Source organism: Acinetobacter sp. WCHA39, assembly GCF_002165385.1.
Taxonomy (GTDB): domain Bacteria; phylum Pseudomonadota; class Gammaproteobacteria; order Pseudomonadales; family Moraxellaceae; genus Acinetobacter.
Genome location: NZ_NHRP01000026.1, coordinates 1 through 42347, shown reverse-complemented (window position 1 = coordinate 42347; position 42347 = coordinate 1). Strand labels below are relative to the sequence as shown.

33 protein-coding genes and 2 pseudogenes are annotated in these 42347 nt (G+C 35.7%); 31 read left to right on the top strand and 4 right to left on the bottom strand.

Features of this window, described 5'->3' with window-relative positions; translation table 11 throughout:
• From CDG56_RS12670 to CDG56_RS12640, 7 genes and pseudogenes are all read left to right on the top strand, one after another.
• Nucleotides 1-140 (top strand): annotated as a pseudogene (locus tag CDG56_RS12670) (IS4 family transposase); the annotation flags it as partial.
• On the top strand, nt 137-1255 hold the full coding sequence (locus CDG56_RS12665) for a tyrosine-type recombinase/integrase (protein ID WP_087548070.1): 1119 nt from the start codon (nt 137-139) through the stop codon (nt 1253-1255). The pseudogene CDG56_RS12670 and the gene CDG56_RS12665, both read left to right, overlap by 4 nt.
• A gap of 95 nt (nt 1256-1350) precedes the next feature.
• Entirely contained in the window at nt 1351-2517 is a 1167-nt protein-coding gene (locus CDG56_RS12660) for a tyrosine-type recombinase/integrase (RefSeq protein ID WP_087548069.1), read from the top strand.
• Between the two features lie 125 nt (nt 2518-2642).
• Nucleotides 2643-2936 carry a helix-turn-helix transcriptional regulator gene (locus CDG56_RS12655; RefSeq protein ID WP_086043923.1) on the top strand — a complete coding sequence of 98 codons (294 nt, stop codon included), beginning with the start codon at nt 2643-2645 and terminating at the stop codon, nt 2934-2936.
• Between the two features lie 22 nt (nt 2937-2958).
• Nucleotides 2959-3282 carry a hypothetical protein gene (locus CDG56_RS12650; protein ID WP_005104557.1) on the top strand — a complete coding sequence of 108 codons (324 nt, stop codon included), beginning with the start codon at nt 2959-2961 and terminating at the stop codon, nt 3280-3282.
• A gap of 124 nt (nt 3283-3406) precedes the next feature.
• Nucleotides 3407-3742 (top strand): helix-turn-helix domain-containing protein, encoded by a 336-nt coding sequence (locus CDG56_RS12645; RefSeq protein ID WP_005104554.1) that lies wholly within the window; start codon nt 3407-3409, stop codon nt 3740-3742.
• 154 nt (nt 3743-3896) lie between these two features.
• A complete protein-coding gene (locus CDG56_RS12640) occupies nt 3897-4511 on the top strand; it encodes a DUF6088 family protein (protein ID WP_087548068.1) in 615 nt (204 codons plus the stop codon).
• Nucleotides 4512-4888: 377 nt separating this feature from the next.
• Here CDG56_RS12640 and CDG56_RS12635 read toward each other — a convergent pair whose 3' ends face one another.
• Nucleotides 4889-5197, bottom strand: coding sequence for a hypothetical protein (locus CDG56_RS12635; protein ID WP_004782586.1), 309 nt, complete (start codon nt 5195-5197; stop codon nt 4889-4891).
• 284 nt (nt 5198-5481) lie between these two features.
• Here CDG56_RS12635 and CDG56_RS12630 point away from each other — a divergent pair, with 284 nt between their 5' ends.
• From CDG56_RS12630 to CDG56_RS12620, 3 genes are all read left to right on the top strand, one after another.
• The gene (locus CDG56_RS12630; protein ID WP_005104551.1) at nt 5482-5805 is read left to right on the top strand and encodes a helix-turn-helix domain-containing protein; all 324 of its coding nucleotides are present in this window, start codon (nt 5482-5484) and stop codon (nt 5803-5805) included.
• 249 nt (nt 5806-6054) lie between these two features.
• Nucleotides 6055-7758 carry a DUF262 domain-containing protein gene (locus CDG56_RS12625; RefSeq protein WP_171295162.1) on the top strand — a complete coding sequence of 568 codons (1704 nt, stop codon included), beginning with the start codon at nt 6055-6057 and terminating at the stop codon, nt 7756-7758.
• An 11-nt stretch (nt 7759-7769) separates the two neighbouring features.
• The gene (locus tag CDG56_RS12620; RefSeq protein WP_005251361.1) at nt 7770-9692 is read left to right on the top strand and encodes a DUF262 domain-containing protein; all 1923 of its coding nucleotides are present in this window, start codon (nt 7770-7772) and stop codon (nt 9690-9692) included.
• 53 nt (nt 9693-9745) lie between these two features.
• Here the strand turns inward: CDG56_RS12620 and CDG56_RS12615 are convergent, their stop codons facing one another.
• Nucleotides 9746-12013, bottom strand: coding sequence for an ankyrin repeat domain-containing protein (locus CDG56_RS12615; protein ID WP_087548066.1), 2268 nt, complete (start codon nt 12011-12013; stop codon nt 9746-9748).
• A complete protein-coding gene (locus tag CDG56_RS12610) occupies nt 11983-12210 on the bottom strand; it encodes a hypothetical protein (protein WP_087548065.1) in 228 nt (75 codons plus the stop codon). Before CDG56_RS12610 ends, CDG56_RS12615 begins: the two co-directional genes overlap by 31 nt.
• Nucleotides 12211-13313: 1103 nt before the next feature.
• On the opposite strand from CDG56_RS12610, the gene CDG56_RS12605 reads away from it, so the two are divergent.
• From CDG56_RS12605 to CDG56_RS12515, 19 genes and pseudogenes are all read left to right on the top strand, one after another.
• The gene (locus tag CDG56_RS12605) at nt 13314-13898 is read left to right on the top strand and encodes a class I SAM-dependent methyltransferase (protein WP_087548064.1); all 585 of its coding nucleotides are present in this window, start codon (nt 13314-13316) and stop codon (nt 13896-13898) included.
• A gap of 27 nt (nt 13899-13925) precedes the next feature.
• Entirely contained in the window at nt 13926-14951 is a 1026-nt protein-coding gene (locus tag CDG56_RS12600; protein WP_087548063.1) for an HNH endonuclease domain-containing protein, read from the top strand.
• 32 nt (nt 14952-14983) lie between these two features.
• The gene (locus CDG56_RS17175; RefSeq protein ID WP_205666498.1) at nt 14984-16078 is read left to right on the top strand and encodes a lecithin retinol acyltransferase family protein; all 1095 of its coding nucleotides are present in this window, start codon (nt 14984-14986) and stop codon (nt 16076-16078) included.
• A gap of 150 nt (nt 16079-16228) precedes the next feature.
• Nucleotides 16229-19687, top strand: coding sequence for a type I restriction-modification system endonuclease (hsdR, locus tag CDG56_RS12590; protein ID WP_087548062.1), 3459 nt, complete (start codon nt 16229-16231; stop codon nt 19685-19687).
• A gap of 63 nt (nt 19688-19750) precedes the next feature.
• Complete coding sequence (locus CDG56_RS12585) at nt 19751-21313, top strand: type I restriction-modification system subunit M (protein ID WP_087548061.1); 1563 nt, start codon at nt 19751-19753, stop codon at nt 21311-21313.
• Nucleotides 21310-22767, top strand: coding sequence for a restriction endonuclease subunit S (locus CDG56_RS12580; protein WP_087548060.1), 1458 nt, complete (start codon nt 21310-21312; stop codon nt 22765-22767). Before CDG56_RS12585 ends, CDG56_RS12580 begins: the two co-directional genes overlap by 4 nt.
• Before the next feature lie 88 nt (nt 22768-22855).
• Nucleotides 22856-24277 carry a DarT ssDNA thymidine ADP-ribosyltransferase family protein gene (locus tag CDG56_RS12575; protein WP_087548059.1) on the top strand — a complete coding sequence of 474 codons (1422 nt, stop codon included), beginning with the start codon at nt 22856-22858 and terminating at the stop codon, nt 24275-24277.
• 10 nt (nt 24278-24287) lie between these two features.
• Nucleotides 24288-24974, top strand: a complete 687-nt coding sequence (locus tag CDG56_RS12570; protein WP_087548058.1) for a DUF6977 family protein — start codon at nt 24288-24290, stop codon at nt 24972-24974.
• 91 nt (nt 24975-25065) lie between these two features.
• A complete protein-coding gene (locus CDG56_RS12565) occupies nt 25066-25569 on the top strand; it encodes a hypothetical protein (RefSeq protein ID WP_087548057.1) in 504 nt (167 codons plus the stop codon).
• A 14-nt stretch (nt 25570-25583) separates the two neighbouring features.
• Nucleotides 25584-26177, top strand: coding sequence for a hypothetical protein (locus CDG56_RS12560; protein WP_227519066.1), 594 nt, complete (start codon nt 25584-25586; stop codon nt 26175-26177).
• A gap of 128 nt (nt 26178-26305) precedes the next feature.
• A pseudogene (locus tag CDG56_RS17340) lies at nt 26306-26716 on the top strand (guanosine-3',5'-bis(diphosphate) 3'-pyrophosphohydrolase); the annotation flags it as partial.
• A gap of 371 nt (nt 26717-27087) precedes the next feature.
• Nucleotides 27088-27489: a hypothetical protein gene (locus CDG56_RS12550; protein ID WP_087548056.1), complete on the top strand. Its 402-nt coding sequence runs from the start codon at nt 27088-27090 to the stop codon at nt 27487-27489.
• Between the two features lie 135 nt (nt 27490-27624).
• Nucleotides 27625-28104, top strand: coding sequence for a hypothetical protein (locus CDG56_RS12545; protein WP_086043908.1), 480 nt, complete (start codon nt 27625-27627; stop codon nt 28102-28104).
• Nucleotides 28105-28828: 724 nt separating this feature from the next.
• Nucleotides 28829-31270, top strand: coding sequence for an AAA family ATPase (locus tag CDG56_RS12540; protein ID WP_087548072.1), 2442 nt, complete (start codon nt 28829-28831; stop codon nt 31268-31270).
• 6 nt (nt 31271-31276) lie between these two features.
• On the top strand, nt 31277-32554 hold the full coding sequence (locus CDG56_RS12535) for an McrC family protein (protein ID WP_087548055.1): 1278 nt from the start codon (nt 31277-31279) through the stop codon (nt 32552-32554).
• Between the two features lie 274 nt (nt 32555-32828).
• Nucleotides 32829-34895, top strand: a complete 2067-nt coding sequence (gene zorA, locus CDG56_RS12530) for an anti-phage ZorAB system protein ZorA (protein WP_227519065.1) — start codon at nt 32829-32831, stop codon at nt 34893-34895.
• Between the two features lie 18 nt (nt 34896-34913).
• A complete protein-coding gene (gene zorB1 / locus CDG56_RS12525; protein WP_087548054.1) occupies nt 34914-35645 on the top strand; it encodes a type I Zorya anti-phage system protein ZorB1 in 732 nt (243 codons plus the stop codon).
• A gap of 5 nt (nt 35646-35650) precedes the next feature.
• Nucleotides 35651-37024 (top strand): EH signature domain-containing protein, encoded by a 1374-nt coding sequence (locus CDG56_RS12520; RefSeq protein WP_087548053.1) that lies wholly within the window; start codon nt 35651-35653, stop codon nt 37022-37024.
• A 20-nt stretch (nt 37025-37044) separates the two neighbouring features.
• On the top strand, nt 37045-40254 hold the full coding sequence (locus CDG56_RS12515) for a DEAD/DEAH box helicase (RefSeq protein ID WP_087548052.1): 3210 nt from the start codon (nt 37045-37047) through the stop codon (nt 40252-40254).
• Between the two features lie 182 nt (nt 40255-40436).
• On the opposite strand, the gene CDG56_RS17170 is transcribed toward CDG56_RS12515, so the two are convergent.
• Nucleotides 40437-40745, bottom strand: coding sequence for a hypothetical protein (locus CDG56_RS17170; RefSeq protein ID WP_087548051.1), 309 nt, complete (start codon nt 40743-40745; stop codon nt 40437-40439).
• A gap of 9 nt (nt 40746-40754) precedes the next feature.
• Here CDG56_RS17170 and CDG56_RS12505 point away from each other — a divergent pair, with 9 nt between their 5' ends.
• Entirely contained in the window at nt 40755-40967 is a 213-nt protein-coding gene (locus tag CDG56_RS12505; protein WP_225552746.1) for a hypothetical protein, read from the top strand.
• A gap of 298 nt (nt 40968-41265) precedes the next feature.
• Nucleotides 41266-41607 carry a helix-turn-helix domain-containing protein gene (locus tag CDG56_RS12500; protein WP_004282243.1) on the top strand — a complete coding sequence of 114 codons (342 nt, stop codon included), beginning with the start codon at nt 41266-41268 and terminating at the stop codon, nt 41605-41607.
• Nucleotides 41608-42347: the final 740 nt, after the last annotated feature.

The following is a 42347-nucleotide window of genomic DNA, read 5'->3' as shown; positions in this document are numbered from 1 at the left end:
CAGTAAGTTTATTTCGCTACGGTTTGGACTATGTTCAAATGGCTATTCTACGTTTGATTGGTTTTGGAAAAAAAGAAGAATTTAAGAAAGTGCTCGCAATTTTAAGGAAGAAAAAGCCTGATAGGACAAGGGCCCTATGAAATTTGTCGTGTACAAAGATTTTTTAGTCAAAAAATCAGGTGTTAAAAATTGGCAGTATCGTTACAAGAATTCTGAAGGTAAATGGGCTTGGATGGGTCTTGGTTCTTACCCTCAAGTGAGTGCTCAACTTGCTCGTCAAAAAGCACGAGAATTTACTTCAGCTCTTTCTAAAGGTGAAAGCCTGAAGTCGAAGAAAGTACTGCTCGAGGAACGAAAAGAGCTTGAAAGCTTTAACTTTGAAAACCTAATGAGAGAGTGGTTGGACACTAAATCAAATAAGTGGGGTGAGGCAACATACACGAAAGCTCAAAAATCTATTGAGAAGCACATTATTCCAGTATTTGGTCAAGGTAATTACAAAGAGATTACGCCAAAAGAGTGGTTTGATTTTTTCCAAGGACTACAACGTACTTTAGGCATTCATACTCAGATTGAGAAATTGGTTTCATACGTACGTGGTTGCTATGACTGGGCAAAGTTTAAAGGCAAGATAAATTCAAATCCAATAGAAGGCATGAGCAAACATCTAGATGCCTACGAGTCAGGGAACATGGATTTCGTGACTGTTGATGAATTACCAGCTTTACTTAAGAAAATTCGTAATAATAAAAAGCGCGCCATCGGCATTGGTCTTGAGCTGCTTATGATGCTATTCCCACGTCCAGGTGAGTTAAGGATAGCAAAGTGGGAGCAATTCGATTTTAAAAAAGCCTTATGGACCAAACCTGCAGAAATGACCAAAACACGTCAGGAACATCAAGTCCCACTATCTAAGCAAGTCATTACATTACTCACAGAGTTAAGATCCATTCAGCCAGAGTCTGAGTTCTTGTTTCCGAGCCGTCTTTCTGTCAATAAAACGATTAGTGATATGACATTCAATCTAGCTCTGAATCGCTTGGGGTATAAAGGAAAACAGAATCCTCACGGTTTTAGACATCTTGCAAGTACCATTTTGAATGACGCATTCAGTAATCAAGAACAAGTGATAGAAGTATGTTTGGCGCATAAGAAAAAAGGTGTCAAGGGTGTTTATGATAAATCACAGCATTTAGATGAACGCCGTGTGTTGATGCAGTGGTGGGCTGATTATTTAGATGAATTGGTCAATTAAAAAGTAAACCTTTTTCTTGAACTTAGAATAAAAAATCTCTGGAGATTTTAAGAGCTGTGATCAACTGCTATTAACGTAATTTTTCAGACATAGTAATGAGACGTACCGAGTTAAAGAAAAAAGGTTATTTGGCAGATACAGTTCTTACTGCATTAGAAGTGGAAATGCAAGACTATCGATTATGGGACAGTCCAAATTTATATTTTTTTGTAAAAGCAAATGGCAGCAAAAGTTGGCAGTTTAGGTATAAAAAAAGAAATGGAAAATGGGGGTGGAAAGGGGTAGGAGCTTACCCGACTATTAAAGCTAAAGAGGCAAGGGTAATTGCGAGCGGCTATCTGAAAGAAATAGAAGCAGGTACATTTTTAGAAGTTGATAAGTACAAGTTATCTTCACTTATAGAAAGCTTACTTGATAAAAAACAAAAAAAATGGAGTCCTAAATATTTTTCTAAGATGCAATTATCGATTAAAAAACATATTTATCCTGAATTTGGAAATCGTGATTTAAGAACGATTAAAACCATGGAATGGTACGAATTTTTTGCGAGATTAGAATATGATTTAAAAATCCCAGCACAAATGCGCAAACTACTTAGCTTTGCAAGAGAGGCGTACGATTGGGCTTGTATATATTGTGAATATAAAGAAAATCCTGTGCGAGAGGTACAGGGATTTTTTGAACGTCATAAAAGTGGAAATTTCAAATTTGTCGATTTAATTGAATTGCCAGACCTTTTGTCTGCAATTCGTTCATATTCTAGTCGTAGTACAGCAATAGGTTTAGAATTATTGCTTTTACTCTTCCCACGCCCTGGTGAGTTACAACAGGCGAAGTGGGAACAATTCGACTTTCATCGGAAGATTTGGATTAAACCTGCAGAGATGATGAAAAATAAAAAAGAACATCGTGTGCCTTTGCCAGACCAAGCAATTATATTGTTAAAAAGATTAAAAGAGATACAGACACCATCCCCATATTTATTTCCCTTACGAAATGACCCAATGATGGCAATGAGTGTGGATACCTTCAATGAAGCGTTAATATCTTTAGGCTATGAGAATAAACAGCATCCACATGGTTTTAGGCATTTAGCATCAACAACGCTTAATAATAAATTTAGTGAAAAATATCAAATTATTGAATCTGCACTATCTCACGTTAAACAGGGTACAAAAGGTATATACGACAAAGCAGAGCATTTCCAAGAACGAGTTGATCTAATGCAGTGGTGGGCAGACTATGTCTATTCACTGAGTTAATCAATCCCTGAGAAAATTTAAGAGTCACCCCATGGGGTGACTTTTTTTTCCAGTTTTATATCAAAATAATTTTAAAATTTTGGTCTCTGATACGCTCTATTTAATATCTTTATTTGAGATTAGAAATGGATTGTGTGATTGATAGAAACGAATCAAATTTAATTGAGAACACTGAACAGACTGAAGTATTAAACATTGTTCAGATAAAGCCTTTCTTATTGAGTTACAACACGGTATGTAAGCTTCTAGGTATAGAAAGAAACGCATTGCGAAGATTAATGAAGAAAGATGATCGCTTTCCGAAACCATTAAAAATGGGATTATCACGTCAAGCAGCTGTCTATTTTGATCGGGAAGAAATTGAAGCCTGGTATCAAGGGTTTAAAGAAAGATGCCGAGGTCAAAATGAGAAAATTTAAAAAACTAAAAAGGATTTTAAACATGGCACAAAAATCTGGAAAAGGTTTCATTAATAAGAAATATGCATTAGTAACCAAGCTATATCAGCCGTATATCAATATGGAAGTAAACCAAGTCGATATAGAAGATATTATTTTCAATATTGATAAGAAAGCATTGATATTGGGGGATGGTTTTTGGCTGAAAGTAGAGAGAAAGACTTATATCTTTATTGGTAATACGGCGCTTTGCGTGTACGTGCATCTCAAATACGTCGGAATGGATGAGATACTTCAGCAACTCTATGGAAAACGAGAGTTAACTGAAGAAGAGAAAGAAGAGTTACTCAAAATAAGGTATTCTTGAGTTGGGAATGACTAAGGCATAGGAATTCTATGCCTTTTGACTAACTTCTGCAAAGTTCCTAATATGGAACTTAAAGCTTAAAAATAAATTATTAAGTACCTTTTTAGGGACTTAGGAAGGGTGCATGTTAAGTAAGTCAGATTCTCCTAAGTATATTGCAGAAGAGTTTGGAAGAAGACTCAAAAGATTAAGATTGAATAAAAATTTGCGTCAAATTGATGTGGCTGAACATTCAGGTTTGTCCCGTAAAATAATTATAAATGCGGAATCCGGTAATGTGACGCTCGAAAACTTAATCCAAATTCTTTATTCACTTAATGCATTAGACCATTTAAATAGTTTTTTGCCAGAGCCACCTTTATCACCTATACAGCTTTTAAAACTAAAAGGAAAGGTGAGGCAGAAAGCTTCAAATACCACAGCGATGAAAAAATTAGAAGAAAATGATTTGGGTTGGTAGGAGATATTAAATATATTAATTTAACCTGAATCCTTCTTAATCCAATCATGTAGAAGAAATGTGTAAAATCGAATCTGGTCGTTGAAGAGATAGGTTGTGCGGTAATTCCCTTATGGTTTCAACCACCTTTTATAATCTGTTTGGGGCTTAAGCTATGTTTAGTATTGCAAAAGCGGTTCAAGAGCGAGTGAAAGGATTTCACCTTGGACATGTCTTTTCTGTGGACGAATTTACACAGTTTGGTAAGACTGAGGTAGTTTATCAGGAGCTCCATCGTTTAACTAATCAAGGCGTGATTAATCGCATTCAGCACGGTGTTTATTATAGACCTAAACCAAACAGTATGTTGAAGGGGCGATACTTGAGTCCTGATGTTTATGAAGTGGTCAAAGTAATTGCTGAAAAAAATGGTGAACTCATCCAAGTTCATGGGGGTATGGCCGCAAATCGTCTTGAATTAAGCACTCAGGTTCCAGTGATGGATGTGTTTTATACCTCAGGTAATTCTCGTGAATTTAAGATTGGCGGCACTCAGGTAAGATTGCTGCATACTAAAAACAGCAAATTTTTCCAACATCCATTTGACAGCCGTGTAGGAGTGGCTATATCAGCATTACTCTTTTTGGGAAAAGAGATTGTTGATTTGAATATGGTTAAAAAGCTTGAGAAGATGCTTACATCTGAAGAGCGGATATTGCTTTATCAGTCCTCTTTGCCGATGTGGTTGCATGAGTTACTGCATGAGCAAAAGACAAAGTTCTACTTTTAAGCCAATCAATTTAAATTAAAGCCCTTAGCCTGTTAAGGCTAAGGCCAGTTTTGTCACTCAGGATACTTAGACCATGTTAATTCAAAATATGGTCCATCTTTAAACTTATTCTAATCTCCATCCAAATCAATTGAGACACTAAGTCCTGAAACTGCTTTTTCATAGCATCTGCAATCTGATGAGAGTATTTCCAATCTTAGTAAACCGTATCTGCAACTCAGGTTGCAAGATCAAATGCATGAGCTGCAGAATGTCACATCCTAGTAATGACTCATAGGCTTAACCATGATTCAGGTTAATTTATATAATATGAAATTTAAAGAGCATTCTTATTAGTGAAAGGAATTAAGGATGCTCTCTATTCTAAAAACTATGATTTATTCAGACTGTATAACCATATAAAAAATTGATAATAACTCATTAGAGAGTTCTTGGTAATTGATAATCCCTTGCTTGTTAAAGCCATATTTTTCAAAGTACTGGTTGTCTGTAAAGTAAGCAACTGCTTCAAAAGTATTGAGGTGTTGTGCTACATCTAACTTGTTGCAAAATATCGGATTGAACTGAAGTTGTAGCGCCGTAGCTTCAATGATTTTTGTCGCAATAATTTTAGAAATTTGACGGACATTTAAATTTCGAATTACTGGATGGATCGAAAAAGGGATATGACTCGGTGAACTGCTCATAATAGATTCCACGATAATTTTACTTAAATGGTCTGTTATGAAAGAATGCAAAGGTAAAACGTCGAAATTTTACATCTTTCATTTCAGTGATTTGAGATGAAAAGCATGAGTGCTTTATTGTCGAGATAAGGCACTCATGCACATACACTATTCTTCATATTAAATTTCCTCTTTTAATTTCTTTTGATGATGTCTTTTTGTCGAAATAGACAATAAAATACTGACAATATATATATTGAAAATTGTCGATATAGTCAAGTTTTATTGTCGATTTATGGTGTTTTATGCTGGCTGAAATGGATTCTGAGTTGTTTTGTGCTCGGCTCAAAGAAATAAGAAAACAAAGAAAATTGACTCAGCAAGAACTTGCTGAAAAGTCTGGTATTCCATCTACGTCGATTTCACATATTGAAGCTGGCTCTCGTAAGCCCTCTTTAGAAAATTTTTATAAGCTTGTGGTTGTCTTAAATGTGTCTGCTGACTATCTACTAGGGCGTACAGCACGTAGTTCAGATGTAGGTAACGATCCAATTGCTAAATCAATTCAAGAGTTACCTGAGTTGGAGAGAGAGATGATTGAGAAATTCATATTGTCTTTGCAAAAATAATTGATCCGTATTTGTAATAAAACAAATGTTAAATCCATGACCTTTTGATGGTAGGAAAACTCAGTTAAATAGTTCAAGTGAGGTTGAAAAATACTCAATCATTGCGTCGAAGAAGTTTGATTTAAGAGAGGATAAAGAGCTTTTTGATAAGACATATGGGTAAATCAAGTTACTTTATTAATCAGGTAGATAAAAATAGTACGTTGTAAAAAGAGGGCAAGAGTGAACACAACTTTAATGATAGAACCAATGAATATCCAACAATTATTGGATAAGAACTTTTTTATTCCGGCCTATCAACGAGGATATAGATGGACTCCTCAACAAATTAAAGATTTTTTAAATGATATCAATCAATTTGAACCTAAAATAAATGATAAAGGTGAGAAATCTTGGTACTGTTTACAGCCTTTGGTACTTAAGCCTATGGATCGGGATTCTATAAGTATAAATGGGCTGGATATTGAAAAAACATGGTATGAGGTCATTGATGGGCAGCAACGGCTTACGACTATTTTCTTATTGATCCATTACATTAATGAAATGTGGAAAGGTAAATCTAAATATAAAGAATTTACTTTAAAATACCAGACTCGCCAATCTAGTTCGGATTTCTTAAATAATTTAGAAATTGATATTAATAATGCATCTATTAGTGAGCAAAATATTGATTTCTTTTTTATAAGTAATGCTTATCAAACAATTCATGAATGGGCTGAAGGATTAGAATCACTAGGGCAGTTAAATTCAGCTGAATTAGAATCAAAATTTGTTCATTATACGAAAGTTATTTGGTATGAAACTGATAGTGATTCAGTAGAAGTATTTACTCGTTTAAATGTGGGGAAAATTCCATTAACTAATGCTGAGTTGATAAAAGCATTATTTTTAAACAAGACTAACTTTATTGAATTAAATGATAAAGATAAGGCAAAAATAAGATTACAACAGATTGAAATATCAACAGAATGGGATCGAATGGAATATGCCTTACAAAATGATTCATTATGGTATTTTTTAACAGATAAAAAAGTATTAACAACCCGAATAGACTTAATTTTTAATTTAATATCAAACAAAAAAAGTAATGACGACGATTTTTTTACATTTAGATTTTTTTCAGAAAAGTTAAAACAAGAAAAAATAAAACAAGTATGGCGTGACGTGAAACAATGTTTTCAGACACTTCAAGAATGGTATGAGGATAGGAAATTATATCATAAAATTGGTTACCTAATCGCCACTGGTTTTGGTATTAATGAAGTTTACGAATTAAAAAACTCTAAAAGTAAAAAGGAATTTCTTAATTTAATAAACGAAAAAATAATAGAGTATTTGCCAGGAGATGATTTAGATGAGTTGCAATATGGATCTCCAAAAATACGCCCAATTTTATTATTCCATAATGTCCAAACGCTATTAAATAATAAAAATGAAACAACCAAATTTCCATTTGACCGTTATAAAAAAGAAAAATGGGATGTGGAACATATCACTGCATTAGCTGACCAGCCACCAAAGTCTGATCAGCATAAAAAAGATTGGATAAAAGAAATTTTAGACAATATTTCAAACTTGAATTTAGATTCTAGTTTGCAAACTAAACTTATAGATGTTCAAAGTGATTTAACAAAGTTTGATGAGTTTTTTATTCAATTTATAGAGGCATTCCAGGGACAAGGATTGGATGTGAATTCTATTGATAACCTAGTATTGTTAGATTCTTCAACAAATAGAAGTTATAAAAACTCTGTCTTCCCTCTTAAGAGAAAGAAAATTATTGAGAGAGAAAAAACAGGTACCTTTGTACCTATTTGCACAAAAAATGTTTTCATGAAGTTTTATAGCACTGATGTGGAACAAATGACTTTTTGGGGTGAAAAGGATAGGGAGCGATATTTGACTGATATTGAAGAAGTAATAAATTCTCTCAAAAACTCTCAGTCAGCTTAAGGAATTTCATCGTGTTAAATAAACAAACTGCAGAAAAAATATCTTTTTGGAACTTGCTCCAGTCAAATAAAATTGAAATCCCAATTATTCAAAGAGATTATGCACAAGGGCGATTAGAGCAAGAAAAAATTAGAGAACGTTTTTTAAATGCACTTTATATTTCATTAAGTGAAGAAAAATCTATTGAGCTAGATTTTGTTTATGGCAGTCAAGTTGATGATACTTTGCAACTTTTAGATGGTCAGCAACGTTTAACAACTTTATTTTTATTACACTTTTATTTTGTAAATAAAGATCATGTTGATAACATTACGAAAAACAAGCTTTTAAATTTTACTTATGAAACACGTATTAGTTCACGAGAGTTTTGTGAATCATTAATAAATGACGTTTTTGACATTACGAACTTAGACGATAGTACAAGAATATCAGAATTGATAACTGATAAACCTTGGTTCTTCTTATCGTGGCAGCAAGACCCTACGATTGCAGCTATGTTGAATATGCTAGATGCTATTCATGCTAAATTTTATGATATCAAGAATGGGTGGAGTAAACTCACGGAAAGGAATGTGATCCAATTCTACCATCTGAATTTGGATAATTTTGGTTTATCTGATGATCTTTATATTACTATGAATGCCCGAGGAAAGGCTCTCACAGCCTTTGAAAACTTTAAAGCATTACTAGAAAAACAAATTAATGAAGAAGGATGGGAAGATAAAGATACAGAATTCAACCAAAAATTTGCTTATAAAATAGATAACCAGTGGACAGATTTATTATGGAGTTATCGTAATAAAGAAAATTCTATTGATGAATATTTTTTACAATTAATTTCTAACTTGTACTTAGTAAATAAAAGGGAACTGGATAATGTACAAATCTTGGCAACAAATCCATCTACTTTAATTTCAATTTCATTTGATAAAAGTACATTAGAATATTTAGTTAAAAGCTTGGATAACTATTCTAGTACTGATCTTAATTTGATAAGTAACCAATTGAGTAATTTGAATTTTTTAAATTTCAAAGATCTTAAAAGTGACTTGGTCTTTAATAATTTCTTTGAATTAATTTCTACTTCAAGCCATGTCACATATCCTCAACGTGTAATGTTTTATGCACAGACGTGTTATTTGAATGCGGAATTAGATTTTACCTCAGTTAAATTCTTAGATTGGATGCGTGTCATTAGGAATATCGTGAATAATTCAACAATTGATAATGATGAATCTTTTTTAAGTGCTTTGAATTTGGTTAGAGAGTTAGCTAGAGGACAAGATAATATTTATCAATATTTAGAGAAGAATGTGATTAGTTCTAAATTTGCAGCGAAGCAAATTGATGAGGAGATCATAAAAGCTAAATTAATTAATGAATCTCAGGAAAATAAAAATGCTATTCATAAATTAGAAGATTCACAATTTTGTAGAGGTAGCATTGGAATTTTCCTAGATTGTCTGGATGAATTTAGTTTTGAAAAGTTAAATATCCTTCGTAAAAATATTGTACAGAAATACCTAAATGATCGAGATATTTCTAATGATTTCAGACGAGCCTTGTTAACAATAGGTGATAATAAATTTTATAACTATTGGTGGTCTATACTTCATGCTGTATCTGCCCCTAAGCGTTGTTTAATAGCAAATACTGAAGACTTGAAGTTTTTGTTTAATCGAGATCCAAGTTATTTAAAAGAGCTTTTCATCGTATTAATGGATAAAGATCTCGAAGAAGTAATAGATGATTATGAACTTCCTGTGGATATGCCGAATTGGAAGCAACGTTTAATTAAAGAGCCTAATTTGTTGGATTATTCAAAACACCATTATTTAGCTATTAAAGAAGATGAATCTTGTTGTTGGTTGATTCCACAAAGTCGAGTTGCTAATAATGATGCAGGTCGTACAAGATGTAGATTGATTGTATAAATAAAAAATAAGCGTCTACCAGCATGGAGTTTGTTGGTAGACGCTATTTATTGTTAGGCTATAGAAATCAATTCTTTTGCTTTATTGGCATTAAAATACTCAGCTATTTCATGCAAAAAAATACGACGTCCTTCATCTGCATTTATATAGCTTTGTTCCAAATGAGCGCCGTGCTTTAACATAAGATCGACAGCATCAGCATTATCTTTTTCAACAGCTAACATGAAGGGTGTATAGCCTTTAATTGGATGCTGGGCTGTGTTTTGATTTGGATCGGCGCCATATTGTAAAAGTAATTCAAAAATCTCGTATGCATCGCACACTTTTTTGTCTCCAAGAGAGATTTTTTGTATCTCTTCAAATAACATTTTTCTTGGATCATAGTCTGATAGGCTTTGAAGCTGTTTATAGCTTTCGATATCACTACCTCCGTTAGAATGACGTCTAATCGAATCTGCAAGATATTTATCATTGGCTTGTTCAACTTTATGACCATTCAATATGCCAATCACACCTAAATTCTGGTAAAGCATGGAAATACCATAAAGACCTGTAATATTAGGATTAGCCCCATTTTCCAATAATAGTTTTACAAGTTTTGGTAGGTTTTTCTCAACAGCAAGGTTTAAAGGGCAAGTCTGCTTTTTCGCTGTGCGTTCATTTAAAAGCTCTTTATCAAAACCACATTTGAATACATATTGGATGAATGTGTATGTTTCATCTGATTTAGCTGTAATGTGGTTTAATGCCAACAGCACAATACTATCGTTATTTGAAGTTAAAGCATTTATGTTGGCACCAGCTTCAATGAGCTTTCTAGCTGTAGTAAAATCTCCGATAGCTACAAAGTAGTGAAGTTGAGGCCATTTACGTCTTTGTTCAATATCAATGTAAATGCTTGCATTCACTTTTTTAAAGTCAGGGCTAATATCCATAGGAACTGCAAGGCTGCCGATTTTTGGAATTAATTTTTTAATTTCCATACCCTTGTCGCTAAAAGTCTCGGCAGTAAAATATTTAAAGAATCCAACTAGGGTTGCTTCTTTTTCCCATTCTTCAAAAACAAAGTCGGTTTTAAAGCGGTCAGGGCGCTCAATTGGATCAAAGATTCCAACTTTAAGGTCAAATTGGATCGCTAAATTCGAAATCTTTCCAATGAGTTTATTTTGGCTTTCTATAAGTGAAGCAATGCAAAGCATCTCATTCAGCAGTACTTCTAAGTAACGCATATCACGATATAACAAACCATCTAAGCATAGTTCATATTCAGTGAGTGCTTCTTTAAATTGATATTGATATACCAAATTAATTGCTTTAGTCCAATGTATATATGGAAGAAGATGACCGACTTCTTGGTGCTCAGTAAGGTACTTATCTATTTGGTTTAACATTAATGTATTTAGTTGAAAAGTTATCTCACCTGTTGAGCTATAGACCATTGATGCTAAATGAGCATCGGTTTGATCAATACGTTTAACATGCATTTTATCAAAAAATACTTGAGTTAGTTTTTGATATGAAAGAGGGATTTCTATCAAAAAAGGAAAATGTGTTTGTACATTGGCAATAGCCATCGCTTTAAAGGTAAGTGCTTGGGTGTCATGTTGCGAAATACGATGAGACTTCAATTTTTGGTTGTGTTGTTCGGCCAAAAATTGGATAAAGTTTCCATGTTGCAATGAGAACCCATATTTAATTTTTAAGGCTTGTAGTAATCGCGCAAAACACAACAATTCATAATGTGCCTGCGATGTTTCAGTATTGGTTAAAAACAAGCGTTTTAAGGTCGATGGCGTAGGTAAGGCATCTGGGCGACCAAATTTACTAATGTAATTTTTATCATCAGGACTTAATACGTCACTTTCCAAAAAGTTAGCGAAGTTTTGGTCAGTATCTTTAAGATAAGCCAAGCTTTCTTTAATAAAGTTGTTACCTGTCCAGTGTTGAACAAAACCCATTTGGGATATGCAAAACTGTATAAGCTTGTGTAAAGCAGGTACTAAGTAATTTGACCATACAGACTTGCGTATCGCATTAACATCCATAATTGCTGTTAAGCGAGCATGTAATAGCATTGCATTATATCTGTCCAAAACATTACGCTTTAGCAAGGTTACGAACTGCAAAGCTGTGCGATCAGAAAACTCTTTTGGGCACAACTGATCCAAAAATAAGTCGATATCATAGTGCGAAGCGCATAGTTTGTTTGATGAACCATCTAAGTGTTTAGAGTCTGTCACCGAGAGTTGGCTCTTGGTATCCATATGACTAAATAAATCACGAACAATTTCTATAGTTGTTGGAAAGGTATTCTTTGGCATTGTAAAGCTCTGCGTATATCTGTCTTAAAATTTAAATAGGCTTTTCGGTCACTGGGTGTGCCTGGTATCGTAATCTTTTGTATTTGATTTACAAGTAAAAAATCATGTTTTTTACCGGGTTTAAAAGATGCAATACCATCTTTGATAAGTTGCCGAATATATTTGTTCAGCTCTTTGTCATGACTGTACTTTTTCATCGGTAATCCTGGATTAAGGGGATTGCTCCCCTTAATGATTATTTGGCATTACCACGGCCACCACCTGATGGGCGACCTGTTGTGCTGGGCCAATTGCCACCAGGGCTAGGATGCGTTGATGGTGGGCGGTTGTATTGAATGTGCATGAGGATAATCCTTCGTTTACATAGCGAAATTGCTATGAATTGAAGAATATAGAAATGCAATATTTTCTTCTTCTGAGAGAATGGAGTTTAATTTTTTACTACTTCATTCTGTGAATTTTTGTTCTAGATGCAAGAGATAATTGGATAGATATTTTCAGAATAATAATTTATTTAATTATTATTTCCATGTTGAGAATTCGATTTCTGAAAATCAAAATACATTTACTTTCGAATCCATGCCATCTATAGACAATAGGTTTTTGTTTTTTGGTAATAACTATATTTTTAATGCCAATAAATGCCAAAAATCTTCATGAATCAGCCATTCTTAAGCACTTTTGTGCTATTCAAAAGACAAAAATAGCCAATCGCTGCCATTAACTTCCTTTTAGTGGTAGATAGGCGGCATTTTTGAGTCAAACCTCTGCCATTTTGTGTCAATCTAAGCCAAAAAATAAATTAAAAATTAAACAAAATACGACTATTTTTATAGTGTAATGGATCGTCGAAAATAGTGTAATGCACTATTTCTTATAGTGTAACGGATCGTCGAAAATAGTGTAATGCACCAATTTTTATAGTGTAACGCACATGAAATAAACCCGTTTTTATAGTGTAACGCCTAAAATTTTATAGTGTAACGCAGCGCTTTCTATAGTGTAACGCACATAAATTTTGTTAATTTTATAGTGTAACGGTAGGGATGTATAAAAAATAAACAGAATTTTAAGTTTTTATATGGATTTGTTTAAAAAGGACTGTTAAATAAGTAGTTTTGATTATTTTTTAATCATCTTTATTTTGGGAAAATTAAAATCAGTTCTAATTTTTTTATCTTACACATTATAAACTTTCAGATAATACAGCGACATTTTGTCGCAATCTAAGATTTGAAATTTATCTAATCATGGGCATATAAGTGAGCTAGTGACCAATTTTATTTTTAGGAATTCAATAATGGGGAATGTGGGCTATTATAACCAAAACTCAGAGCAGTTTGTTCAAACAACGCTAAATGTAAATATGGAAAGCTTATATCAGGCATTTCTAGTACTTTTACCGAATGGAGGCCATATTCTTGATTTGGGGTGTGGATCAGGACGGGATACATTAGCGTTCAAGAATAAGGGCTATCAGGTTGAAGCGTTAGACTATTCTAAAGCTTTGGTTGAAAAAGCCACGGCACTCACTGGGATTCCTGTAAGATATCAAAGTTTTTATGATTTGAATGATCATGGTATATACGACGGAATTTGGGCATGTGCATCTTTATTGCATTGTGAACGTGATCGTTTGACTGATGTTTTGCAAAGTATTCTGAATGCTCTTAAGGTGAATGGGATTTTGTATATGTCATTTAAATATGGAGACAAAGACCGAGAAAAAGATGGTCGAAAGTTCACAGACTTAAATGAAGAGCAGGCCAAAGAATTATTAAATCAATTTCATCAAATTGAATTAATTAAGTATTGGATTACTATAGATCAGCGACCAGATCGTGAAGAAAAATGGTTAAATATTCTAATTAAGAAGAATGCTTAAATATAACAATTCACGTGGGGGTGCTTTATGTCTGAGTTTTATGAGATTGAACCGTCTCTTGAAAACTATTGGCGAGCAGTTATTCTATTTGGGCGTAATGTTGCATCCTATAAATTTGCTTTAGCAAAATCACTTTATGATCTCAAAGCTGAGGGTAATACCATTATTACTCTCGATAAATTAGCAGGACCTTTCAGCCAACATATTTGTGAACACCTCAAGTTTGTTGATAAGCAAGCTACATCGAGCTCTAGTAAATTCTTAGATTTTTGTCGTGCCTACAATACTGGTGAAATTGACCAGCAAACACTGATAGCTAAAACAGTTCAGTATGGTTTTGTGAATGTAATTGATGCTTTTCACAATGTTCACGGTCAGGAATTGTCCAAAAGATTTTTTATGGATGCCCGGAAAACACACGGTGGTATCATTTTAACTGATGATGTATTTCAGCTATTTGAGGCTCAGAATTCCAAAGATTTGATCGATGAAACTGAAGCAAGATGGCGTTTAGTTGAAACAGCTTGGGATATGAATCTACCTAAGCATTTGGTTCAGATTCAGCATGATGATCAAGGGCTCTTGGTTGCTGATAACAAAATTAGAAGAGTCAATGTGACATCGGCTAAGTCAGCTTTAAATGGATATCAAAAGAGTAGATGCTTTTATTATTTTGCCCCTATCACAATTGATCAGTTTTTTGAGCACTCTGCAGATGTTGATCATTTTTTTCCACATAAATTGCGTGAGTGTGATGTTCAAAAACCCATCAACGGTGTAGCGAATTTGGTATTGGCATGTCCTACATGTAATCGCGGTCAGATGGGTAAGTTTGATCGTTTACCATCGGTCAATTTATTAGAGCGCTTGCATAAGCGTAATGAGTATTTGATTACAAGTCATCACCCACTTCGAGAGACTCTAATTGCTCAAACAGGGTTCACAGAACCTGCGCGCCGTGGTTTCTTACAGGATGCTTATAACTGTGCCACTTTAACTATGGGAGGTGGAAAGAAATGGAAGCCAGCTCAGAATGGAATTAGTGTATTCTAATGATAAATAAGTAAAAAGATAATGAAGTAAATATGGGGTTATTTGATTTTATTTCAGATGCTTGTAGCACGATCGCTGATGCTGCAAGCTCAGTCGCTGACGCAGTTGGAGAAGTTGCAAGTACTACTGTAGATATTGTGTCAGATGCTGCGAGTACAACCGCAGATATTGTTGGTGATATTACTGGTACTACAGTTGATGTGTTGAGTAGTGCGGCAGACTCCACCATTGATGTAATTGGGGATGTGGCGACTTCAACGATAGACGCTATCAGTGGTGCTGCGAGTTCTACCGTAGATGTGATTGGTGACCTGGCTGGTTCAGCAGTTAATACAGTGGGTGATGTCACAAGCTCAACTATCGATTTTGTTAGTGATACTGCAAGTACAGCATTAGACTTTGCTGTTGAGAATCCATTAACGACAATTGCAACAGTAACAGCTGTTGCTGCAACTGGTGGTGCAGCTTTGGGAGTGATGGCTGGGGCTGCTGCTGTCACAGGTGTTTCTACAGCTGGTGTGATGGGGTTTACTACTGCAACTGGGGCAGTGACAGGAGCTACAGTAGCGGGTTCGACCGGATTACTTACCTCTGCTGCTGTAGTTGCAACAAAAACGGCAATGACTACAACTACAGCTGCACAAGTTGCTGTCGCTGCTCATACCGTCAAGCATGTTGGTGGGTATCTTATTGATGAAATAAAAGGGAGAGTGCAGCCAGTAAGAGGTTCTGTAGTTTATTGCGATTTAACCTTGGGAAATGGAATAGCTGAACATACTGGGATCTATATTGGTAATAATGAAATTGTTCATTTGAATAGGCATGGCTTTATTGAAGCTGTTAGCCCGAAAGAGTTTCTGGCTGCGTGGACTACAGGATTTAATATTTATGTTTCTTGCCAAGGTGATAGTGCAGTAGGATGTGACGAAGCTGCCGATTTTGCTGAATCAAAGATTGGTAATACAAGGAACTACAATGTTTTCAGGGATAATTGCCATCAATTCAGTGCTGGATGCCTTATAAAAGATCCTGAAAATTACAACAATTTTTTATGGTTTTTAAAAGATGAAGCTAAAAAACGATTAGGTGCTGACAATTGGCGCTTATGGGATAAAAACTATTGGTAATTTATTTAACCACCTTCGGGTGGTTTTTTAATCCTGAATTAGACTTATGTACAAAAGATTTTTCTTAATAAAAATAACGTGAACTGATATGCTTATTTTAAGGGGAGCTTTGTATAAAAGCATAATAAAGTACAGATAGTTGTAAATAATATGATGAATTTAACTGAGTCTCAGTTTGATTTTTTAAAGGACGTAGATCCTTTGATGCATGCTTTATTAGTCAGTGCGGAAGCAGCATACTACACAGCACCAGCGCATACACTTGTACAAACCCGAAAATTTGCTGAGATTCTGGTTAATAAAGTAGCCCAAGCCAATCAACTTGAAATCCCTGAACAGGCGGATTTTCTCTCCCGTATTCGTTTACTTGAGAATAGACTCAAGCTGAAAGCTGACTTTATCTCTGTTTTACATACCTTGCGTGTTAATGGTAACAAAGGTGCGCATGATGCCGAAACCGATCATAGTGATGCTTTGACTTCACTACGGTTATCGTATCGAATGGCACAGTGGTTGTATATTCTGACTACTCAGAAAACCAAATTGTTCCCTGAGTTTGAAGCACCTGTTGACCCAACGCTTGAAGCACGGCGCATGCGTTTTGAATTGATGGAGCTACAGCAGCAGTTGCGTACGGCACAGGACAAGCAAGCTGTTCACTCAGATATTCAACATAAATTGGCAGCCCTAGAAGCAGAGAATTTACAGCTTAAGCAACAGCAGCAAGTAGAAGCACAAACATTACAGGCTCAACTCGCTGCCTATGAAGCAAAAGTAAAAGAGCTGGAACAGCAGGCAACCATGCCTACTTTAGAGACACCTATTGAAGATGAGCAATTGGATATAGCCAATGCTTCATTTGAATTGTCCGAGGCTGAAACACGAGGGCTCATTGACCGTCAGCTTCAGCTCGCAGGTTGGCAGGCAGATACACAGCTTTTAAGGTATAGCAACGGCGTTCGCCCGCAAAAAGGTTTAAACCTTGCAATAGCAGAATATCCGACGTTACTGGATGGTGAAGAGGGTTTTGCGGATTATGTACTTTTTGAAGGCTTGATGCCTGTTGCAGTGGTTGAAGCGAAGAAGCAGAACAAAACCGTCAGTCAGTATATTCGTCAGGCGGAGCGTTACTCACAAGGCTTTCTATTTGCGTCTGATTTAGACAAGCCCTATAAGAATACGCCGTGGACATCTGAGGAGAAGGTCTACCACATTCCTTTTGTGTATGCATGTAATGGTCAAAAGCAGTCTAAGCGTTTAGCTGATGAGGGCGGAATCTGGTTCCGTGATGTACGACATCCATCCAATATTTCTAAGGTATTACAAGGTTTCCATTCCCCAGAAGGGTTGAAGTGGAAACTTGAGCAGGATATTGAACGTGCAGATGAATATTTAGAACAGACCGAGATCCTGCCATTCAATGATCGTGCCTATCAGCGTGAAGGAATTAAAGCGGTTGAGCAAGCAATTGCCAAAGACAAGCAACGTATTTTACTGGCTATGGCCACAGGCACAGGTAAAACGCGTTTAGCGACTGGCCTAATGTACCGATTAATCAAAAGCCAGCGTTTTAAGCATATATTGTTTCTGGTTGATCGTTCTACTTTGGGCACACAGGCATTTGATGCATTTGGTGCTGAAGTGATTGAGCAAGGCCAAACCCTGGCACAAATCTATACGGTTGCCGATTTAGGTGTAGATATTACTGAACGTCCTGAAGTTCAAGTTGCTACAGTGCAAAGCTTGGTACATTGTCTGTTTAACAGTGATGCACCACTGCCAATCGATTTTTATGACTGTATCATCATTGATGAAGCACACCGTGGTTATACCCTGGATAAGGAAATGACCGAAGGTGAGGAAACGATTCGTGATGAAGCACAGTATCTATCTACCTATAAGCGTGTTATCGACTATTTTGATGCCACCCTGATTGGTTTGACTGCAACACCTGCACTACATACAACGGAGATTTTTGATAAACCTGTATTCACCTACAGTTTTACTCGTGCTGTAGAAGAAGGCTATTTAGTCAACTATGACAAACCGATTCGCTACATCACCAAACTTAGTCAGGCAGGTATTGAAATACCTAAAGGAACAAGCGTTCAGGTGATGACTAATGCCACTGGGCAAAAGACCACGGCGCTGATACCCGATGACATGGATTTTGATGTCGCAGACTTTAACCGACGCGTGATAAATGAAAGCTTCAATAAAGTCATATGTCAGGCATTGGTAAAGGATCTGAACCCGTTAGGTGATGAGAAGACCATGATTTTCTGTGTGACGGATCGTCATGCGGATCAGGTGGTAGCATTGTTAAATGAGTTTTTCAAAGAGAAATATGGGAAAGACTGGAATAATGATGCTGTGGTGAAAATCACAGGCAATGCAGATCAGCCGAGCAAACTGGTAGAGAGCTATAAAAAGAATAAGTTCCCGAATATTGCTGTCACTGTAGATTTGCTGACTACAGGCATTGATGTGCCGAAGATTTGCAATTTGGTGTTTATGCGTAAAGTCCGTTCACGTGTGCTGTTTGAACAGATGCTCGGTCGTGCAACCCGGTTATGTCCTGATATCGGTAAAACAGAATTCCGTATATACGACGCCGTCGATATCTTTGCGACCTTGCAAGCGGTCAATACGATGCAACCGATTGTAGTACGTCCAAATATCAGTATTGATCAGCTCATTCGTGAGTTAAGTGATCCTGAATTGATGCAAAAAGCTAAAGCAATCGATGTTCCTTGTATTGATGAAGTTAAACGTAATCAGGCTGACATTGTTTTAGACGAGTTTATTCAGAAAGTCACCCGTATTCTGGGTAAGGCTGAAAAATTCAAGCATCATCCCGATCAAGTAAAACTGCGTGAAACACTAGGAAAAATCAAAGAAAACTTCGGGGTTGAATCGAACAAACTACCGCAAATGCTGCGTGCTAAAGGTGTAGATGATCTTGGTACTTGGCTACAGCAAAACAGTGCGATTTTAGAAGCACGTTTGGCTGAGGTTCGTAGTGCTCTCGGCACCTTGGATTTACCAATTATCTCGGACGAGAAAGACGAACTGATTGAACGCGTCGTAGATACGGCACATCAACAGCCTGAAGATTATCTGGAATATTTCGATAGCTTCGTTAAAACAGCCGTGAATGACAATGCTGCGATTAAAGCAGTCGTAACACGACCATCTGATCTGACTCGCGAGCAGTTGCGAGAACTGGAAAACTTGTTGACTAGCAAAGGCTTTACCCAAAGCAAGCTAACCCAGGCACTAGGTGGCAATGAGTCCAATCAGACTTATGCATCACAGATCATCTCTATGATTCGCCGTTCAACATTGGGTGAAGAAATCTCTTCTGTCGAAGAACGTTATCAGCGGGGTCTAAACAGGATTTTACAGCAGCGTGCATGGACGGAAGATCAGAAGCAATGGTTGGCACGTTTAACCCTGTTTATTGCTAAAGAGGTGGTGGTTGATAAGAATATGATCCACCATCAGTTTGCTAAAGATGGTGGAGTGAAACGCCTGAGCAAGTTGCTTGATAGTGACGTTGAAAAACTGGTCGATGATATCCATGATGGGTTGTGGCAGGCCTCTTAACTGCTACAATCCACCTGTAATAAAATTTCTATATTTTTCACATTTTCTGATGAAGTGCAGCACATGACACAAAATGATATTGTCCAAAAACTCTGGAATCTTTGCGACGTATTAAAAGATGACGGGATTAACTATAGCGACTATGTGTCTGAACTGGTGATGCTGCTCTTTGTCAAAATGGTTGATGAGCTGGATGACGAGTTTTCTACGCTTGCCAAGATTTATCCTGAACAATATAAATGGACGCACTTTAAAGATCATAACGGCATTGAGCTATTAAACTTCTATAAGCAAATGCTCTTGGACTTGTCTCAAAATCAAAATGAGTTGATTGCATCAATCTATGCCAATGCTCAAACCCGTTTACGTGAACCTCGCCATTTACAGCAACTGATCAATGAATTTGACAAACTGGACTGGTTTAGCATTAAAGCAGATGGACTAGGCGATTTGTATGAAGGCTTGCTTGAGAAGAATGCGACCGAAACCAAATCAGGGGCAGGTCAGTACTTTACGCCACGTCCACTGATTAACAGCATTGTGCGTTGTATGCAACCCAAGCCAAGTGAAGTGATTCAAGATCCAGCATGTGGTACGGCAGGCTTCCTGATTGCTGCGGATGCGTATATACGACAGCACAATGATTTGTATGCACTAACTGAACAAGAAACTCAGTTTTACACTTTAGATGCTTTTATTGGTGTTGAGCTTGTTCCGAATACGCGCCGTTTAGCGCAAATGAACTGTTTACTGCATGATATTGGTGGTGAGCAAGGTGCAATTAAACTGGGTAACTCATTGGGTCCTGTGGGGCAGGCCTTGCCAAAAGCGGATGTAATTTTAGCCAATCCGCCATTTGGTACGTCTAAAGGTGGTGAAGCAAGTATTACCCGTGATGATTTGCCATTTAATACCTCAAACAAGCAATTGGCATTCTTGCAGCACATTTATAAGAACTTAAAACCAGGTGGCCGTGCCGCCGTGGTATTGCCAGATAACGTGCTGTTTGAAGCTGGACAGGGTACTGCAATTCGTCAGGACCTGATGAATAAGTGTAACGTGCATACAATTTTGCGTTTGCCGACAGGGATTTTCTATGCACAAGGTGTAAAAACCAATGTGTTGTTATTTACTAAAGGAACAGAAGTCAACCCGCTGCAAGATGAACACTGCACCACGGATACTTGGGTATATGACCTACGTACCAATATGCCAAGTTTTGGTAAGCGTACGCCATTTACCGAAGCGCATTTAAAAGGCTTTGAAACTGTATACGGCGCGAACCCTAAAGGTTTATCACCACGTACTGAGGGTGAATGGTCACTTACTGAAGAAAGCCAAGAGCAAACGCTTGAAAATAGCCGTTGGCGTAAGTTTAGCCGTGAATGGATTAAAGAGCAGAAGGGTGATTCTTTAGATATTTCATGGTTAAAAGACAATGACGCCGTGGATGCTGCGAACTTACCTGAACCGCATGTGTTGGCAAGTGAATCGATGTCAGAACTGACTCAAGCTTTGGTTGAGCTAGATGCGCTGATACAGGCTTTAGGTCAAACTGATGAAGCCAACACTCAAAAACAGCTATTAGCTAATGCATTAGGTTTAGGCGCTAAGGAACAGGTATGAGTTTAGATAATTTGCCTGTTGAGTGGTCTACAGAACAATTAGGTCTTTTAGTAAATTTTATTGATTATCGTGGAAAAACGCCTACAAAAACTTCGGAAGGTATTCCACTAATAACTGCTAAAAATATCCGAGATGGTTACATCAACAGAGAACCACGTGAATATATAGCAGAAGATGCCTATGATGAATGGATGACTCGTGGAATTCCATATTTGGGCGATTTGGTAATTACGACTGAAGCACCAATGGGAAATGTTGCTATATTAAATATTCAGGAAAAATTTGCACTTGCCCAACGTGCAATATGTTTGAATTTTAAGTACAACCAACATATTTCAAAATTCCTTTATTATTATTTGCGTTCTCAAAGTTTTAAAAGTGATTTACAAGAAAAAGCTACAGGAACAACTGTTCAAGGTATTAAAGCTGCGGAATTAAAAAAAATATTTGTTCCTTTAGCTCCTCTAGCCGAACAACAAAAAATCGTTCGTCAGCTTGATATCATGCTCGCGCAAGTCGAGCAAATTAAAGCGCGTTTAGATGCAATTCCTGCCATTCTTAAAAAATTCCATCAGTCGGTTTTGGCGGATGCGGTGAGTGGGAAGTTGACGGAGGCTATTAATTTCCAACAAGAAGAATTTTATGACTTTGTCTATGAATTAATAAAATTCAATAAAAAGAATAAGAGTATTGAAGTAAAAGAGGTTTCTGAATATAAAATCAATTGGAAAGATATTCCATTGAGCTTACTTGTTGATCAGGAGCGTGGTATTCCCTATGGTGTTGTTCAGACAGGGGATGATACAGATGGGGGAATTAATACCATTCGGTGTGGTGATGTTTTACCTTTTAAGGTAAGACGCTCCAATTTAAAAAGAGTAGACAAGAATATTGAAAAGAACTATTTCCGTACAAGATTACAGGGTGGAGAGGTTATTTTAGCTATTCGAGGTTCAGTTGGTAATGCAGCAGTTATAACAAGCGATCTTCTCAGTGAACCTTTAAATATTAGTCGTGAAGTAGCAATGATCCCTGTAATTTCAAAGTTAGATCCACACTATTTGACCATATTTTTACAGAGTCCGAGTGGGAAGCAAGTTTTAATAGAACAGACAAGAGGTGTAGCTCAAAAAGGTATAAATCTTGATGATTTGAGGAAATTATATATACCTTTACCAACTCTTGAAGAGCAAAAGTTAATTGTTGAAAAAGTTAATACTTTATTTGGAGTTTCAAACCATATCGAAGAGATGGTTGAATCAGCCCGAAAACGAGTGAATTTACTAACTCAATCTATTCTTGCCAAAGCCTTTAGCGGTGAATTGACAGCAGAGTGGCGTGAACAGCATCAGGACCTCATTACAGGTGTAAACAGTGCGGAAAGCTTGCTTGCTAAAATCCAGGCGGAACGAGAAGCGAGTAAGCCTGTGAAAAAGGCGAAGAAAGTTAAATAAACTTTTCAAATTTTATTATTTTAAGACAGCTTTTAAAGGCACTCGAAAGAGTGCCTGAGTTACTTTGGATTATTCTTGGGGGTAAATAATGGAAATTCTTTTTTTAATAGGAGGATTCTTTTTATTATTTATTTTAATAGCGCCTCTAATTAATGCATTTGGTTCAAATAGCCCCCATAAAGACAAATCTCAAGCTGAAAAAAAAGAGCAAGCTTTAAAAGATATCAAAAAAAATTATGATACGAGTAAGGATTTATTTTCAAAAGGGCTGCAGGCAATTAGTAAGGGGGCTGCTCAACTTGAGAAAGCTACAGAGGAGCTGGCTGATAGAGCTGAAAAATATCGGAAAGAAGAATATGAAAAAGATTATCATCGCACTAAAGCCAAAGTAATTGAAATAAATAAAAATAGAAAAGATGCGGGTTTAGAAGAAGTTTCTCTGATAGATTTTTTTGAATACAATAAAGATTATCAGGAGCGAGCGCGTAAAGAACTTGAAGCTTTAGAGGCAAAAAAGCGTAGAGAACGTTTAGCTTTACTTATAGAAGAGCATAATAAACTTGAAATTGAATCTAAAAATAAAGAATTAAAAACAAAAGTTGCTTCCGAAGAAAGTTTAAAGAAAAAACACTCTATAAGAGTTGATAATGAAAGTAAAACTCCTCAATTAGCACCCCAAAATTATCCACCTATACCGGCTACATCTAGCCAAATACTAGACATTAAGCTAGATGCCCTGCCGAAAGGATTGGTTGAGTTTATCTATATTCGTTATTATTTGACAGGTGAAAAATCGCTACCAAAACTGAAATGTATATACGACAGTTGGGAAAAAAGTATCTATGCTGATTCAATACTCAATGAAGCGCAGTGGGCGAAGATCATTGAAAAAATGTCATTTAATCCAATAAAATGTAAAAAAATTAATGCATTATATCACTTTACACACAAAGGTAATTTACCTTCTATTTTATCAAAAGGTTTACTCACGAAGAAAACCTTGGAAGAGCAAAATATTGAATATAAATATAATGATGAAAAGCGTCTAGATGGTATAAAAGACTCTATTTCCCTGTCATTTAGTCATCCAAACTGGAAAATGTTTTATAAATATAGGGCTATGATAGGGTTAGAAGATTGGGTTGTATTAAAAATTTCTCCTGAATTGTTGTCGGGTAATACCAATCCAGATTTAAGTTTATTGAATGATTTTGATTATCTAGATAAAGCAATATTCTGTAAGAAGAATGCGGCGCATTTTACCGAAAGAACTAAGACTAGCGAAGAAAGAAAATCCCACAAAGTATTTTTGGATATATTTGAATCGACAATTGATATTGAATTGCTTACTTACCCTTACTTAAATGAATCGGAAATTCTTTATCAAGGGGATATTCCTAAAGAATTTATTCAAGAGATTCATGTAATTGAACAAGACCCTGAGCTATTATGGGTACATGGTTTAGGCTTTAAGGTCAGTATTAACAAAACAGTATTTGAGAAAAGATAAGGAAGTCATCATGGCAAAAAGACCAGTATTTGTACCTAAACTGGACGGCGCTACGCTTGTAGATATTGTCGATGTTGAATTTGAATGGTTTGCTGGAATGCACTTCACACAAAAACAAAAGTCGATTCGATCCTTGCATGAAGCATATCGTACGCAGAATCCAGAAGCCAAGCTTCTAGAGATTTCGAGCAAGTCTGAAATTGAATTAGGAACGCAACTCAGCGCTTTCAATCTGATGTTTAAAACCAAGAGCGGTAAAAACATCAGTGTTGAGAGCATCTTTCAATCATCCAAAGTATTCTCTGACGGCGGTCCGTATAAGGACATTATGGATATGAGTTCACGAGATGCGAAAAAGGATGAGCGCCTTAAAAATTCAGGCAATTTGATTGCTTTTGAATATCGAGATAAACGTTGGCAACTTGAACCTAAAACAGCCTTTTACGACTGGATTTATTTGAATGCACTCAATCTGAATGATGACCTAAAGCAACAAGCACTTGCATATGATGCATTTACTGATATTGAGTTTAACCCGCAAAAGTCGATTAACTGCCAGGCGTATTCAATAGCGCTCTATGTTGCTTTGAGCAAACGTAATCTGTTGGTGGGTGACACAATTCCACCTAAAGATGAATTTATTGAACTTGTTGAAAAGTTTACGATTAAAAATACAAGTGATGGATTATTACTTTAGATTGGCTATTCAAATTGTATAGCATTTCCATAGATGTGAAATAAATAATTTTAATTATCTGTGTCGTATATACAAAAAAATGAGAGAGAAAATGAGAGCGCTTGGCCTACACCGTAAATCTAAAGATTACTTAGATACATTAAATATTGACTCTTATGCTTTTGAAAAGCGATTCATATACCTCGAATCATTAATAAAAGCGAATCTTGCATTCAAGACAAAACTTGAAAACTTTAAGCAATTTATTGACTGTTTAAGTGCAGATCGTTGTTTTTCTCTATGGATATGGGAAACGGAAGAACTGCTTGCTCAGTCTGAAGAAACGCTTCGCCACTTTTCACAAGACTATATTTCTGAAGATTCTCTAATTGAAACACATTATAAACTCGCAGAAAAAATGTGTGAGTTAACAGAGCGTGTTTACGAAGGACATTGGGAATATGGCGTTGCAAGTGAAGTAGACCAACAATTTAATGATCTGACTGAGTTATGCCGTCGTATTTGGTCCAAAGAAAGTAAGGCTTGGCTAGCATTGGCTAAAGCTTGGAAAAAAATTGATATTCATCTAATAGTCCATAATGATGAACATGTTTGAAAAGGAAAATATGGATGAACCAACATATTGAAAATAATTTATCCCAAAAAGAATATCCATTTACCTTATACACAGGTCAATCACAAGTTATAGGTGCTTTATTGACCTTGAGTCAAAGTACAGTAATTAGTACCACATCAAGTGACGAAGTGCCCAATCTTCAAACTGATCTGATCGCAGCGTTATACGGATTACATTTTAAGGTTAAGCTTTTAATTTTGAATACGGCGCTGCAAAGCTCAAGTACATCAAAGCAGCTCATTTGGGTTGAACAATCTCAGAACATGAAGGCAGATGAATTTGATGCAGCCTTGAATAAGATCATCCAATATTTTGAGATTGATCCATTCTGTACAATTCGTATAGACAATGAGAAAGCTGAAGTTTGTATAAGCCAGCAACAACAGCAATCTCATTGCCATATACCGACCGATCAGATTGAGCAGTATCTACAAGAGAATTTTTACAATTTATGTTTACCGTCTGCTGGTCAGGCCTATCTGGTTGAACTCGATGCTGGATATATGGGGACTCTCGAACCGCAAACAAACTTAGGGAAAGTAGCAAGAGATCTTCGAATTAAAAGTGTCCTTGAAAAAATGAAATAATAAAGAGCATAGATGTATTTTTTGTGCGACATATAATGTCGCCAATGTGCTTATGATTGTAGATAAATATTAGGTAATTGATTAATATTTAAAAGAAAAGAGAGTAAATATAATAAGAGGGTAAACGTATTTCAAATCTAGATCAGGCATTAAAATTGGCATGTGAACGCCATGCAGGGCAAGTAGATAAGGCAGGACAGGATTATATTCAACATCCATTGCGCGTTATGGAAAATGTTCAACAGCCACATGCCAAGATCTGCGCTGTTCTCCACGATATTTTAGAAGATACACCAACGACAATAGATGAGCTCAAAGTCTTGGGATTTGAGCAAAAGATAATAGATGCGATTATCGCCGTGACTAAAGTAAATGGTGAAAATCGCTTCCAAGCGGTACAGCGTACTGTTAAAAATCCGATTGCTTGTGAAGTTAAGCTCGCTGATTTGAGCGACAATATGGATTTATCTCGACTCCCAAAAATATCTGCCAAAGATTTGATACGCTATAAACAATATCAAAAGGTCCAAGAAATACTAAAAGAGGCTTATGCAATTCATCAGCATGTAAAAGCTTTAGATCTGGATACTGAATATCCAGAGTTTGAATATGGAAGTATGCGATTTAATTTTCAATATTTACTTAATGCACTATTTGATCAATTGCATCCGCTAGGAGGGAACCAAATTGATAGTCCCCAGGAATGGTGGATTTTATTTGAAGATGCTAGTGAATATTTTGCTTACTGTAAGCGTAAAAAATTAAGACCTTCTCCAAAACACTTTATCCAATTATTTAATACGACTGATCGTGATTTTTTCGGCAGTTCATTTCAAACCTTAGCAGATCAAGATATTTTAATGGAGATCTACAATAATGTTCTTAGTCATCATTTTACGAAGGATATCGCATGATTTTGAAAGAAGATTTGATGATTGATGGATTACACTACATACTCAAATTTGACCATTACAGTTTTTCCTTTTCTTTAAATAGACCGCCACGTGCCAGAGTTCAAATCAATTATCGTAGACATCCAGAATTAGCCTTATTTAGAGATGACCCCATATATGAAGATCTCAACTTGAAGTTACCAGCCTTGAAAGTTTTTAATGCGATTAGTCAGAGAGTTGAAGAACTTATTTATAAGCATAGGATTCATTATTGGTCTTTTAGTGCCACTTCAACTAAAAAAGCCAATGTTTATGAAAAACTTTTAAAGCGATGGATGAGTCGTAACACCATGGTCTTTAAATATGATCGTGTGGGAAATGATTTTTATGTATATGTAGAGAACAATTTTAATGATTAATACCGCTAAAATAGCGGATAATTTAATGCAGATATTCATTTGTCCTTTTGTGTAGATGTGGATGATTTGAAATTGAAAGATGGGAAAGTTGTACGTGTATTTTTGTCGTATATACAAAAAAATGAGGGGAGTTAAGTGTTAAACACGGCGCAAAACAATAGAGCTTTGAAAGATTATTTATACAACTTACAGATTGATATTTACGACACTGAAGGACTTCCACAATCGTTTCACAATACGGTAAAAGCCAATATCACATTCACTAAAAAACTAAATGACTTTAAACAGCTGATTGATTGTTTAAGTGGAGACCGTTGCTTTAAACCTTGGGTATGGGAAACAGAGGAAGTGTTGGAACAGTCTGAACGATATATACGTGATTTTGCATATCAAGACATAGCGGTACAGCAATTTATCCAAGCGCATCAAGATTTAGCAATTAGAATTTTAGAGCTAGCTGGTCGTATATACGAAGGACATTGGGCTCATGGGGTGTCAAAAGAAACAGACCAGCAATTTTATGACCTGACAGAGTTTTGTAGACGTATATGGTTAAAAGAAAGTAAAGCTTGGGTAGCATTGGCTAGAGCATGGCGTAAGAGAAACCAAAAGTAAGTAGCTATTAAGATTTAAAACAGTAGATTTTGAAAGATTGGGGTAAAGAGTGTCAGTAGAGCAACACCAACAATTATTATGGAATCAGTTCTTAGAGGCTTGGCCACTTGGGCGACTGAGAAATATGACCATCGAGGAATACTCCCAGGCTGGAGATAAAGAAAATTTTACATATTGCCTAGAACGGGAAACCAAACCAATAGCAAATATTTTAGGTGGCTCAGCATTTAAGTTCGGTATATTTCACCGCAGTGCTACGGAAGAAAAACTCGATGGAAAAGGCAAGATATATCAAGATGGATATGCTTGGTTAGAAAAATATGGTGCGACCAAAGAACAAGCATTTGCAGAAATTAAAAGACGAATAATTGAAACAATTGAAAATGCACAAACAGGGAATTTAGAAGCTATTGATGCTTTGGATTTTTCACCTGTAGTGAAATGGAAAATAGCCTTTTTATATCAAAATCAGACACAGCCGAAAATCATCTCTATTTTTTCAAAGACGATGCTGGACTTTCTGACAGAGGATAAAAAGTTAAATTATGCTCAGTCTTATCAATATCTAATTCGTCAACAGGGTGATAGATCATTACTGCAGTACAGTAATGACTTAGTGCAAGAATATATTGATGCGCATCCGAAACAAGGACATTTGACACCCGCTGAAGCAGATGAAATTTTAAATGCAAAATATCCAGATCAATATATAAGTCGGCAGAAAATGACAGTGGTCACGAATGAAAATGGTCGTGAAATTGCATTGGTTTTAACAGGTTCTAAAGCGAGTTTCTTTATCGAGATTGATCCATCTGATACTCAGGATTTTCAATTTCAGTTTAAATCTACGCAAAATGTAGCATCAGGTAAATACACTGAATCTGATGGACGCCACAGTGGATTAAAATCACAAAGTAAAAATTTGTGGTTAGGTAATAAAATTTATTACATTGAAATTAGCTCTGCAGAAGAATTAGAGAAATTTTGTAATTGGTATGAGCAAAGCCATGACCAGACTACGGCGCTGGAACGTAAAATTAATGCATTCTTAGAATTATGGCCTGCTGAACGCCTGAAAAATTTAACCGTTGAAGAATATCATCAAGCTAGAAACAAAGATTGCTTCATTGCTCAGATTGACAGTTTTGATCCAACACAAGGCGATCCTACCTTTGCTTGCTATTTTGATCTTTGGGAGCCAGTCAGCTTAGGTGACAATGATAAATATCATAATGAAAGACCATATTCATGGAATAAAAGACTTGGAGATAATGCTGAACAGGCCTTTCAGAAGATCAAACAGGAAATACTAGAGATTGTAGATGCAGCTCAGCGCCGTGATTTAAATGCAATTGCCGATATTCAGTTTACTAAAGGACTGAAATGGATGATTGCGTTTTTGTATCAGGACTTTAGCAATCCTTGTGTGATTCCCATAGTAGGGGAAACTAACATAAAAAGGATTGGCTATGAATCCTATGTAAAAACGCCAGTACCAGAGTTTTTGCCTATTTTACTGGCAGATCAGGGAGATCTAGAGTTTTTCCCATATGTTGAAAAGCTTTTTGCAATGATTAGAAAAGGTTACCTAGATAACAAACAGAAGAAACAGCAAATTGAAGAATTAGTGGATGATGTGATGACTCAACAACCTTTAAACCGTATTCTCTTTGGTGCTGCCGGCACAGGTAAAACATTTCATACGATTAACCATGCGTTGTCGATTATCGAAAATAAACCTCTAGAGGTATTAGAAAAAGAAGACCGTACTGAGTTAAAACAGCGTTTTGATCAATATAAAGCCCAAGGTCAGATCAAGTTTGTGACGTTTCATCAAAGTTTTAGTTATGAAGATTTTGTTGAGGGTATCCGAGCTGAAACGGATGCTGTTGGTAACTTAAAATATCCAGTGAAAGCAGGGGTGTTTAAGGAAATTGTTGAGCTCGCTAAGGGTAATGTTCAATCCAATATTGACAGTGAAATTGATCTGTCCAATAAAAAAGTTTGGAAAATGTCTTTAGGCCGAGCTGGGGTTGAAGATGATTTATACCGTTCGTGTTTAGATAATGATGTCATTCTTTTAGGTTGGGGAGATGCAATAAATTTCAGTGATTGCAATGATATCCAGTCAGTAAAAAATAAATTACAGGAGGCACATTACCATAAAGATAGTGAAGACACTGCTGCAGGTTATGTAAATACCTTTAAGAATAAAATTAAAATTGGTGATTTAGTCATTATCACAGATGGCAATCTAAAATTCAGAGCGATTGCAGAGGTGACAGATGAATATGAATACGACGAGAACCAAGAATTTGGATATCACCAGCTTAGAAAAGTTAAATGGTTAAAAACGTTTTCTCCAAGTTTGAAGAATGAAGACTATTTTAAGAAAATTTTCTCGCAATCTACTGTTTATAATTTAGAAAATGCTGTTGATAAATCAAAGCTAGCTGTGCTGCTTCAACCTGAAGCAATGCCTGTAAGTAATTTAGACAACAAATATGTCTTAATTATTGATGAAATCAACCGTGGCAATATTTCAAGAATTTTTGGTGAACTGATTACGTTAATTGAAGACTCCAAACGTGAAGGAGCAGATGAAACTCTTTCTGTGACTTTACCGTATTCAAAAGAAGAGTTTTCTGTACCTCAAAATATCTATCTTATTGGCACAATGAACTCATCAGACAGGTCTCTGACAGGTTTGGATATTGCATTGCGCCGTCGATTTACCTTTGTTGAAATGCCACCGAAGCCTGAGCTTTTAAATGAAATAATTGTTGAAGGGCTGAATATTGGCAAGCTATTAGAAGTCATCAATCAGCGTATTGAGGTGTTATTAGATCGAGATCACTGTATTGGTCATGCTAATTTTATGAGTTTGAAAAACCAACCAACACTTGAGCATTTAGCTTCGATTTTTACACAAAAAATCATTCCTCAGCTTCAAGAATACTTCTTTGATGATTGGGCAAAGATTAATTTGGTGTTCTTCAATAATGGAATGTTGATTGCAGATGACATATTCAAGAAAAATAACTTATTCCCATCAAATTTTGAGGAAGAGTTGGGCTATTCAAATGAAAAGAAAATTTGGAAAATAAAAACTGAAGCATTCAACACGATTGATGCTTTTCTTCAGATTTTAGGTCCAAAGGGCTGATGATCTATGTCTGACTTTACTGTCCGAGAATATGCCTTCATAAGCATTGCCTATGAAGGCTGTCCTGAGTCTAGTTTGGGACATGCTTATATACCTGAAAAAGCATTTGAACATCTATGCGAGCTTTCAGCATCATTTTCTAAGCACGGCGCGAAAGTATTTGAACTTGCAGGACGTAGAAAGCTAAAGCTAGATCAATATGTGGGTGTGATTGAAACGCCGTGTGGTACACGTATAGAAATACTACCTAAGCATATGGAGCTAAATGGGACAAGTGATCAAGAGATTATTCTAGAAGAGCGCAAACTCCTGCAAAAAATGCTGAGTGTATGTTTGCATTTACCTTACAGAGAGGTTGGTGCTGCAAGTCTAAACCGCTTTAAAAACCAACCTTTGCATGAATGGATAATTTCTCAATTTTTAGCATCATTTGAGCGTTTGGTTCAGCGTGGATTACGTTTTGACTATAACCGTGTGCAGGAAGAACAGAAGTTCTTAAGAGGGCAATTACAGCATGTTAAATACATGCGCCAGCCACCAGCGAAGAAGCATATTTTCCCAATCGAACATGATGTATATGAGGTCAATCGCGCTGAAAATAGGCTGATTCGTACCGCATTAGAAATCGTCTGTAAGAGGACCAAAGATGCAAGTAACTGGAAATTGGCTCAAGAACTGCGCCTAATGACGGGTGAGATACCACGAAGCCAGAATATCAGGCAAGATCTCAGACAATGGCAAACAGGGCGTTTACTTGAACTCTATGATGAGATTAAGCCATGGACTGAACTGATTTTAGGTGAATACATGCCTGTTTCGACATCCGGTGAGTGGCATGGTATGAGTCTGTTGTTCCCAATGGAAAAGCTGTTCGAACATTATGTTGCTTATCATCTGCACCGTAACTTGCCTGAATGTAAAGTCAAGATGCAGCATGCCACTGAGCATATATGTAAACATCAGTCCGGTCATATCTTCAAACTAAAACCAGATATTTTCATAGAACGTGATGATAAAAACATTGTCATGGATACTAAATGGAAGCTGATTGACCAGAGTGATCGTGGTGGCCGTTATGGCTTAAAGGACAGTGATATTCAGCAGATGTTTGCTTATAGCCATTATTATCTTGAACATAAAAGTGAAGTGATCTTGGTTTATCCATATAGAAAAGGAAAGTTTGATCACCCATTAGATGATTTTTTATTTAGAGATACGATGGTAGCAAAACTTCGGGTTGTGCCTTTTAATTTGGATGAGCCAGAAAGTTTTAAAATTTTGTAGCTACTTTGCCTGGTGTTAGGTGCAATTTTTTGTGCCAAACTCAACATAGATACTCATTGAGTAAGATTTTGATTACTTAATGGGTAATAATTGAAAATTTATTTTAAATTTTGACGTAATTAGCTGATAATTTTCAATAAAATTTTAAATATCTTCTTTAATTATGAAAAACAATGCATTTATTGGTGGATTTTAGATAGATTTATATTTTGTGATATATTGCACATAATTATTTAATAAAAATCAACTTTAGAATAGTTGAAGGGGTGTAGTTGTGAGTTTTTTAGCTATTGCAGCATTTTTACAAAGTTATTTTATTATTCCGGTACTTATGGGAATATTTGTTGCAGTGATTAGCTATAAATTTTACATAAAATATATTAAGCCAGCAAAACAGCTTGATAGTCAATTGTCTGATGCGATTAAGGCTTTAAAAAAAGTTAAACAAGAATCAAATGTGGGTAAAAATGTTTTAGATCATGTCTTTGATAACAGTATTCCATTAAAACATGCTTGGTTGAATTATAAACATTCTTTTCATGATCACTATGAAGTCATTGATGGTACAGATGTCTTGAGTTCATCTCGTGCCACTGTATCTAGTGATGTTTTTTTCTCGCAGTCAGTTATTGTCGATACTCCCTTAAGAGTTGAGTTTTATAAGCACCTACCTGGTATTATTACTGGTGTTGGTATTATTGCTACGTTTGCAGGTTTACTATTCGGATTATTAGCTTTTGATCCAGCTGGAGATCCTGAAAAAGTTCAAGATAGTCTTGGATTACTGTTAGGCGGTGTGAGTGAAGCCTTTATGGCGTCTGCCTTGGCTATTGCTACAGCAATGTTAATCACATGGCGTGAGAAGTCATGGTTAAGACAGTGTTATGCGCAATTAGAAATGTTAACAACAGAGATTGATGACTTCTTTGAACCTGATGATACGGGGGAGGAATACTTAGCTAGATTGCTAAAATCATCACAGGCAAATGAAACAAACGCAAGACAATTAAAAGATAGTTTAGTCAATGATTTAAAGACAATGATGACTAACTTAGTTGATGAAAACAAAAAGAATCAAATGGCTTTTGCATCTCAATTGACAGACAGTTATGCCAAAACAAGTAAAGATATGGCAGATCAAATAGGCCAGTCTATCTCTGATACTTTACAGGTTCCTCTAGAGAAAATTGCATCAAGTGTACAGCAGGTTAGTGGTGATCAAAGCTCTGCTGTCCAAGAGTTAATGACAGATGTGCTTACTGCATTTATGACCAAATTAGAATCAACTTTTGGTACTCAAATGAATGGTATGAGTGAGATGATGACTCAATCAGTTTCTGCAATGAAAGAAATGCAATTAGGATTCACCCAATTAATTACTGATATGAAGGTGAATAGTGAAAGTTCGACAAAGAGCTTAGAAATCCAAATGTCTAAAATGATTGAAGATATCCAACAAAAGCAAAATGCGATGTCCGATCAAATGAACTCTATGGTGGAGCACTTGTCAAAAGGTGCAGAAAAAATTGGAGAGCAGGGACAATATGCGATTGAACAATTAAATGGAAAGGTTTCTGAGCTGATTGAGCATATGAGTGGAACAATGTCAGGCATGATGGCTGATATTGCTCAACAGCGTATAGAGCAAGATCGTAAAATTGCAGATAATCAGCATAAATTACATGAACAATCTTCAACCCTAATTGATAGCCTTGGGGGAGAAATCAAAGAGTTAATTGTTCAAAGTCAAAATGCAGTTGAAGCTTATAAAAACAATATTCAAAAGCTCAGTCAGGTGACAACAGATAGTATTACCGGAATGAACGACGGCGCAGAAAAAATGCGTCTAGCCTCAGAACAATTTAATATGGCGGGTACATCGCTGATTAGCGTCACTGATAAAACATCACAATTGATTTCAGAAGTAACTACTACATCTACTCATTTGACTAGTGCAAGCAGTAATCTTATTTCGTTGTTGAGTGATTATAAAAACTCTCAGGATAGCGTTAATAAGGCGATCAGTACGCTTGAGGGACTGATTAAGCAAGCGCAATCTGAAACCGGTATGAGTACTAAAATACTTGAAGATATGGTGCAAATGACCACAGCATTGAATCAAGTGAAGAAAGAGATGCAGGATTATCTTGAGCAAGTAAGTGATGTGCTAGTAAAAAGTTTTGAGAGTTTTGGGGCTTCAGTTGAAACAAGCCTGAATCACTCATTGGGCATCTATGATAATACGCTCGACCAAGCAGTTAAACGTCTCTCAAGTGGTGTAGAAGGCTTAGGTAGCTTTGTTGAGGATCTTGAAGATATTGTAAGACAGAAGAAAAACTAAGTCTGGAGTACATGGATCATGCTAGGTAATCGGTACTCTAAAAAGTCACGTCCTAAAGATGAAGGTGAAAAACCTTTTTGGATTTCTTTTGCAGACTTAATGACAGCCTTAATGACTTTATTTCTTGTTGTTATGGCAGTATCACTGATGATCGTAACAAAAAAGATTAATGAGGCGACTCAGGCTGAAGATCAAAGAAGTGCAGAAATTTTAAATATTTGTCAAAGCATCAAGCATAGTGCGAAGTTAAAAGATGCAGGTATTGAAGTCGATTGTAAAAACAATCGTATAAACTTTGGTGAAGCTGGGCGATTTTCACACAATGATTATCGATTGAATGAGGTAGGTCGAAACCGACTAAATAGCATTGTCCCGATTATTCTTGAAGAGGCAAATAATCCGCAAGGCGAAAAATGGTTTAAGCAAATAGTGATTGAAGGTTTTACAGATACAGATGGCTCCTATTTGTATAACTTAAATTTAAGTTTGCGCCGTTCCGAATGGGTCATGTGTAGTTTACTTGATCCCAAATTTAGTTCTGGTCTTTCTTTAACTGAACAGCAAAAAAACCAGGTTAAGCAGCTATTCTTGGCTGGTGGAGTGTCCTTTAACTCAGCTAAAGATAGTAAGGAAGCATCTCGCCGTGTTGAATTGAGAATGCAATTTTATGGCTTAAAAGAAAAAGAAAGTGCAGAGCCTCAACCTCATTTTGTTTCAGCGCCGATTGAAACATGCCAATTGACGCGGTGATATCTATGAGCATAGCGAATTTGAAACGCCGTTTGGAGGAAAAAGTAAGCGGTCATTCAGTTGGAGATGTTACTAATACGAAATTTGTAAAGCCTCAACGACTCCTCAAAACACTTTCTGTGCTTGAGCAGAAGTTTGATGATTTCGAAAATAGTATTCCCTTAGATGAAAAAATTTTTAGGTCAATTAGTAAATTAGAAAGTTCTGGTTTTGAGCACCTTACACGAAGAGATTGGAAAAATTTGGCTTGGGCATTGAGCAAAATATTACCAGGCATGCAAGAAAAGCTTCTCTTCAATGATATTGGTAAAAGGATTATCAGTCACTTCCAACAATCAGAGATCGATCTTATTGGAATCGTTTATTTTCCATTGTTGTACAGCTATTTTGCATTAGAAAATGAAGATGTAAAAGATAGGCCGGTAATTTGGCTTCAATTGAGGGAGATATTAAATACAAAGAGGTCCAGTATTTATAAAGAGTTAAAGCAACCTAAAAAGTGGATGAATACCCTTATTGATTACTCTGAGATTTTATCTAATACACCAACAAAATTATTTGTTAAAAGATTTTTACAAGAGCAAGATACAAGTAGACTTTCAAGTGAATTAGAAAGCTTAAGGATGGCACCTAATAGTTGGTTTTGGGATGATTTAATTCAGTCTTCTATTCAATCTATCAAAACCATGAATGAAGGTGAATATTTCAAAGTTATTCCTCGTTTCTTATCATTGGCTGAGCAAAAAGTCTTATACACTACTGATATTCTGGTTGCTTTGTTAGAGCGTTATGCTCGTACCTTTGAACGAGCCAAAGTTCATGAGGAATTAAAACATTTAGCTTTGAATCATTGGGGAAATCCACAATATGAGTCTTCTGCAGGTTGGAATAATGTAAATGCTGATACAAAAAGAATGGTCATTCAATGGTTTGTAAGAGCTGATCTAGAAGCATTTTTTAAAGTCTTTAGCTATGGTGCAGAAACGCGCAGATTTAATTATTGGATGCGTTTTATTAAACAAGTTTCTCTCTCTGAAATATTTTTGAATGAGGATGCAATTTTTCGTGCAACTCGACAGCAAGAAGAATTTAAAAGGAAAAACCAAGGAAGATTCAAGCGAATTATTGGTAAGAGCTCAGCAGCCAATGCATTTATGATAAAGATTGGTGGTTATTATATTGTAGAGTTCTCTGAACTAAATAATGCTACTTATTTTTATAGAAATCTACCTTACAAACCTTCTAAATCTAATCTACAAGTTGTCAGTATTACAGATTTGAAATCTACAGCAAAGGCTGATTTTTATTTATCACATAATGGTGCTTGGGAGAAATCCTTCGATAATAGATTAAAAAGTCTGGGGATTTATCCAGACTAATTTATAAAAGGTATATTTAAATGAAATTAGCATTTTGGAAAAGAAAGAAAAGCACTGAGGTAGAGCATACAGAACCTGTTCAATCGAATTTCAAATCTTTTACGTATGATGAAGTAGGTATAATTTATTCATATACACAAAATGCTAAAACAGATGCTGATTTCTATTGGGAAAGCTTAGAAGAGGAAGAGCTGGCATATCTCATAGATGAACATTTTGTATTGCCTTGGGAAGAGCTTTTTCAAATTCAGCAAGATTCAGAACATGAAAATGTAATTCATTTACTAAATCTTCCAAAACAGGCTTCTCTTCGTCCAATAATTAGAAGTGAAAGGGGATTAAGTGACCCAGATTTCAAAATCATTTTAGATGGGTGGCTGAACGAAAATAACATTAAGGTTAAAAGTCTTATTCAGCGAGTTGGAGCGATCTTAACGATTGATGGTACAGAACATTTATTGAATGAACCAAATTTTCAACTTGTCGAAAAATTAAAAGAGTTTTCACGTCTAGAAAACAAAGATACGAAACAGAATCAAAAATATTGGGCGAACATCAGAAAACTAGCCAATAAATCTAATGCAAATTTAGATGATTTTTTACGAAAGACATTAGTTCTAGCACCTGATAAATTACAGTTAAATCTTCGAAAAAATTTGATTAGCCAGGAATCTGTTGTAGAAGTTCAGCCTGAATTTGATGAAGCTCCATCAAATTGGCTAAAGACATTTGATCAATATAATAATGTTCAAGATCAATACAGTGTTAGTTTACCTGATGGTGGAATTGCACATGTAGTGATTGAGCCTCAAGTGAAGCAAGTTCTTAATGAAATTAAAAAAATGCCAAACAGACGTATTTCTGGTGAGCGTGCACAAGCATTTTTACACAATCCATTTGCTCAACTAGGTGATGATGCGATTGAAGTTATTTCACCTGAGAGTTTTGAGGAGTCAAAACAGCAAGCAGAAATTTATACTTATACTTTAGAAATAGAAAAAAATTATGATGAGTTAAATCATTATATTTCTGCGAAATTAGAGCTACAAGAGAATTCTGAAAGAGAAAAAAATCCTATTATATTAGAACTATACAATCTAGATCAGACTTATCATTTTATTCAAGCCTATGAGAAAAAATCGCCTATTTTTGTTTGGGCAGGGTATGAAATTGACCGATGTAGTTATTTAGATGATCAAATAGAAGAATTAAAAAGTGACCTAAATCAAATTCAAAAATATCAAGATGAAATACAAGCTCAAAAAGTATTGGATTTGTCGAATTATAGCGGTCGTGTTATTGGTATTGGTGAAGCAGAAAAGCTGAACTCTGAATTTATTAAAAGAGGCAGTGGTGAATCCGAATGGCTGCCACAACATTTAATGGACTTAGAGCAGCAACTGCAAGACGAAGATCTTGATGAAACCATCGAATTGCTTGAGCAACGGATTCAGCAAGCAGAGCAAAACAGTCAAGATGAAGTTGAAATTCCATATACAGATAAAGAAGTATCATTAGATGATGCCAAAAAATTACTAGACCGTTTATATGCTTCCAAGAAAGAAGAGCCAAAAGAGATATTGGAAGAATCTAACGCTAATTCACAGAAAAAGAAAAAAGATACATTATTAATTGCTAATAATATTGATGAAGCTGAATTTACAAAACAGCGAGTAAATCGCTTACTTTTTGATGAGAATAATCCTCCTGTAGCGAGATTACCTACTAGTTTTAGAAGCCAAGAATTTAGTTTAAAGCCGCATCAAGAATATGGAATTGCATGGTTGCAGAATTTACATCAATATGCGCCTGAGCAGGTTAGTGGCTGTCTTTTAGCTGATGATATGGGCTTAGGTAAAACACTTCAGCTCTTATGCTTCATTGGTGAGTATCTTGAAAATGCTAAGGATAAGAAACCAGTATTAGTTGTAGCCCCTGTTTCTCTATTAGAAAATTGGGAAGCAGAAGCAAATCGATTTTTTAGTAGTAAATTTCCCAAAATATTAAGTTTATATGGTGATAACTTAAAAGACAGGAAAATTCCTAAGCATTTGGTCTCAGCACAGTTAAGAGAGAATCATGGTATTACTAATCTATTAGAAGATGATTGGCGTGGTGATGCTGGTATTGTTTTAACAACATACGAGACGATGCGTGATCTTGAATTTTCTCTAGCTCGAGAAGACTGGAGTATAATGATTTGCGATGAGGCACAGAAAATTAAAGTTCCTACAGCAATGGTTACAAAGGCTGCGAAGGCTCAAAAAGCAGATTTTAAAATTGCATGTACAGGTACTCCAGTTGAAAACTCTTTAACCGATCTTTGGTGTCTATTTGATTTTATTCAAGAAAACCTATTAGGTCCCTTAAATGAGTTTGGTACAAACTATCGTAAACCTATAGAAAATACTGAAAATAATAATGAAGCAGCATTATTAAAGCTTCGTGAGTTAATAGCCCCACAAGTTTTACGCAGAATGAAACATGATGTCGCAGATTTACCTGCTAAAACTGAGGTAGAACACTGTAAAAATATTGAAATTTCATTATTGCAAAGACAATTATATATTGATGTGGTTAACCGCTTTAAAAAATTGTCCGCAGAAGGTAATCAGGGGGCGATGCTAACTTCATTACATAGTATGAGAATGATCTGTGCTCATCCATTACAGTTTCAACCAAATGCTACTTTAAGTGACTCTCCGAAGGTAAGTTGGTTAATCGAGACTTTAGAATCTATCAAGCAAAAAAATGAAAAAGTCATTGTTTTTACTGAATTTAGAGACATTCAAGTATTTCTTAAACGAATTCTTTTAGAGAGATTCGGCGTAAACGTTACAACGGTTAATGGTGATTCAAATACAAGTAGTAAAAAAGGCTTAACACGGCAAAATTTGATTGATAAATTTCAAGAAAAATCAGGGTTTAATATCATTATCTTGTCCACTACAGCCGTAGGGTTTGGGGTTAACATTCAACGTGCTAATCATGTGATTCACTATACACGTAGTTGGAATCCAGCGAAGGAAGATCAAGCGACTGACCGAGCATATCGTATTGGGCAGGATAAAGAAGTTTTTGTTTACTATCCAACAGTAGTGGCAGAAGATTTCTTTACTTTCGAAGTAAAATTAGACAAGCTTTTATCAAGTAAGAGAGAACTTGCTGATGACATGCTAAAACCAAATACTGATCTTAAAAATGAGCTATTTGATTTATTAAGTGAATAAACTGGTTTGTAGAATGATCATTAATCATCTGACTGTTCGTGGAACTTTAGAGGCTGCTCAATTGTACTAGCTGAACCTGATCTAAATTAAGTCTTTTCCTTGTGGTTAGACTTTTTTTGCTTAAAAAGGTAGGTAATAAAAAAGCCAATAGATCGTATTGGCTTCTTTAAATTTAAATAAACTTATTCAAATTTATTTACGTTAGCTTTATAAACAACATCACCATTGTCAGTGAGAATTTGATAGTCAACGTATGCAGGGGTGAATGAAATAGAATCTCGTTGATCACGTTGAACGATTATGTACGCATCACCCTTGATGTTTTTTGAACCAAGATTGATACGAGCAATATCCAATTCCTCTTTCTCGCTTAATGGTCCTACTAGGAGTGTTGAGTATTTATTGTTCGACAGATTAATATCTTGAGAATTAGGATCAACTTGGAAATCAATAAGTATTCCTTTTTCTGAGAAATTAAAATATATGGACAAACCGTACGTTTGATTCGTACTCGTTGTCTAGATGTATTTCAGTATGCTCATGAGCCAGTCGGGTGGGCAATTTCCGCATTATATTTTTTAGGCCCAAAAATTGTTGATTTAACAATAATTGAAAAGTTAAAGAAATCATTAGGTGAAGATGATTTTCAAAAGTTTTTAAAAGCTAAAAAGCCGTTGTGGATACAGAAACTGATATTAGAAGTAGAAAAATAATATTTATAAAAATCTGAAATGAAATTTAGCTGATGATCAAGTGATAACACAGAATGCTACGGCATATCTGTCAGTATCAACAGAGTAAAATATTTAAACCTAAATCAGACAAATTTACAGATCGTTCAAAAAATTATTTAGTGTGTACCTGGTGTGCTAAATGCAATATTTTGCACTTAAAGCCATTTTTTTGATGATTAAGTACAAGTCACTGTACTTAATGATAAGTAATGCCAGATTTGCGTTATAAGAGGGAAGTAGCATATCTTTATAAAAGCCTTATAACCATCATAAAAATATGCAATTTCATCGCAGCGACTTTCCTATTTCGATTGCTGAAGCCTTAGGGGATAGGCTTAAACGTGCACGTCTCAATAAAAATCTAACTCAGAATGAAGTTGCTCAATTGGCATGGATATCTAGGCGGACAGTTTTAAACGCAGAGAAAGGTGATGTACGCCTAGCTGATTTAATAGCGATTTTGCAGGCATTGGATTTAGTTGATCACCTAAATTTATTTTTACCTGAACCACCGTTGTCCCCAATACAACTTTTGAAATTACGAGGTAAGCTACGTAAACGTGCATCAGGTAAGACTGAAAAACTTAATAATAAAAGTTCAGAATCCTTGGATTGGTAGCATAGGGGCAAAGCGAGAAAGATATTTTATTTTTAGTTGAGTCTAAAGTTACTGTTTTAGATTCTACTTTAATGAATGCAAGTTATTGATTTTATTTACTGTAGAAGAATTCTACAGACGAGCGAGAAAAATATTTCCTGATTTTTTGAGCTCTGGATAACTGTTTCAGATTCTACTTTAATGGATGCAAGTTATTGATTTTTATTGACTGTAGACGAATTCTACTTTGCATTTTCGCACTGACGATAGACGAGCGAGAAAGATATTTTCTTTTTAGTTGAGTCTAAAGTTACTGTTTTAGATTCTACTTTAATGAATGCAAGTTATTGATTTTTGTTGACTGTAGAAGAATTCTACTTTGCATTTTCGCACTGGCGATAGACGAGCGAGAAAGATATTTCCTGATTTTTTGAGCTCTGAATAACTGTTTTGGATTCGACTTTAATGGATGCAAGTTATTGATTTTGTTGACTGTAGAAGAATTCTACTTCGCATTTTCGCACTGGCTGTATACGAGCGAGAAAGATATTTCCTTTTTAGTTGAGCCTGAATTTACTGTTTTAGATTCTACTTTAATGGATGCAAGTTATTGATTTTGTTGACTGTAGAAGAATTTTCACTTCGCATTTTCGCACTGGCGATAGACGAGCGAGAGAGGTGGTTCCACTTGTTTGAACAACTAAAAGCGTATTTATAAGTGATATTCCGCTCTAGTTAAGCCACCTTGTTTTGTTGGGGTA

Coding starts and splice junctions, on each gene's coding strand:
- CDG56_RS12540 (WP_087548072.1), top strand. CDS start 28,829: ATGACAGTGGTCACGAATGAAAATGGTCGTGAAATTGCATTGGTTTTA.
- CDG56_RS12605 (WP_087548064.1), top strand. CDS start 13,314: ATGGGGAATGTGGGCTATTATAACCAAAACTCAGAGCAGTTTGTTCAA.
- CDG56_RS12565 (WP_087548057.1), top strand. CDS start 25,066: ATGAGAGCGCTTGGCCTACACCGTAAATCTAAAGATTACTTAGATACA.
- CDG56_RS12580 (WP_087548060.1), top strand. CDS start 21,310: ATGAGTTTAGATAATTTGCCTGTTGAGTGGTCTACAGAACAATTAGGT.
- CDG56_RS12645 (WP_005104554.1), top strand. CDS start 3,407: ATGTTAAGTAAGTCAGATTCTCCTAAGTATATTGCAGAAGAGTTTGGA.
- CDG56_RS12585 (WP_087548061.1), top strand. CDS start 19,751: ATGACACAAAATGATATTGTCCAAAAACTCTGGAATCTTTGCGACGTA.
- CDG56_RS12600 (WP_087548063.1), top strand. CDS start 13,926: ATGTCTGAGTTTTATGAGATTGAACCGTCTCTTGAAAACTATTGGCGA.
- CDG56_RS12655 (WP_086043923.1), top strand. CDS start 2,643: ATGGATTGTGTGATTGATAGAAACGAATCAAATTTAATTGAGAACACT.
- CDG56_RS12635 (WP_004782586.1), bottom strand. CDS start 5,197: ATGAGCAGTTCACCGAGTCATATCCCTTTTTCGATCCATCCAGTAATT.
- CDG56_RS12520 (WP_087548053.1), top strand. CDS start 35,651: ATGAGCATAGCGAATTTGAAACGCCGTTTGGAGGAAAAAGTAAGCGGT.
- CDG56_RS12570 (WP_087548058.1), top strand. CDS start 24,288: ATGGCAAAAAGACCAGTATTTGTACCTAAACTGGACGGCGCTACGCTT.
- CDG56_RS12575 (WP_087548059.1), top strand. CDS start 22,856: ATGGAAATTCTTTTTTTAATAGGAGGATTCTTTTTATTATTTATTTTA.
- CDG56_RS12630 (WP_005104551.1), top strand. CDS start 5,482: ATGCTGGCTGAAATGGATTCTGAGTTGTTTTGTGCTCGGCTCAAAGAA.
- CDG56_RS12550 (WP_087548056.1), top strand. CDS start 27,088: ATGATTTTGAAAGAAGATTTGATGATTGATGGATTACACTACATACTC.
- CDG56_RS12610 (WP_087548065.1), bottom strand. CDS start 12,210: ATGAAAAAGTACAGTCATGACAAAGAGCTGAACAAATATATTCGGCAA.
- CDG56_RS12615 (WP_087548066.1), bottom strand. CDS start 12,013: ATGCCAAAGAATACCTTTCCAACAACTATAGAAATTGTTCGTGATTTA.
- CDG56_RS17175 (WP_205666498.1), top strand. CDS start 14,984: ATGGGGTTATTTGATTTTATTTCAGATGCTTGTAGCACGATCGCTGAT.
- CDG56_RS12500 (WP_004282243.1), top strand. CDS start 41,266: ATGCAATTTCATCGCAGCGACTTTCCTATTTCGATTGCTGAAGCCTTA.
- CDG56_RS12515 (WP_087548052.1), top strand. CDS start 37,045: ATGAAATTAGCATTTTGGAAAAGAAAGAAAAGCACTGAGGTAGAGCAT.
- CDG56_RS12650 (WP_005104557.1), top strand. CDS start 2,959: ATGGCACAAAAATCTGGAAAAGGTTTCATTAATAAGAAATATGCATTA.
- hsdR (WP_087548062.1), top strand. CDS start 16,229: ATGATGAATTTAACTGAGTCTCAGTTTGATTTTTTAAAGGACGTAGAT.
- CDG56_RS12625 (WP_171295162.1), top strand. CDS start 6,055: ATGAATATCCAACAATTATTGGATAAGAACTTTTTTATTCCGGCCTAT.
- CDG56_RS12560 (WP_227519066.1), top strand. CDS start 25,584: ATGAACCAACATATTGAAAATAATTTATCCCAAAAAGAATATCCATTT.
- CDG56_RS12535 (WP_087548055.1), top strand. CDS start 31,277: ATGTCTGACTTTACTGTCCGAGAATATGCCTTCATAAGCATTGCCTAT.
- zorB1 (WP_087548054.1), top strand. CDS start 34,914: ATGCTAGGTAATCGGTACTCTAAAAAGTCACGTCCTAAAGATGAAGGT.
- CDG56_RS12660 (WP_087548069.1), top strand. CDS start 1,351: ATGAGACGTACCGAGTTAAAGAAAAAAGGTTATTTGGCAGATACAGTT.
- CDG56_RS12640 (WP_087548068.1), top strand. CDS start 3,897: ATGTTTAGTATTGCAAAAGCGGTTCAAGAGCGAGTGAAAGGATTTCAC.
- CDG56_RS12665 (WP_087548070.1), top strand. CDS start 137: ATGAAATTTGTCGTGTACAAAGATTTTTTAGTCAAAAAATCAGGTGTT.